Source organism: Mesorhizobium loti CJ3sym (assembly GCF_000472785.1).
GTDB classification, from domain to species: domain Bacteria; phylum Pseudomonadota; class Alphaproteobacteria; order Rhizobiales; family Rhizobiaceae; genus Mesorhizobium; species Mesorhizobium loti_E.
Genome location: NZ_AXAL01000016.1, coordinates 108,198 through 164,824, shown reverse-complemented (window position 1 = coordinate 164,824; position 56,627 = coordinate 108,198). Strand labels below are relative to the sequence as shown.

Here is a 56,627-nt window from a genome sequence, read left to right as displayed (position 1 = left end):
GCATATCCGTAGTCTCAGCATTTCGGGTTTCGACGATGAAAGAGAATTTTCCAGCGCAAGCGCGCGATTCCCTGGGAAATGTCGTTGCCGGCATCGATGTCGGCGGAACCTTCACCGACCTGCTTCTGATCGACGGCAAGGACGGCGGCAAGGTGCATATCGCCAAGACCCCCACCACGGTCGACAACCAGGCGTTCGGCGTGGTTTCGGCGCTCGGCGCCACCGGCTTTCCGATCGACGGCATCGACCTCATCGTGCATGGCACGACCACCACCACCAACGCAGTGCTGGAGCGCCGGCTGGCCAAGACCGGCATGATCACGACACGTGGTTTTCGCGACGTGATCGAGCTTGGCCGCCGCACGCGGCCGCAGCCCTATGGCATGACCGGCAGTTTCGTCCCGATCATCCCGCGCAATCTCAGGCTCGAAGTGTCGGAGCGCGTCGAGGCCTCCGGTGCGGTGCGCACGCCGCTCGATGAAGCCGAAATGTGCGAAGCGGTGAAGACGCTGATCGACGCCGGCTGCGAATCCCTCGTCATCCATTTCCTGCATTCCTACGCCAACCCCAGGCATGAGCGGCGCGCGGCTGAAATCGCCGCTGAATTCTGGCCGAACGGCTACATCACTACGGGGCACGCCCTGCTGTCGGAAGCGCGCGAATTCGAGCGCGGTGTCACGGCATCGGTCAACGCCTCGGTGCAGCCGATCCTGGAGCGCTATGTCGAGCGGCTGCGCAAGGAATTGGCTGCCAAGGGCTATGCGCGCGACTTCCTGATCATGAACGGCAATGGCGGCATGATCTCGGCCCGCTTCGTCACACGTGAATCGGCCAAGACGGTGATGTCGGGCCCGGCCTCCGGCGTCATCGCTGCCGCCTATACGGGCAAGCGCGCCGGCTTCGAAAACCTCGTCACCTACGACATGGGCGGCACCTCGACCGACGTGGCGCTGATCCGCAACGCCGAACCGGCGGTCTCGAACGAGATCGAGATCGAATATGCCATGCCGATCCATGTTCCGATGGTGGCGGTGCACACGGTTGGCGCCGGCGGCGGCTCGATCGCCCGCGTCGATGCGGCCGGCCTGATCCAGATCGGCCCGGAAAGTGCGGGCGCCAATCCCGGCCCGATCTGCTATGGACGCGGCGGCCTGGAGCCGACCATCACCGACGCCAATCTGGTGCTCGGCCGGTTGGCACCAAAGAAGCTGCTGGCGGTTGAAAACCCGGTCACATCAGAACGTGTCACCGGCATTTTCGAAGACAAGATCGGCAAGGCGACCGGCCTGTCCGGTGTCGAGGCGGCGGGTGCGGTGCTCAGGCTTGGCAACATGAAGATGGCCGGTGCCATTCGCATGGTCTCGGTGTCGCGCGGCCACGATCCCCGTGATTTCGCGCTGTTTGCCTTCGGCGGCGCTGGGCCGCTGCATGCTACGGCCCTCGCGCGCGAACTCGGCCTGCCGCGTGTGCTGGTGCCGGCGCGTCCCGGCATCACCAACGCGCTCGGCTGCGTCGTCGCCGACCTGCGCCATGATTTCGTCAACACCATCAACCAGCCGGTTGCCGTGCTCGATGAAAGCCAGCTTCACGCTGTATTGGAACGGCACCGAAACGAAGGCGAGGAGCTGATTGGCAAGGAAGCGGTGAAGCCGGAGACGATCCGCGTCACCCACTCCGCCGACATGCAGTTCGTCGGCCAGACCCACATTATCAACGTGCCGCTGCCATCTTCGTCCGTGACCCGCCAGGAATTGCAGGCGCTGTTCGAAAAAGCCTATTTCGCCCGCTTCAAGGTCGAGCTGCCGGAAATCCGCGCCAACCTCGTCAACCTCAACACCTCGATAACCGGCGTGCGCCCGGCGATCGACCTGTCGCGCCTGATCGACCCGGCCGGGCGCGCCAAGACGCTGGACGAAGCGCGGCGCGAAATCAGGCCGGTCTGGTATGCGGGCCAGTGGCACGACACACCGGTATACGCGCGCGAAAAATTGCCGCTTGATGCGGTCATCGAGGGTCCGGCGATCCTCGAACAGATGGACGCCACCACCGTGCTCGAACCTGGCGACCACGCCCGATCGGATGCCGACGGCAACATCATCATCGACATTGGCGAGGCCTGAGATGCCTGACATTGATATGGCAAAGCTCGACGCCATCACCCTTTCCGTCCTCCAGGCCGCCTTGCAGCAGGTCTGCGACGAGATGGACCTGACCTTTTCCCGCGCTGCCTTCTCGCCTGTCATCGCAGAAGCCAATGACCGTTCCGATGGCATCTACTCGGCCGTCGATGGCTCGCTGATCGCGCAAGGAAGCCAGGGCCTGCCGGTGTTCGTCGGCGTCATGCAATATTCGACCAGGACGGTGATCGAGATGATCGCCGATGGCCGCTGCCTGCCGCCCGAGCCCGGCGACATCTACATCGTCAACGACCCCTATCTCGGCGGCACCCATCTGATGGATGTGCGCTTCGCTATGCCGGTCTACCGGGGCGGGAAAATCTTCTGCTGGCTGTCCAACACTGGCCATTGGCCCGACATTGGCGGCTCGGTGCCGGGCGGATTTTCGGCTTCTGCCACCGCGGTCGAGCAGGAAGGCCTGCGGCTCCCGCCGGTAAAACTGTTCAAGAAGGGCCTGCTCGATCCCGAGATCTACGCCATCATCTGTTCCAACATCCGCGTCGCAGACCAGCGTATCGGTGATATCAGGGCGCAGGCCGCGGCGTTGCTGATCGGCCAGGACAGGCTCAATGGAATCCTCGATCGTTACGGCGACGAAACCGTTGTCGAGGCGATCGCCGAACTGCGCCGCCGCGCCGCCGAGCAGATGCGCGCCAACATTGCGGCTATTCCCGACGGCACCTATCATTCCAAGGCCTTTGTCGATTCCGACGGCGTGGTCAACGAGCCGCTGACCATCGCACTCGCCGTCGAGAAGCAGGGCGATACGCTGACCTTCGATTTTTCCGGCTCGTCAAAGCCTTGCGCCGGGCCGATGAACAGCGTGCTGGCGACGACCCTTTCGTCGGTCTATCTCGCCATGCGCCATATCTTCCCGGATGTACCGATCAGCGCCGGCGCTTTCGAGCCGCTGATCGTCAAGCGTCCGGAAGGCACCTTCCTTGATGCAAAGTATCCGCGTCCAGTCTCGGGCTGCGCCGCCGAAGTCTCGCAACGCATCGCCGAGGCGGTGTTCGCGGCCATGGTGCAGGCGCTGCCGGACAAGGTGACGGCGGCTCCCGCCGGCTCCAGCGGCAATTTCGCGCTTGGCGGCAACGATCCGGTGCGTGGCCGCGACTACGTCATGTATCAGATCTCCGGCGGCGGTTATGGCGGCAATGCAGGCCATGACGGGCTGACCAATGGCTGCTCGACCATCGGCATTTCGAAGTCGCCGCCGGTCGAGATCATGGAACAGGCTTTTCCGGTCCTCTATCGCCACTATGCCTTGCGTGAAGGCTCCGGTGGCGCCGGCAAGCATCGCGGTGGTTTCGGCCTGGCCTATGAGGTCGAGATTCTGCGTGGCGATGCGCGAGCCTCCTTCGTCATGGATCACGGCCGTTTCGGCCCGCAAGGCGCCCTTGGCGGTGGCGATGGCGCGGTCAACACCGTCACCGTCTTTCGCAATGGCGAGGAACATGTGCCCCCGCATCTGTCCAAGGAGCAGGACATCCCGCTGAAGGCCGGCGACCGCGTGCGCGTCGGCACGCCGGGCGGCGGCGGCTATGGCGATCCACGCGAGCGCGATCCGAAACTGGTCGCCGAGGACGTCAGGCTTGGCTACTATACAGCTGAGCAAGCCAAGGATTTGTTCGGGCCTACATGAACCCACAAGACATGTTCAATTGCCGTGTCTGCGGCCTCGATCAATCACCTGATCTGCCGTGGGGCGAGAACGGCAAAGAGCCCAACCATGCCATATGCTCGTGCTGTGGGGTGGAGTTCGGCTACGAAGACGACAGCCCTGAAAACTGCCTGTTGGTGCGGCGGAACTGGGTACAGGTCGGGCGGTGCGCGTGGTTCTCACCGAAGGACCGACCGCTCGACTGGAACATGCCCATGCAAGTCAGAGGCATTCCGCTGCCATACAAAGGCGCGGAGGACGAACAATTAATCCAGGCATATCTGCAAGCCGAAGAGCCGCGCCCACGCGGGCTTGCCGCCTTGGACGCGTTGGAGAAGCCGGACGGTTAGCACGCTATCGCGCCGTGATCGCCGCAGCACATGTCGTTTCCGTCTCCGCCGAAAGCACCAAAGCCCGTAGACTTCTCGTGCTCAACGGGGATCTGGAACATGCGTCTTTTCAGTCGTTTCGTGCTTGCCGCCTCTGTCGCCCTGGCTCTCGCCACGGGTACAGCTTCCGCCCAGGACAAGAAGCTCAGGATCGGCACCGAGGGCGCCTATCCGCCCTTCAACTATGCCAATGCCGACGGCACGCTGGGTGGCTTCGACATCGATCTCGGCAAGGCATTGTGCGCTCAGATGAAGGCCGATTGCGAGTTCATCGTGCAGGATTTCGACGGCTCCATACCCGCACTCCAGGCCGGCAAGTTCGACGCCATCATCAACATCACCATCACGCCGGAACGGGCCGAGAAGGTCGAGTTCACCCACAAATACTACCAGACACCGCCGGCCATCGCCGTGCCGAAGGATTCCACCATCGCGGGCACCTCGCCGGACGATCTGAAGGGCAAGGTGCTCGGCGTGCAGACCGCCACCATCCACCAGAAATTCGCCGAGCTGAAATATTCAGGCTCGACCATCAAAGCCTATCCCACCGGCGACGACGCCCGCACCGACATGGCCAATGGCCGCCTCGATGCGATGATGGACGGCTCGATCATCCTGACCGAATGGCTGAAGAAGCCCGACGGCGCCTGCTGCAAGCTGCTCGGCACGCTGACCGCCGATCCGGCCATCCATGGCCCCGGCGTCGGCATCGCGCTGCAGAAGGGCAACAAGGAACTGGCCGACAAGTTCAATGCGGCGATCGACGCGCTGCGCGCCAACGGAAAATACAAGGAAATCAACGACAAGTATTTTGCCTTCGACGTCTACGGCAACTGAGACCGACAACGAATGCCTTCCGGCAGCGCTGCCTGGCGCTGCCGTTTTTCTTGAGTGATGGAGACTTTCTTGGCCGAGCGGCGTTCCCCTTTCTACAGCAGCATCGTCGGGCTCGGCGCGACCATGGGTCGGGTCGGCGGCGATTTCATCTCAGCCAAATACTATTCCGGCATTGAAGACGAGCACCTGAACACCCGCAAGAATGTCGGCGTGCAGGATCTCAGCACCATGGGCAAGATGGACATCAAGGGGCCGGACGCCGAGGCGCTGGTCAACCATGTCATCGTCAACGATGCCGCGGCGATGAAGCCGGGCCAGGTCCGCTATTCGACTATCTGCCGCGAGGACGGCGGCATCATGGATGACCTCACCGTGTTCCGGCTTGGGCCGGAGCATTTCATGCTGGTCACCGGTTCGGTCAATCGCCTGAAGATGCTGCCGTGGCTGCAGCATCATGCACACGGGCGCAAAACCTATGTCACCGACATCACCGCTGCCGTCGCCTTCCCGACCATTCAGGGCCCGCGCTCGCGCGACCTGTTGAAGGCGCTGGTCAGGGATGCCGATCTGGACGGTTTGAAACGCTGGGCATTCACCTCAGGCCAGATCAACGGCACGCGGGTGTTGATCTCACGCACCGGCGTGACCGGTGAACTCGGCTTCGAACTGTTCGTGCCGGCAGACGAGGCTGTGTCTGTTTGGGATGTGCTGATGCGGACAGGAGCGGACTTCGGCCTGCAACCCTATGGCGTGCTGGCGATGTTCACGCTCGGCCTGGAAAAGGCCTATCCCGCGCATGGCATCGACATGGACGAGACCCGCACCCCGTTCCATGTCGGCCTCGACCGCTGGATCAAGTTCGACAAGGGCGATTTCATCGGCCGCGAAGCCTTGCTCAAAATCCGCGACAAGGGCCTCGACGAACGCTGGACCGGATTGATCCTCGACGGCGATAAGCCGGCAGCTACAGATGCCAGGGTAATGGCCGACGGCGAGGATGCCGGCGTCGTCACCTACAGCGACCATGGCTATTCGCTCGGCAAGGTGCTGGCCACCGCACATCTGCGGCTACCGTTCACGGGGATAGGCACAGAACTCAGTATCGACATTGACGGCAAGCGGACACGCGCGGTGGTTGCGCCGATGCCGTTCTTCGACCCGGAAGGGGCGAGGTTGCGGGCTTAGCCGGAACGCCCATCACTTCGTCATCCTCGGGTCTCCGCGACGCCGCTTCGCGGCTGCTCTGCCCGTGGATGACGAAGTTGGGAGGAGCGTCGGCTTATCCGAATATTTTCCGACTCACCCCCGCCGATCCAACCGCACCACCAGCCGGTCTCCCACCCATTGGATGCCGCAGACCAGAACAATCAACACGATGACCACCGCCACCATCACCGACGTCTCGAAGCGCTGATAGCCGTAGCGGATGGCGAGATCGCCCAAGCCGCCGGCGCCGATGGCGCCGGCCATTGCCGAGGCGCCGATCAGCGTCACCAGGGTCACGGTGAAGCCAGCGACGATACCCGGCAAGGCTTCCGGCACCAGCACTTCGCGGATGATCGTCCAGCGGTTGCCGCCCATGGCGCGCGCCGCCTCTATCAGGCCCTTGTCGACCTCGCGCAACGACACTTCGGCGATGCGCGCGTAATAGGGCGTGGCGGCGATCGACAGCGGCACGATGGCCGCCCAGGTGCCGATCGAGGTGCCGACGATCAGCCGCGTCAACGGGATCAGCGCCACCAGCAAGATGATGAAAGGCACCGAGCGGAAGCCGTTGATGACGGCGCCCAGCGCGCGGTTGACCCACAGGTTTTCGGCGATGCCGCCGCGTTCGGTGGCAATTAACGCCAGCCCGAGCGGCAGGCCGAACACCAGCGAGATCAGGCCGGAGGCGGCCGTCATCAGGACTGTTTCCCAGATCGAGCGCAGCAGAAGCTCAAACAGAATCGGCGACATGGCCAAGCACCTCCACCCGCGCCTGGCGGGATCTCAGGAATGTGATCACCTCGGCGAGATGCCTTGCATCGCTTCCGGGGACGGACAGGAACAGCGTGCCGACCGGCTGCTGCTGGATATGGTCGATGCCGCCATGGACGAGGCGGAACGGACCCGTGATCGTCGCGGCCAAGTCGGACAGCAACGGGCTGCTCGCCGCCTCTCCGGCCACGTCCACACGCAGAATTGTTTCCACGCCGGCTCCCGGCACCAGCCGGGCCGCCAGTTCCGCCGGCAGTTGCGGCCGGATGGCGCCAAGCAGGCTTTTGGTGATGTCCGACTGCGGGTCGGCGAACACCGACCAGACCGGCCCTTGCTCGACGATGCGCCCGGCGTCTATCACCGCCACACGGTCGGCGATCGAGCGGATCACCTCCATCTCGTGGGTGATCAACAGGATGGTCAGGCCAAGCTGCCGGTTGATGTCTTTAAGCAAAGCAAGAATGGAGCGCGTCGTTTCCGGGTCGAGCGCCGATGTCGCTTCATCCGACAGCAGCAATGCCGGGCGCGCGGCCAGCGCCCGTGCAATGCCGACCCGCTGCTTCTGGCCGCCCGACAGCGATGCCGGATAGGCCTTGGCCTTCTCCGACAGGCCAACGAGATCGAGCAGCTCTGCCGCCCGCGCCAGCCGCTCCGCCTTAGGCCGGCCCTCGATCTTCAGCGGCAGCGCGACATTGTCCTCGACCGTCTTGGCCGACAACAGGTTGAAATGCTGGAAGATCATGCCGATGCGCCGTCGCAACGGCTGCAGGTCGCGCTCGCCGAGCCGGCTGATCTCGCGGCCTTCGATGAACACTTCCCCGGAATCGGGCCGCTCCAGCCCGTTCAGGCAACGGATCAGCGTCGATTTGCCGGCACCGCTGCGGCCGATAATGCCGAGGATCTCGCCCTTGCGCACCGTCAGCGAGATGCCGTCGATCGCCGGCATGGCACCAAAGCGACGCTTCAGGTCGACGAGCCGCACCACGTCTTGCGACGCGTCGGGCCGCTCGCGGGTCGGATCGGCGATCTCCCGGGATGCCGTTATATGCTGGTTCATGCGGTTCCCTGTTCTCGCCATCTGAAAACGCAATTGCGGCCCGCGCTCAAGCGCGGACCGCATTTACACTCGACCCGGTCGGATCAATAGGCGCTGAGGCCGGTGCCCTTGTAGACCTTGTCGAACTCGGCCTTCACCGCGTCGTTCTGATAGGAAGCGACCAGCGTCTTCACCCAGGCCTCGTTCTCATTGCCGACCTTCACGGCGATGAAGTTGCGGTACGGGTTGTCGGCGATCGGCTCCTGCGCGATGCGGTTGTCCGGCGTCAGGCCGCTTTTCAGCGCCCAGTCGGTGTTGACCACGGCAGCGTCGAGATCCTCGACCGAGCGGCCGACGATGCCGGCGTCGAGTTCCTTGATCTGCACCTTCTTCGCATTCTCGGCGATGTCGGCGGTGGTGGCCAGAATGCCGGTGCCGTCCCTGAGCTTGATCACGCCTTCGTTCTGCAGCACGCGCAACGCCCGGCCTTCATTGGACGGGTCGTTCGGCACGCCGATGACAGCGCCTTCCGGCAGATCGGCGACCTTCGTGTACTTCTTCGAGTAGAGGCCGATCGGCCAGACGCCGGTATAGCCGACGCGCACGATGTGATAGCCCTGCGTCTTGATCTGGTTGTCGAGATAGGGCTGGTGCTGGAAGGCGTTGGCGTCGATCTCGCCGCGTTCCAGCGCCTCGTTCGGCTGGGTGTAGTCGTTGAACACCACGGTCTCGATTGTCAGGCCCTTTTCGGCGGCCTGCGCAACCACGACACGCCAGACATCCTCGTCCTCGCCGCTGATAATGCCGACCTTGATCGCCTTCTTGTCCTCGGCGAAGGACGCATGCGGCGCCATCAGGCTGCCGATCGCGACGGCCGAGGCAAACAGCAGAGCCAGGCCGCCGCGCCGGTTGATGGTTGACCAAAGGGAAGATGGCGAAGTGTTGTTGAAGTCGGACATATCTGATCTCTGCGGTTGCGAAGTCATGGCATAGGCGGATTGCCTAGCCTTGAGCACATGATCAGAAATTCTATCGATTTTATCAAAGAACGTGTTTCGCCGTTCTCCGGCAAAGCCGGGAATATTCTCTCAAAAATTTGATGGGCGGGAGCACAAGACGCCACGAGCTCGACCGCAGCGGTCGACCTGCGACCCGAGGGGGTATCGGGAGAGGTTAGATTCTCAGAGAGCCCAGCGGGTCCTCAAAGCGCGATCCAGGCGGTCTTCAGCTCGAGATATTTCTCCAGCGCGTGCAGCGACTTGTCGCGGCCGAAACCGGATTGCTTGACCCCGCCGAGCGGCACTGTGATGTCGGCGCCGCCGTAGGTGTTGACGTGGACGACGCCGGCATGGATGGCGCGCACCATGCGATGCGCAGTGGACAGGTTTGATGTCCACACCGCCGAGGCGAGGCCATAGACGGTCGAATTGGCAAGCCGGACCGCCTCCTCCTCGGTGTCGAAGCGCATGACGCCGAGCACCGGTCCGAACACCTCTTCGCGGGCTAGTTGCATGTCCAGCGTCACGTTCTCGAAGATTGCCGGCGCCATGTAGCTGCCGCCGGTCTCGGCCAGAATTCTACCGCCGCCGGTGACCAGCCTTGCGCCTTCTTCCCTGGCCTTGGCGACGAAGCCGAGATTCTTGTCGAGCTGCTCGGCGCTCGACACAGCGCCGACATCGGTTTTGAGATCGAGAGGGTCGCCGACCTTGAGCCGCGTGGTCGCCGAGACAAGCTCCTCCATGAAGCGGTCATAGACCGAGGACTGAACGAGCAGGCGCGAGCCGGCGACGCAGACCTGGCCGGAATTGCGGAAAATGCCATTGGCCGAGACGACCGCCGCCTGTTTCAAATCCGGCGCATCGGCAAAGACGATGTTGGGAGACTTGCCGCCGAGTTCGAGGAAAACACGTTTCAGATTGGAACGCGCCGAGTATTCAAGCAGCCGCCGGCCAACCGGCCCCGAGCCGGTGAAGGCGATGGCGTCGACATCCATATGCAGGCCGAGCGCTTCGCCGGTGACGGCGCCGCGGCCGGTGACGACGTTGAGCACGCCGGCGGGCAGGCCGGCCTCGGTGGCTAGCTCCGCCAGCCGCAGCAGCGTCAGCGAGGCGATCTCGGGCGGTTTGACCACCACGCAATTGCCGGCGGCCAGCGCCGGCGCGATCTTCCAGGCGCCGATCATCAGCGGGAAATTCCACGGCACGATGACGCCGACGACGCCGAGCGGCTCCTTGTGGATCAGTCCCAGCACGTTCTCGGCCGTCGGCGCGATCTCGCCATAGACCTTGTCGATCGCCTCGGCGTAGTAGCGGATGGTGCCAGCGGCCGACAGCGGCTCGGCCTTGTAGGCCATGCCGATCTCGGTGCCATTGTCGCGCACGCCAAGCACGGCCAGTTCATCGACATGTTTTTCGATAAGTTCGGCGAGCCTGGTCAGCACCTTCTTGCGAAAGGTGGGGGCGGCGCGCGACCACGAGCCTTTCTCGAACGCCTTGCGTGCCGATTTCACCGCGCGGTCGATATCGGCGGCATTGCCGTCGGCGATGCTGGCGAAGGCCTGCCCATCGATCGGCGAAATGACAGGCAGCGTCGCGCCGCTTGTTGCCGCTGATTGTGCGCCATCGATGAACAGGCCGCGCGCGCCGATCTCCGCCTTGCGCAGCGTGTCGATGACATTTTGAGTGATCATTATCTTCTCATTTCAAGTGGGGTCTTTGCTGGGCGGCTTGGTACGCCGCCCAGATATTTCGCTCAATCCTTCAGGGGCACACCGAGGTTCTCGTAGGCGACCGGATCGCGGCTCTTCAGGGCGCCGGCCAGCAGAAGGCCGATCACCGCCGCGATCAGCACCAGCCCGGGCAGGAACGCGCCGAGGAAGCCGCCGGCTCCCGACAGGCTGCCGAAATTGATGACGATCAGGTAGATGATGACGACGAAGGCGATGAAGGTCAGTCCGGGCAGGATGGTGGTCTTCACAGCGTTTTCCTGGCTGGACGGGTTGGCGCGGAAATACATCACCACGGCGAGCGAGGCGACCGCCATCATCACGATAACGCCGAGCGTCGCGACATTGGTCAGCCAGGAGAACAGCGCCAGCACCGGATCAAGGCCGAGCACGGCGAACAGGCCGACGACGACAGCCGCTAGCACGCTCTGGATCACCGAGGCGACATGCGGGCTCTGATGCGCCGAATGCGTGACGCCGATCGACTGCGGCAAAAGCTTCTCGCGGCCCGAGACGTAGATGTAACGGGCAACCGCGTTGTGGAACGCCAGCACGCCGGCAAACAGGCTCGACACGAACAGGATGCTCATCGCATGCGTCAGCAGCGTTCCGGCATAGCGGTCGGAGAGGCCGAACAGGAAGGTCGTCGGATCCTGCAGGCCCTGCAGCGCCGGCAGCAATTTGTCGACGCCTGCGCCGACCGCCATAAGCCACGCGGTGACCATGTAGAAGACGCCGATCAGGATGACCGAGAAATAGGTGGCGCGCGGAATGGTGACTTTGGGGTCACGAGCTTCCTCGGCATAGATCGTCGTCGCCTCGAAGCCGATGAAGGCGGCGAAGCAGAACAGGATGGCGATGGCCGGCGCGCCTGATGTGATCTGGCTCCAACTGAACGGCGCGGCCGACAGGCCACTGTCGCCACCGGTCTTCAGGATCGTCAGATCGAGGACCAGCACCACAACATATTCGCACAGCACCAGCACGGTCAGGATCTTGGCCGACAGGTCGACCTGCCGGTAGCCGAGCACCGCGACGATGGCGATGGCGATGAAACTCCACACCCACCAGGGCAGGTTGATGCCCCAGCCGGCGAACAGCCCGGAGGTGGCCGCGCCGAGCAGACCCATGACGCCGATCTGCATGGCATTGTAGGACAGGATGGCGATCAGCGCCGTGGCGCCGCCGGCTAGACCGCCGAGGCCGCGCGCGGCATAGGCATAGAAGGCGCCGGCATTGCCGACATGGCGCGACATGGCGACATAACCGACCGCGAACAACAGAAGCAGCACCGTCACGATCAGATAGGTGCCGGCAAAGCCGGCGCCATTGCCCATCAGCATGCCGAGCGGCGTGCCGCCGGCCACCGCCGTGAGCGGCGCCGCCGCCGAGATCACCATGAAGGTGATGGCGCCGACGCCAAGACTGTTCTTACGCAGCCTGTTGGCCGGCGCCTGTTCCGAAACTGCTGACATTGGTCCCTCCTGTTCACGAACCCAAAGTTCGCCGGCCACTGGCCTGTCCCACACGCTCTGGATGGCGGTTCATTATTTGAACCATTATTTTGAATATAGACTTGCAAACAAAGCGGCTTCCTGTCAAGTTAATTCACACGTTAAATGATTGCCTCTGGTGGGAGGCAAATGCCTGGAGGATGCGTTGGGTACGGTCGGCAAGGCGATTTCACTTCTGGAGCTCTTCACCGTGGCCGAGCCTGAGCTCGGGCTGACCGAGCTGGCGCGCCGCTCGGGCTTCGACAAGGCGACGACGCGGCGGCTGCTGGTGGCGCTGACTAACCACGGCTTCGTCGAGCAGGACGCCGGCACGCGGCATTACAGGCTCGGCGCCGGCCTGTCGCGGCTGGCGCGCATCCGCGAGGCCTGCTTTCCCTTTCTGCAGACCGCGGTGCCGCTGCTGCGGGATCTGGCAAGTGCGACGGCCGAGACCGTGCATCTGTCGGAATTCGGCACCGACAGGCTGGTCACCGTCCATGTCGAGCATCCCAGCTGGGCAAACCGGGTCAACATCGATATCGGTCAGCTTCTGCCCCTGCATTCGACCGCGTCGGGCATCGCCTATCTGGCTTTCGCCAGGGACGAGGCCGTCGAGGCATGCCTGGCAGGCCCGCTCGAAGCCTTCACGGCGCATACGCTGATCGAGCCCGCCGCCATCTCCTGCTCCATGGCTGAGGCCCGGGAGCGCGGCTATTCGATCTGCGATCAAGGCTTGGAAGAAGGCGTCATATCAGTCGCGGCGGCAATCCTGGCGGCGGACGGTTTCGCGCTCGGCACCATAGCGGTGGCGGCACCGAAGGCCAGGACGACGGCGGCGGACATCGCGCAACGAGGACTTGCGGTGATGGAAGCGGCAAGGGAGATTTCGATGCGCCTCAATGGCGACAATTTGCAAACCCTGAGGAGGCAGGCCTGATGTCTGCACAGACCGCGCCCCGCATCCTGGTCATCGGCACCGGGGATACCAAGGCCGACGAGCTGCTGTTCATGAAAGCGTGCATAGAGGCATCGGGCGGCAGCGCCGTGATGATGGATGTCAGCGTGCTCGGCAATCCGCCCTACAGCCCAGATCACGACAAGCATGCCGTTGCCCGCGCCGTCGACGTGACGATCGAGGAGATCGTTTCGAGCGGCGACGAGAACACCGCTATGACGTTGATGGCCGGCGGCGCCGTGCAATTGGTGCGCCAGCTCCACCGGAACGGCGAGATCGACGCTTTCATCGCCATAGGCGGTTCGATGGGCACCGATCTGGCGCTTGACGTGGCGCTTTCGCTGCCGCTCGGCGTGCCGAAATTCGTCGTCTCGACCATCGCCTATTCGCATCTCATCCCGCCGGAGCGCGTCGCGCCCGACCTGATGATGATCCTCTGGGCCGGCGGGCTCTACGGCCTCAACTCGATCTGCAAGCTGGTCCTGTCGCAAGCCTGCGGCGCGGTGGTCGGTGCGGCCAGGATCGTGCTGGAGACCCGCGCCTCGGCGCCGGTGACCGGCCCGACCGTCGGCATGACTTCGCTCGGCAGCTCCTGCCTGCGCTATATGAAGACGCTGAAACCGGCGCTGGAGCGGCGCGGTTATGACGTTGCCGTCTTCCACACCACGGGAATGGGCGGCCGCGCCTTCGAATCGATCGCCGGCCAGGACCATTTCTGCGCCGTGTTCGACTTCAGCCTGCAAGAAATCACCAACCATCTGGCCGGCTCCGTCGTCAGTTCGGGCGCTGACCGGCTGGAGAATGCCGGCGCGCGCGGCATTCCGCAGATCGCCGCACCCGGCGCGGTCGACATGGTGGACCTGCCGACCTGGCAGGATTTGCCGGCTAAATTCTCTGAACGTCCGTTTCACGCTCACAACAGGCTGATCGCTTCGGTCACCGTCGATGCCGACGATCGCCGCGAGGTCGCCAGGACCATCGCCGCCAAGCTCGGCGCCTCGAAAGGGCGCTCCGCCTTCATCCTGCCATCGGGCGGCATCCAGGAATGGGACGTCGAGGGCGAACCGCTCTACGAGCCGGAAGCGCTTGCCGCCTTCGTCGATGAAATGCGCAAGGTAATCCCCGCCAGCGTCGAGTTCCATGAGATCGACGCCCACATCAACAGCGACGGCTTCGTCGCCAAGGCGCTGGAAATCTTCGACCGCTGGGTCGAGGAAGGCATCATTCCGCGCGGCATGCCGGCCAAGGGAGTGGCGGCGTGAGTGCTGTCCCGGCCCAGGCGCTGGTGCTTGATTTCGGCGGCGTCGTCACCCGCACGCTGTTCGAGACCCATGCCTTGACCGAGCAGGCGCTTGGCCTGAAGCCCGGCACGCTGCAATGGCGCGGGCCTTTCGATCCGGACAGCGACCCGCTTTGGCGCTCGATGCAGGCCGACGAGATCAGCGAACGCGACTATTGGCGCACGCGCACAAGCGAGGTCGGCCGGCTCGTCGGCGAGGACTGGCAGGCAATGGAGACTTTTGTCCAGCGCGCCCGTGGCGCCGAGCCGGAAAAGGTGGTGCGGCCCGAAGCCGACCGCGCCATCCGCACCGTCCATGCGGCGGGATTTCGCCTGGCGATCCTGTCCAACGAGCTCGACCTGTTCTACGGCACCGATTTCCGCCGGCGACTACCGCTGCTCGGCCTGTTCGACGTGATTGTCGACGCCACCCATACCGGCATCCTCAAGCCCGACCCGCGCGCCTATGGCTTCGTCACCGAAGCGCTTGGCCTGCCGGCCGACGCTTGTGTGTTCGTCGACGACCAGCAGCGCAATGTCGATGGCGGCCGTGCCGCCGGCATGCGCACGGTTCATTTCGACGTTGCCCGGCCGGCGCATTCCTATGCCGAAGCCCTTGCCCATTTCGACCTCGTCCCCTGAGACATCTGCGGAGCCTTGTCATGCGCGACATCAATTTCCTCACCGAAACCAACGCCAAGCCGATCTGGCATCCGATGGCGCATCCCGCCGAGATGCGGGCCAACCCGCCAAAGGTGATCATGAAGGGCGAGGGCGTCATGGTCACCGACATCGCCGGCAACACCGTACTCGATGCCGTCGGCGGCCTGTGGAACGTCAATCTCGGCTACAGCTGCGACCCGATCAAGAAGGCGATCGCCGACCAGCTCAGCGCGCTGCCCTACTATTCCGGCTTCCGTGGCACCTCGACCGGACCGTCGATCGAGCTCGCCTACGAACTCGCTGAATGGTTCGCGCCGGAAGGCATGGTGCGGACCTTCTTCACCTCGGGCGGCTCGGATTCGGTCGAAACCGCACTGCGGCTGGCGAGGCAATACTGGAAGATCCGCGGCCAGGGCGATCGCACAAAATTCCTGGCTCTGAAGAAAGGCTACCACGGCACGCATTTCGGCGGCGCCTCGGTCAACGGCAACGCCAATTTCCGCCGCAACTACGAGCCGCTGCTGCCCGGGGTCTTCCACATTCCGGCACCCTGGACCTTCCGCAACCCGTTCGATGAAACCGACCCGGCGCGGCTGGCGAAGCTCTGTGCCAAGGCGCTGGAGGACGAGATCGCCTTCCAGGGCGGCGACACCATCGCCGCCTTCATCATGGAGCCGGTGCTCGGCGCCGGCGGCGTCATCGTTCCGCATGAGAGCTTCATGCCGCTGGTGCGCGAGATCTGCGACCGTCATGAAATCCTGCTGATCGCCGACGAGGTCGTCACAGGCTTCGGTCGCACCGGCGCCTGGTCGGGCTCGCGGCTGTCCGGCGTGAAGCCGGATTTCATGACCATCGCCAAAGCGATCACCTCGGGCTATTTCCCGCTCGGCGCCACACTGATCGGCGCCAAGGTTGCCGATGTCTTCGAGGCCGACAAGACCAGCTTTGGCGCCATCGGCCACGGCTATACCTATTCCGGCCACCCCGTCGGCTGTGCAGCGGGTCTGGCGGCGCTTGCCGAGACCAAGCGGCTGCGCCTGAACGAGAACGCGGCCGCACGCGGCGTCGAACTGGCGGCCGTGCTGGAAGGGCTGAAGGTCAAGCACGCAGTCGTTGGCGATGTCCGTTACAAGGGTCTGATGGCGGCGGTTGAACTGGTTTCCGATCGCGCGACGAAAAAACCCGCCGACAAGAAGACTATGGCCGTGGTCTCGGAGGGGGCCTACGAAGCTGGCGTCATGCTGCGCGTTTCCGGCAACACCATCATCCTCTCGCCCCCACTGATCATCAGCGCCGCCAACGTCGCGAAGATGGGCGAGGCGATCGGCGCAGGACTGTTGAAGGTCTGATGAGCCGGCAGATACAACGAGATTTTGGGACCAACGGATGACTCAATCGCAGAAAGTAATGACCGAGGAAGCGCTCCTTAGCCGGCGGTCTCGCCTGCTCGGCGCGAAATCGCAATTGTTCTATGACGAACCGGTGCATCTGGTGCGCGGCGAAGGCGCCTGGCTCTACGATGCCGATGGCCGCAAATATCTCGACGCCTACAACAATGTCGCTCATGTCGGGCACTGCCACCCGCATGTGGTCGAGGCGCTGTGCCGGCAGGCTAGCCTGCTCAACACCCACACGCGCTATCTCCACACCGCCATCCTCGACTATGTCGAGCGGCTGACCGCGACTTTCGACGCCAGCCTGTCGACCGCCATCCTCACCTGCACCGGCAGCGAGGCCAACGACATCGCGCTGCGCATGGCGCAGGCGACTTCAGGCCAGATGGGCATCATCGCCACCGACGCCACCTATCACGGCAACACCACGGCGGTTTCACAGCTCTCAACGCGCATGCCGCCGGTCGGTGGGCGCGCGCCGTCTGTAAGGCTGGTGCCGGCGCCCGACAGTTATCGCTACCCCGACGCGATGGCCAACGGCAAGGCGTTTGGCGACGCCGTGCGCGAAGCCATCGCTTCGCTGACAAAGGACGGCATCGGCCTTTCCGGCATGATCCTGTGCCCGCTGCTCGCCAATGAAGGTTTTCCAACGCTTCCCAGCGACTTCTTCGACGACGCCGTGGCGGCGGTGCGCGACGCCGGCGGGCTGGTCATCGCCGATGAGGTGCAGCCCGGCTTCGGCCGCACCGGCAGCCATTTCTGGGGTCATCAGCGCGCCGGCTTCGTTCCAGATATCGTCACCATGGGCAAGCCGATGGGCAATGGCCATCCGGTCGCCGCTGTCGTCACCACCACGGATATATTGGCGACCTTCCGCAACGCCTTCCGCTACTTCAACACCTTTGGCGGCAACCCGGTTTCCTGCGCGGTGGCCAACGCCGTCCTCGATGTCCTGGAACAGGAAAAGCTTGTCGCCAATGCTCGCGATGTCGGCGCCTATGCGCTCGATCTGTTGCGGCCGCTGGCCGACCGCCATGACTGCATCGGCGAAGTCAGGGGCGCCGGCCTGTTCTTCGGCGCCGAGCTGGTCCACGACCATCAGACGCGCGAGCCGGCGCCCGACATAGCCGGGCGCGTCATCAACGCCATGCGTGAGCGTGGCGTGCTGATGGGCAAGACCGGTATTCATGGCAATGTGCTCAAGATCCGCCCGCCCATGCCGTTTTCCCGCGACAATGCCGATGTGCTGATAGGCACACTCGACGAAGTGCTCAATGAAGTCGGCGGAGTGCCGGCGTGAACGCAATTTCCGCGCAATCCGAGCCTGAGACCGCAGCAGATGTTACGGAGCTTGCCAGGCAGGCGCTTGCCCATTGGGGCGTCCACGACGGTGAACCGGAGCTGCTGAAATACCGCGAGAATGCCGTCTTCCGCGTCCGCCTGCCCGACGGCGAGCCTGCAGCCATGCGCATTCACCGGCTCGGTTATCACAGCGATGCCGCGCTGCGCTCGGAACTGCAATGGATGGGGGTTTTGGAATCAGCTGGTGTTGCAACGCCGTCTCCGGTCGCAACGCAGGCCGGCGATCCGTTCGTGCTCGTCAGCACGGCCACTTCGGGGCCACCTCGCCAGGCCGATTGCCTGAGCTGGCTCGAAGGCCGCGCCGTCGGCGCGCGGGGCGTACCCCTGGCCTACACGCCGGAACAGGCGAGACAGGTCTTCACGGCGATCGGGCGGACCATCGCGCATATGCACAATGTCACATCAGCTTGGACGCCGCCCGCCGGCTTTGCCCGCCATGCCTGGGATCTCGACGGTTTCTTCGGTGAGAACCCGACCTGGGGCCGCTTCGAGACCTCGCCCTTTCTCGATGGTCCGCGCCGCGAGCTTGTTCTCCAGGCCCGGGACAAGGCCGTGAAGGCGCTGTCGGCGCATGAACGCAGCGCCCGCAACTTCGGCCTCATCCATGCCGACCTGGTGCGGGAGAACGTACTCATCCATGACAGCGCGGTGCGCATCATCGACTTCGACGATTGCGGCCATGGCTGGCACATGTATGACCTCGCTGTCGCGCTTTACCAGAACCGCGAGGAGGCGATCTATCCGCTGATCGAGGCTGCTCTACTCGATGGCTATCGGCAGCAGCGGGACCTTACCTCGCAGGACATCGCCGCATTGCCATTGTTCGCGGCGCTGCGGGCCTTCGCTTTCCTCGGTTGGGTGCAGAGCCGTGTCGAAGGCGATATCACCAGAGAGGTCGGCCTGCGCATGTCTGATATCGCAGCCGACGTGGTGATTGACTACCTGCGCGGCGAATAAGGGGCGGCGATAGAACCGTCAGCCCTTGGCGAAATGGATGCTGACCGTTCCCGAACTGCCGAAATCGGCGACGATCGTGTCGCCCGGCCGTGCCTCTACCGGACGGACGAACGAGCCCGACAGCACCACTTCGCCGGTCGCGATCGATAGGCCGTAGCGCGCGAGCCGGTCAGCCAGCCAGGCGATGCCCATGGCCGGGTGGTTGAGCACGCCGGCGCCAAGCCCGGTCTCCTCGACCTCAGCATTGCGTGAGACGATGGCGCCGATCCAGCGCATGTCGGCTTGATCGGGCCGCTGCGGCCGGCCGCCGATGACGATGCCGGCATTGGCGGCATTGTCGGAAATCGTGTCGAAGAAAGTTCGTACCTTCTTGGTCTCGGCATTGACGCGCTCGATGCGCGTGTCGAGGATCTCCAGCGCCGGTGTGATGTAGTCGGTGGCGTTGAGCACGTCGAAGATGGTGACGCCAGGTCCTTTGAGCGGTGCCTTCATGACGAAGGCGATCTCGGCCTCGACGCGCGGCTGGATGAAGCGGCCGGCGGGAATGGTCGCGCCATCGCTATAGAACATGTCGTCGAACAGCACACCCGAATCCGGTGTGTCGATGGCCAGCGCATATTGCATCGCCTTGGAGGTCAGGCCGATCTTCCAGCCCTTCGGCTTCAGCCCGGCATCGGTCTTGCGGTTCACCAGCGCTGCCTGGACGCGATAAGCATCCTCCATGGTCGCCTCAGGGAAATCGAGGCTGAGCAGCCGGATCTGGCGGCGCGAACGCTCGGCTTCGAACAGCCGTGCTGCGGCGTCTTCCACTTGCTCCGGGGTCATGCCGCTGCCTCGTCGACGACGCCATTTCTGAGCACACCGATGCCGTCGGCCTCGACCTCGATCACATCGCCCGGCTTTAGCCAGATCGGTGGATCGAAGCGGGCGCCGGCGCCGGTCGGTGTACCGGTGACGATGATATCGCCAGGCACCAGCGTGGTGAAGGTCGAGATGTAGTTGATGATCTTGCGGAAGGAAAAGATCATCCGGCTGGTGCGGTCTTGTTGTCGTACCTCGCCATTGACGCGGGTGGTGAGCGCGATATCGGCGATCTGAGCCTCGTCGGTAAACGGCACCAGCCATGGGCCGATCGAGCCGGTGCCGTCGAAATTCTTGCCTTGCGTCACGTTGAACTTGGCATGCCGCACCCAGTCGCGGATAGTGCCTTCGTTGCACAGCGAGAGTGCGGCGATATGGCTGAGCGCGTCGGCCGCTTCGATACGCCGTCCACCCTTGCCGATGACAATGACGATCTCGCCTTCATAGTCGAGTTGCGGCGATTCCGGTGGCCGCACCAGCGGCGCGTCGTGGCCGACGAAGGAGCGGGGAAAGCGGATGAACAGCGACGGGTTGGCTGGCGCCGCCTGGCCGTCCTTGTACTCCTCGTTGCGGTCGGGGTAGTTGACGCCGACGCAGATGATCTTTTCCGGCGACGGGATCGGGATGTCGTAGGTGATGGCATCGAGCGGGAAATCGACGGCGAAGGTTTCGGCCTCTTCCGCCAACCGCCGCAGGGCACCGGCCTCGATCACCTCGCGCAGTGTCGGCCACTGGCTGTGGCGCGCCGACAGGTCGATGACGCCCTTGTCGGTGACCGCGCCATAGCGGGTCTTGCCGTTGGTGGTGAAGGTGGCGAGCCGTGGCGGGGTCATGCGGCAACTCCGCCATTGATGATGTTGAATATACGCGAGGCTGGAGCTCTACGGCGCCCCCCTCTGTCCTGCCGGACATCTCCCCCTCTTGGGGGGAGATTGGATTTCATCTCTGCCTTCGCCAATTTCCAGCGCGGCAAGAAAGGCGCCGGCCATGGGCCTAGCCAATCTCCCCCCTTGAGGGGGAGATGTCCGGCAGGACAAAGGGGGGCGACAACGAACGCTGACATCAAACCAAAACCCACCTAAGGCGCGATGATCGGCGACGCCGTCAAATCCGGCTGGCGCGCGGTGGCGCCGGCGAAGATGCTGCCTTCCTCGAACCAGCTTTTTGGGGCCGGCGCGCCCCACAGCGTCTGGCGCTGCGGGTCCTTGAGGTCCCATTTGATCGGCTCGAGGTCCGGATCGACCGTCTGGTAATCCGAGCAGTAGATCTCGATACGATGATTGTCCGGATCGCGGACATAGAGGAAGAAGGCGTTGGAAATGCCGTGCCGGCCGGGGCCGCGCTCGATGTTCGGCAGGTAGCCGGTGGTGGCCATCAAATCGAGCAGGTCGATGATGTTGAGCGGCGTCGGCACCCAGAAGGCGACGTGGTGCAGGCGTGGCCCGACGCCGTTGGTGAACGCGATGTCGTGGACGCCGCCCTTGCGATGCGTCCAGGCCGCCCACAGCTTTCCGCTGCTGGCATCCTCCGTATACTCAGTCACCCGGAAACCGAGCTCGTTGTAGAAGGCAACGGATTCGTCGACATTGGGCGAGAAGCAGTTGAAGTGATCGATGCGCAGCGGCTTCACGCCCTTGTAGAGCACATATTTCTGGTGGATCGGCGGCAGCCGCGTCATCTCGGCATAGAATTCGAGCGGAATGCCGTGCGGGTCCCGGGTGCGGAAGGTGCGCGACTGGTAGGGCCGCTCGACCCATTCCACCGGCAGGCCCTTGGCCGTGAAGAAATGCTCGGCCTTGTCCAAATCCTCGTCCGAAAAGACCTTGAAGCCGAGGTCGCGCGCTTCCGGCGTCGTTGCCTTCTTCAGCACGATGCAGTGATGGCCACGCTCTTCCATGGCTCTGAGATAGATGGCGCCCGACGTCTCGTCGGTGACCTGCAGGCCAAGCGTGTCAACATAGAAGGCGCGCGATTTGGCAAGATCGGTGACCGCCAGCTCGACATGGCTGAGCCGCACGATGTTGAAGGCGGGATAGAGGTTGGGTTTGGGCAAGGGCATTCTGATCTCCTCCAGTCAGCCGCCGAGTTTCTGGATCGCGTGCGCTGAAGTGGCGAAGGCGATGTTCTTGGTCTCCATGTAGAAATCGAATGAATGGTCGCCGCCGTCGCGACCGATGCCGGAATTCTTGACGCCGCCGAACGGCGTCGGCAGATGCCGCACATTCTCCGAATTGACCCAGATCATGCCCGCGTCCAGCGCATCGGTGAAGCGGAAGGCGCGGGTCACATCAGAGGTCCAGAGATAGCCGGTCAGGCCATATTGCGTGTCGTTGGCGAGCGCCAGCGCGTCCGCCTCGTCCTTGAAGGCGATGGCCGTCAGCACCGGCCCGAAAATTTCTTCCTGGGCAATGCGCATCTTGTTGGTGGCGCCGGTGAACAGTGTCGGGCTGACATAACAGCCGCCGCCCGGTCCGGCGAACTTGCCGCCGCCGGCGGCAACCACAGCACCCTCCGATTTGCCGATTTCGATATAGGACAGCACCTTTTCCTCGTGCACCGGATGGATCAGCGGGCCGACCACCGTTTTCGGGTCCAGCGGATGACCGATCTTGATGCGCTTTGCCTTCTCCGCCACCAGATCGGTGAATCGGTCATAGACCGAGGCTTCGACCAGCAGTCGCGACGACGAGGTGCAGCGTTCGCCATTGAGCGAGTAGATCATGAACACCGCCGCGTCCGCCGCGCGCTCGAGGTCGGCATCGGCGAAGACGATCACCGGGTTCTTGCCGCCCAACTCGAAATGCACCCGCTTCAACGTGTCGGCACCCTGGCGCATGATCATCGAACCGGTGCGGCTTTCGCCGACAAAGCCGATCGCCTTGATGTCGGGGTGTTCGGTCAGCGCCTTGCCGGCGCTTTCTCCGAGCCCGTTGATCAGGTTCCAGACGCCTTTCGGCAGGCCGGCCTCCTCGGCGATCTCGACCAGCAGCCGCGCCGTCAACGGCGAGAATTCAGCCGGCTTATGAACCACGGTGCAGCCGGCGGCCAATGCCGGAGCAATCTTCCAGGTCGAAAGCATGAACGGCGTGTTCCACGGCGTGATGATGCCGACCGGGCCGATCGGCACGCGCGTCGTGATGTTGACCTGGCCAGTCGTGCGCAGCGTCTCGCCGTCGCGCGCTTCCGGCGCGCGGTCGGCGAAGAAGCGGAAATTCTCGGCACCGCGCAGTGCCGCCTTGGCCATGAACTTCAGCGCCTGGCCGGTGTCCAAGCACTCGACGAAAGCGATCTCCTCGGCGCGCGCCTCGATGGCGTCCGCGATTTTGTGCAGCAGCTTCTTGCGTGTCTCGCCCGGCATGGCGGCCCAGGCCGGGAATGCCGCCTTCGCCGCCTTGGCGGCGCGGTCGATGTCGGCGGCACTGCCGCGCGCGACCTTGGCCAGCGACTTGAGATCGACAGGAGACAGGGTCTCGAAAGTCGAGCCGTCGACGGCCGGCACCGCCTCGCCGCCGATCTGGTTGAGCACGCCATCGCGCTTGAACCGAGCCAGATAGGCCTCGGCCTTTTTCAGATTGCCTTCGAGATCGGACATGTCAGTCTTCCGTCACTTGCCGCGCAGCCGCGGGTGGATTGCATTCTTCTTCCAGCTCAGCACCGGATCGATTTCCCTGATCTCCAGCGACAGAGCGAAATGCGGGGTCTCGAACAAAGTGGCCAGATATTGGCTCACCGCCGTGAACACGGCTTCGCCGGTCCGCTTCTTGTCCTCGGCGCTGCGGCCGGTGCCGATGCGAAACGACATGTCGAGAAAGGCGTTTTCCGGCAGATCGTCGGCAATGGCATAGGCGTCTGCGCGAAAGGCCCGCACGCGCACCGCACCGGTCTCGAACAGCCCGGTGTCCAGCACGGTACGCAACACCAGTGCGCACAATTCGCCCATATCGACCTTGGCATCGAGATTGGCCGAATACTCGATGGAGAAGTGAGGCACGACGTTTCGTTCCCAGATCTTGCTTTGTTGTAGTTAACGCGTTAATTACATGGGGTATCGTCGAAGTCAAGTCTTGCATCAGGCTTGAGGCGACGATACGGGATGAAAAGGTCGGGTTTTGGCGTTGTCCATAGGGGTTGAACCCGACTAACAATCGCAATCGCGGGGACGCTGCGTCTTGCTGCCTGAAAACACTCGTCGTTCCCTGCCAATGGCGCTGCTTCACGCCCGCGAAGCGGTGATGGCGCGCTTTCGCCCCATGCTCGCCGCGCATGACGTGACCGAACAGCAATGGCGCGTGCTGCGCGTGCTGAGCGAAGCCGGCTCGGTCGAGGCGACCGAGCTTGCCGACCGCGCCTCGGTGCTGCCGCCCAGCCTGACGCGCATCATCAAGGCGCTCGAAGGCCGAAAATTCATCACCCGCAACAAGGCCGAAGGCGACGGCCGCCGCGTCATCCTGACCATCGCGCCGGCCGGATCCGCTTTGATCGACGCCTTGTCGCCAGAGCGCCGCGTCATCTACGACGACATTGAACAGCGGTTTGGCCACGAGAAGTTGGAGCAACTGCTCGATCTCCTGGAGACGCTGATCGACGGCGAGAGCTGAGGCTCACCCGCCAAAACTCCCCAGTCGTGTTGGCTGCGTATAATTGCGGTCGACATAGAGCAGGGCCGAGCCGCCGCTGCCGTGCCTGACATCGATGACGCGGCCGATCATCACATTGTGCGTACCGACGATGTGCACGTCCTCGATCTCGCAATCGAAATTGACGATCGCGTCCGACAGTGCCGGCGTGCCAGAGGTCAGCGTCTGCCAGCGCGCCGCCGAATAGCGGGCTTCCATGTCCCTTGTCGCGCCGGCGAACTTTCCCGCCAGGTGCATATGGTCATGGGTCAGCACGTTGACGCAGAAACGCCGGTTGGCGAGGAACATGGCGGCCTGCGTCGAACGGCCGTTCATGCACACCAGGAGCGTCGGCGGTTCGTCGGAAACGCTGCACATGGCGGTGGCGGTGAAGCCACCGCGCCCCGCCGGTCCATCCGTCGTGACGATGTTGACCGGCGCGCAGACCCTTGCCATGGCGTCTCGGAAATCGGCTTTCGAAATCTGCGTGGCCATCTGAGTTTACCCAGCCGGTGAAGCAAGCGGATTGAGCCAGGTGTCGCCTGTCCAGCCATTCTCGTCATAGTCGGCCATGCAGGTGTCGACGAGTTCCTCCATCGCCTTCAGCCGGCCGCCGCGTTCAGCACCCTTCAGCACCTGCAGCCGCACCTCTTCCGGCGCGCCGGCATAGTTGAGTTCGTAGAGCGCGTGGCGGCCGCCGAACTCGGTGCCGGTCGCGTCCCACAACAGCTTCATGATCTTGATGCGCTCGATATGGCCCATATCGTTGGAGCCGCGCACATATTGCGCCAGGTACTTGTTGATCTCCGGATTGTTGAAGTCGCGGACCGACGACGGCAGGTAGATCAGGCCGGACGCAATCACCCGGCGCACCGTGTCGATGACGCGCGGATAGGCCTCCGACATGAAGGTGCGGTAGGCCAATGCTGCTTCCAGGTTAGGCAACACCGCGCCATTCGCCCATGGGATCGGGTTGTAGGCCATGGCGTTGGAAAAGCTCCAGAACATGTGCCTGAGTGCAATGACCTCGCCAAGTGCCGCCTGGTTGCCACGGAAGGCATCGCCGCCGGTGGCGCGCAGTGCCTTGGCCAGCAGGCCGGCGAGGAAGTCGAGCTTGACGGCAAAGCGCGTGCAGCCCTGGAAACAATAGCCGTGCATGAAACCCGACGCCGGATGGAAGGACAGGATTTTCTGCGCGTCGCGTAGCACCAGCACGTCCTCCCAGGGGATGAAGACATTGTCGAGCACCAGGATCGCGTCGTTCTCGTCGAAGCGTGACGACAAGGGGTAATCGAAAGGTGCCGCCACCGTGTTGGCCGTCTGCTCGTAGGAGACGCGGCAGAACATCTTTATCCCCGGCGCGTTCATCGGCACGATGAACATCACCGACAACGACGGATCCTCGGTGACCGTCGCCGAGCTCTGCGCCAGGAAATTGTAGTGGGTCAGCGCCGAGGACGTCGCCACCACCTTGGCGCCGGAGACATAGATGCCGGCATCCGTCTCCTTGGTGATGTGGACGAAGACGTCCTTCACCTGCTCGGCCGGCTTGTGGCGGTCGATCGGCGGGTTGACGATGGCGTGGTTCATGAACAGCACCGCTTCCTGGGCTCTGCTGTGCCAGGCAAGCGCATTGTCTTTGAACGGCCCGTACCAGTCGGCATTGGCGCCAAGCGTGTTCATCAGCGCCGCCTTGTAGTCTGGCGTGCGCCCCATCCAGCCATACGACATGCGCGACCACTCGGCGATTGCTGTCTGCTGGGCCGCGAGTTCGCCGGAGGATTTGGCGACGCGGAAATATTTGTGGGTGTAGCCGCCCGAGCCGGTGTCGGTGGCCGAGGTCAGCACCTCCCGCCGTTTCGGATCATGAAGCGCATCGTAAAGCCGCGCCAGCGACCGCGCCGAATTGCGCATCGCCGGGTGCGTGGTGACGTCGGCGATGCGTTCGCCGTTGATATAAACCTCGCGGCCGTCGCGCAGGCTCTCCAGATATTCAGCGCCGGTGAACGGGCGCGCTTTGTCGGCACGATAATCTTCTGACCGCATGATGTTCCTCCGCTGATAACGCCGATCCTAGCGCTCGGGCGGCGGATCGGTTATGGACGGAACGGCAAAACCGATTGGACTTTTTCCGGTTCCATGAGTCAGAGTTCCATTCCCGACTTCTTCGTCTATGGCGAGCCGGTTCGCCCGCTCGATGTCGGCTTCCTGCATGTCGAGACAGTGTTGGCACGAGGCAGCATTCATCATGGTCAGGTTGCCGCGCACAAGCATCCCCAGATGGGTCAGATCACCTACTGGACCAGTGGCTCCGGCACCTATCGTATCGAGGACAGATCCTGGGACTTTTCGGCGCCAGCCGTCAGCTTCGTGCCAAGCACGATCGTGCATGGCTTCTCGATTGGCCCTGGCACCGACGCCATCGTCGTCTCGGTCGCCGACGGTGCGCTCGCGGCGATTGCCGGTCATAGCGTGCTACCGCTGGACAGGCCGGTCTTCGCGGACGGCCTGCCGCATCACGCCGCCTGGCAAAGGCTGGCGGCGGTGCTGGAGATGATCGCCGCCGAATACGCCGAGGCGCAGGCCGGCAACGACAAGGTCCTGCCGTCGCTGATCGCCGTCGCGCTCTCCCACATCGCGCGCCTCGCACCGGCGCCCATTGCCGCCGCACCGTCTTCCGATGCGTCGCTGGCCATGGGCTTGCGCCGGCTCGTCGACGCGCATTTCCGCGACAACTGGCCTGTCGATCGCTATGTCGAGACGTTGGCCACGACGCCGCATCTTCTCGACAAGGCCAGCCGCGCGGTGCTGGGCAGCGGCGTCAAGCGGGTCGTCGGCGAGCGACGGCTGCTGGAAGCCAAGCGGCTGCTGCTGTTCACCGTGCGCACGGTTGAGGACATCACCTACGAGATCGGCTTCGATGATCCGGCCTATTTTTCCAGGTTCTTTCGTGAGCGGGTCGGCGAAGCACCCGCCTCCTGGCGTAGGAAACAGCTGCAGCAGGGTTAAAGTGGGGACTCACTTTCCCGCTTGACTGACCAGCCGGACCGAATACGCTAAGGCAAAATACCGGCTCTGATCGCCGGGCGGCAAATATGCCTCGTATGCCTCGCCCTTGCGGCGCTGGCTGCGGGGCATTGTCATTTCTGGGGTTCTGCTTGAAACGGCGCATCGAGATCGGCATCCTCTATTCCCGCTCGGGGAGCTATCAGCTCGTCTCCGATGCGTGCCGCGTGGGCGCCATGCGCGCCATCGCCGACATCAATGCCGATCGGAGCTACGGCATCGAACTGGTGCCGGTCGAACGCGATCCGCAGAGCAATGCCGATCGCTACGCGACGCTCTGCGAGGACATCTTCAAGACCAGTAGCGCGCGCCATGTCGTCGGCTGCGTCACCTCCTGGAGCCGCAAGGAGACAATCCCCGTGCTGGAGAAGGCCGGGGGCATGCTCTGGTATGCCTGCCCCTATGAGGGGTTCGAGGCCAACGAGCATGTCGTCTACATGCACGCTTGCCCCAACCAGCACCTGGTGCCGCTGATGGCGCATGTCGTGCCGCGTTTCGGCGCCAACGGCTTCCTGCTCGGCTCGAACTATATCTGGGGCTGGGAAATGAACCGCGTCGCGCGTGACCTGATCGCCGACGGCGGCGGCAAGGTGCTGGGCGAGCGCTATCTGCGCATCGGCGAGACCGATGTGTCGCGTCTGATCGCCGAAATCCGCGCCACACGGCCGAACTTCATCCTCAACAATCTGATCGGCACCTCGTCCTACGCCTTTCTGGCCGCCTATCAGGACCTGGGCAACGAGGATCCGGCCTTCCGTCCGGAAACCTGCCCTGTCATCTCCTGCAACCTCACAGAGGGTGAACTGCCGGCGATTGGTGAAACCGGGAAGGGCCATTTGTCGGTTGGGCCTTATTTCGCGCCGCGGCCGGCGGCCTTCGCCTCATCCTTCGAGGCCTCCGCCTATGCCTCGGTGCAGGTGATGGCCGATGTGCTGTCGCGCGATGCCGAAGCTGGTCCGGCGGCGTTTTCGAAAGCGTTCGCCGAGCGGCGCTTTTCGACCCGGCTCGGGCCGATCGCCATCGACGCCCACTCTCAACACGCGACACTGCCGGTCATCATCGGCCGGATCGCCGACGGCTTTTTCGAAGTCGTCAGCCGCGAGGATGAGGTCGCACCGGACCCCTATCTGTCGCGCTACGACCCCGCCAGGACATTCGGCCGTCCGCGCCTGAGGGTGGTGTCGTGACCAGGACCTCGCGTATCCCCAATCTTGGTGGCGCCAGGGCCTTTATCCTGCATCGCCCGCATCCGACGGTGCAGGCCATCACACGACAATTGTCGGCCATCGGCCTGATCGCGCAGGACTGCTGGCCGGAACTGCCACCCGAGGTGCTGGCGGCTGATTTCGTCTTTTTCGACGCCGATCTCGGCTTCGACGAGCAATTTCCGTGGAAGCCGGGCGAAGCGCCGATGCCGCTGGTGGCGCTGATCGGCTCCGAGGCACCCGGCCGCATTGAATGGTCATTGTCGCACAATGCCGACGCGCAACTGTTGAAGCCGGTTGGCAATGCCGGCGTCTACAGCGCACTGCTGATCGCCCGCCAAAGTTTCGAGGCACGAAGACACTTAGCCGGCGAAATTGCCGCGCTGCGCCAGCGCGTCGCCGAACGCCAGACCATCGTGCGCGCGGTGGCGGCACTGTCGAAAGGGTCGGATGACGAGCGCGCCTACGCGCAGCTGCGCTCGCTGGCGATGAGCTGGCAGATCAGCGTCGAGGATGCCGCGCGGCGGATTGTGGCCATGACAAGTGAAGAAGCAACGGGTGAGGAAGGCGGCGATGACCAGTCCCATCGCGCCTGATCTCATCGAGCCTGCGCGCATGCCGGCCAAGCCGCGCGCCGGCGTCTGGCGGCGGCTGGTCAAACGCCGTCTGGCGCTGCTCGGCCTGGTGATTGTCGCCATCGTCGTCGCCGGCGCCGTGCTGGCGCCATGGCTGACCGGCTATGATCCCAACGAGCAGATGTTCGACGGCCTGACCATCGAGGGCTCGCCCTTGCCGCCGAATGCCAAATTCTGGCTCGGCACCGACCTGCTCGGCCGCGACCTGTTGACCCGCATCCTCTATGGCGCCCGCACCTCGCTGATCATCGGTATCGTCGCCAATGGCGTGGCGCTGTTCATCGGCACGCTGGTCGGGGTCACCGCGGGTTATTTCCGCGGCTGGATCGGCAGCGCGCTGATGCGCTTCACCGATTTGATGATGGCTTTCCCGGCGCTGCTGCTCGCCATCTGCCTGGCGGCGGTTTTCCAGCCTAGCCTGTGGATCGTCGCCATGGTCATCGCTCTGGTCAACTGGGTGCAAACCGCGCGCGTCATTTACACCGAGACGTCCTCGCTGGCCGAGCGCGAGTTCATTGACGCCGAACGCACCATCGGGGCGAGTGCACCGCGCATCCTGTTTCGCCACATCCTGCCGCATCTCCTTCCGACCATCATCGTCTGGGGCACGCTCGGCATTTCGACCACGGTGCTGCTTGAGGCGACGCTCTCCTTCCTCGGCATCGGCGTGCAGCCGCCGACCGCCTCCTGGGGCAACATCATCTTCGAGAACCAGACCTATTTTCAGGCAGCACCCTGGCTGGTGTTCTTCCCAGGTGCCGCGATCCTGGCATTGGCGCTGGCCTTCAACCTGATCGGCGATGCGCTGCGCGACATCCTCGATCCGACGCAAAGGGGCCGGGCATGATCGCCTATCTCGGCCGCCGCCTCATCCAGTCGCTGCTCATCCTGCTCGGCGTATCGCTGATCACGTTTGCGCTGCTTTATCTCCTGCCCGCCGATCCGGTGCGCCAGATCGCCGGCCGCAGCGCCACGCCGCAGACGGTCGAGAACATCCGCCAGCAACTCGGCCTCGACCAGCCCTTTATCGTCCAGTACTGGCGCTACCTGACGAAGCTCATCAGCGGTGATCTCGGCCGCTCCTATATCCAGCGATCCGAAGTCACCGAGCTCATCGTCTCGCGACTGCCGGCCAGCCTGCTTTTGATGGTCGGCGCCATCCTCTGCGAACTGCTGATCGGGCTCTCGATGGGCCTGATCGCCGCCGTCAAGCGCGGTACCGCCATCGACCAGACGCTGATGGTCGCGTCCTTCGTCGGCGTTTCGGCGCCGCAATTCGTCGTCGGCCTGTTGCTGCTCTATGTCTTTGCCGTGCGGCTGAGCTGGTTTCCGATCGGCGGCTATGGCACCTGGCGACATCTGGTGCTGCCCTCGCTGACCATGGGAATCCTCGGCGCCGGCTGGTACGCCCGCATGATGCGCTCGTCGATGATCGACGTGCTGCGCCAGGACTATGTCCGCACCGCCCGGGCCAAGGGCCTGGCACGCGGTACCATCATCTTCCGCCACGCATTGCCCAACGCCATCCTGCCCGTCATCGCCATGATCGGCATCGACATCGGCATCTTCATGGGCGGCATCGTCGTCGTCGAAAGCGTGTTCGGCTGGCCCGGCATCGGGCAACTCGCCTGGCAAGCCATTCAGCGCGTCGACATTCCGATCATCATGGGCGTCACGCTGGTCTCAGCCTTCGCCATCGTGCTCGGCAACCTGCTCGCCGACATCATCGCACCGTTCATTGATCCACGAATCAAGCTCAGATGAAACCAAGAAAACAAACAGAGAAAGGGAACATAACAATGAAAAAGTTTCTCGCATCGACCGTCGCGGCGTCAGCGCTGGCGCTGATGCTTGGCATGGCAAGCGCCCGCGCCGAAGACACCATCGATCCCAACGCCAAGCAGGGCGGGGAGATCATCGCCACCTACAAGGATGACGTCACCACGCTCGACCCCGCCATCGGCTATGACTGGCAGAACTGGTCGATGATCAAGAGCCTGTTCGACGGGTTGATGGATTACGAACCGGGCACGACCAAGCTGAAGCCAGACCTTGCCGAGAGCTACGAGATTTCGCCGGACGGCAAGACCTTCACCTTCAAGCTGCGCCACGGCGTGAAATTCCACAATGGCCGCGAGATGACGGCCGACGACGTGAAATATTCGCTCGACCGCGTCACCAACCCGAAGACCCAAAGCCCGGGCGCTGGCTTCTTCGGCTCGATCAAGGGTTATGACGATGTCGCGGCCGGCAAGGCGGACAGCCTCGCGGGTGTCACTGTCGTCGACCCCTATACCGTCAAGTTCGAGTTAAGCCGCCCCGACGCCACCTTCCTCCATGTCATGGCCATCAATTTCTCGCATGTCGTGCCGAAGGAAGAGGTGGAGAAATACGGCGCCGATTTCGGCAAGCATCCGGTCGGCACCGGTGCCTTCAAGCTGGCCGAATGGACGCTTGGCCAGCGCATCGTGTTCGTGCGCAATCCGGACTATTGGCACAAGGGCCTGCCGCATCTCGACAAGATCACTTTCGAGGTCGGCCAGGAGCCGATCGTAGCCCTGCTGCGCCTGCAGAAGGGCGAGATCGACCTGCCCCTCGACGGCATTCCGCCAGCAAAATTCCAGGAGGTGATGTCCGACCCCGAACAAAAGGCGCGCGTCGTAGAAGGCGGCCAGTTGCACACCGGCTACATCACCATGAACACCACCATGGCGCCCTTCGACAATGTGAAGGTGCGCCAGGCCGTCAACATGGCAATCAACAAGGCGCGCATCATCCAGATCATCAATGGCCGTGCCGTTCCCGCCAACCAGCCGCTGCCGCCGTCAATGCCAGCCTACGACAAGGCCTTCACGGGCTATCCCTATGACGTTGCCAAGGCCAAGGCGCTGCTTGCCGAGGCCGGCCACCCCGATGGCTTCGACACCCAGCTGTTTGCCATGAACACCGATCCCAACCCGCGCATCGCCCAGGCCATCCAGCAGGACCTGGCTGCCATCGGCATCAAGGCCAGCATCCAGGCACTGGCCCAGGCCAACGTCATCGCCGCCGGTGGCGACAAGGCAGGCGCACCGATGATCTGGTCCGGCGGCATGGGCTGGATCGCGGATTTCCCCGATCCCTCGAACTTCTACGGTCCGATCCTTGGCTGCGCCGGTGCCGTTCCCGGCGGCTGGAACTGGTCGTGGTATTGCAACAAGGATCTCGATGCCAAGGCCGCCGAAGCCGACTCGATCGTTGATCCGGCGAAGTCCGATGAGCGCTATAAAATGTGGAGCGACATCTATGCCAAGATCATGGCGGACGCGCCCTGGGCGCCGGTCTTCAACGAGCAGCGCTTCACCATGAAATCCGCGCGCATGGGCGGCGCCGACAATCTCTATGTCGACCCGGTCCACGTTCCGATCAACTATGACAATGTGTACGTAAAAGATGTGCAATAGCTGCGACTACACCATCCACGGACGTCACCACCATTTCGGCTGGGACAATTCGTTTGTCCCGGCCGAGCGCGTGGCGCCCGGCTCGACCATCGAATTCCAGTGCCTGGATTCCTCCGGCGGCCAATTGAAGGCCGACAGCACGGTCGCCGATATCGCCAAGCTGGACTTCGGCCAGATCAATCCGGTGACCGGGCCGATCTTCGTAGAGGGTGCGGAGCCCGGCGATGCGCTCAAGGTGACGATCGAGCTGTTCAAACCGTCCGGCTTCGGCTGGACGGCGAACATTCCGGGTTTCGGCCTGCTTGCCGATGACTTCAAGCAGCCGGCGCTGAACATCTGGAAATACGACGCCGCCTCGCTCGAGCCGGCGCTGTTCGGCAAGAATGCCCGTGTGCCGCTGAAACCCTTTGCCGGCACCATCGGCAACGCGCCGGCTGAGATGGGTCATCATTCGGTGGTGCCGCCGAGACGCGTCGGCGGCAATCTCGACATCCGCGATCTCGCCGCTGGCACCACGCTGTACCTGCCGGTGGAAGTGGCGGGCGCGCTATTTTCGGTCGGTGATACCCATGCCGCGCAAGGCGACGGAGAGGTCTGCGGGACGGCGATCGAAAGCCCAATGGACGTCGTGCTCAAGCTCGATCTGGTCAAGGACGCCAGGCTGAAGACGCCACGCTTCACCACCTCCGGCCCGGTGACACGTCACCTAGACGCCAAGGGCTATGAGGTGACGACCGGTGTCGGTCCGGACCTGATGGCCGGCGCCAAAGAAGCAGTTGCGCAGATGGTCGATCTGCTCGCCGGCCGCTACAAGATTGACCCGGTCGAGGCCTATATGCTGGCCTCGGTCTGTGGCGATCTCCGCATCAGCGAGATCGTCGACATGCCGAACTGGGTGGTCTCGTTCTACTTCCCGCGCTGCGTGTTTGAATGAACGCAGGCGTGGCCAGGAAGCGGACCGGGGCGGCTGCCCCGGTCGCGGCGGGACCGGTGCTCGACATCGCCAACCTCTCCGTCAGCGTGCGCGGCGAGGAGGGCGAACGCGAGGTCGTCTCCAACCTGTCGCTGACGCTGGCGCGCGGCGAAACGCTCTGCATTGCCGGCGAATCCGGCTCCGGCAAATCGATGACAGCGCTGGCGATCATGCAACTCCTGCCGCAGCCTGCGGCCCGCATATTATCCGGTAAGATTCGTCTCGGCGATACCGACCTGGCGACGCTTGACGAGCGCCGGATGCGGCGCATTCGCGGCGACCGCATCGCCATGATCTTCCAGGAGCCGATGACCTCGCTCAACCCGGTGCTGTCGATCGGCCGGCAGCTGACCGAATCGATCGAGGCGCATACCAGCCTCTCGCAGGCCGAAGCCCGCCAGCGCGCCATCGAGGCGCTGAAGGCGGTACGCATTTCGGAAGCCGAAAGCCGGCTAAAGCAGTTTCCGCACGAACTGTCCGGCGGTATGCGCCAGCGGGTGATGATCGCCATGGCGCTGGCGCTCGAACCCGACGTGCTGATCGCCGACGAGCCGACGACGGCACTCGACGTCACCGTGCAGGGCGAGGTGCTGGAGCTCTTACGCGACCTGCAGCGCCAGCACGGCACCAGCGTCATCCTCATCACCCACGACATGGGCGTGGTCGCCGAAATGGCCGATCGCGTTATCATCATGCGGCACGGACGCATGGTCGAGGAGGGCAAGACATCAGACATTTTTGCCCGGCCGCAAGCCGACTACACGCGCGAACTGCTGGCCGCCGTGCCGCGCATCGGCAGCGGTGTCGGCCGCCAGCCATCCAGAGAGGTCGAGACGGCAACGCCGGCCAATGTCGCTGACGTCAAAGACCTGCAGGTCCGCTTCGATCTGCATGGTGGGTTCTTCGGCCGGGTCACCCGCCGCGTTCATGCCGTCGAGGGCGTCAGCTTCTCCATCGCACCCAACGAGACACTGGCGCTGGTTGGCGAATCCGGCTGCGGCAAGTCGACCACCGCCAAGGCATTGGCCGGGCTGGTGCCATACAGCGGCGACATCGTCATTGGCGGGCGCAATCTGGCAGGCCTCGGCCGCGACGAGCGCAAGGCCGTGCGCCGCGACGTGCAGATGATTTTTCAGGACCCCTTCGCCTCGCTCGACCCGCGCATGCGCGTCGGCGACCTCGTCGCCGAGCCGCTGGTGATCCACGGCATCGCCTCGAGGGAAGAGCGCGGCCAGCGTGTCGCGGCGCTGTTCGAGCGGGTTGGCCTGTCGGCCGACCAGATGGAGCTTTACCCGCACGAATTCTCCGGCGGCCAGCGCCAGCGCGTCTGCATCGCCCGCGCGCTCGCCTTGCGGCCAAAGCTGATCATCGCCGATGAAAGCGTCTCCGCGCTCGATGTCTCGGTGCAGGCGCGCGTGCTTGATTTGTTGAAGGAGTTGCAGCGTGAATTCGGCGTCGCCTATCTCTTCATCTCGCATGACATGGCGGTGGTCGAAAACATCTCCGACCGCGTCGCCGTCATGTATCTCGGCCAGATCGTCGAGATGGGCACCCGCGACCAGGTTTTTTCCAACCCGCGCCATCCCTACACCAGGCGCCTGATTGAAGCCGTGCCGGTGCCCGATCCGGCGCAGCGAAGAAGCCGCTTCGCCCGCCTCGACCAGGAGATCCCGAGCGCCACCCGAAAGATCGGCGAGGCGCCGCTGAAGCTGGCATTGCAGGATGTCGGCAACGGCCATCTCGTCGCTGCCGGCAACTGAATCAGCTGCAGCCGCATCGGATCGCTTCGCCAGCTCACGCAGCCGAGGAACTGCTCTGTGGGGTTCTCGCGGGGAACTTGCCCAGGTTGCTGAGCGAATAGAAGCTTTCCATCTCTTCGGCCGGGCGCCCCGGGAAGAGCTGGTTCCAGAGCTGTACGACATGTTCGGCCATTTTCAACCTGATGGCCAAATCCGTCCCGTATGTATGCAGCACATGCTGGTGGATCATCTGCCGCGTGCGCGGCATCTTCGCGACACTGACCGTCGACGAAAACCTGGTCCTGCCGCCGGTCGTCGCCGAGGGCGGCATGAGCGTCGCGGAGATATTCGATCTCTTCCCCAATCTGAAGGAGCGACGCAACAGTCCCGGCACCAGGCTGTCGGGCGGCGAACAGCAGATTCTGGCGATCGCGCGCATGCTGCGGACCGGCGTGAAGATGCTGCTTCTCTACGAGCCAACCGAGGGGCTGGCTCCCGTCATCGTGCAGCGCATCGGTGAGTTGCTGGTGACGCTGAAAAAGCGCGGCCTGACGATCCTTCTGGTCGAGCAGAATTTCCGCTTCGCCAGCCGTGTCGCCGATCGTTTCTGCCTGATGGAGAACGGCAAGGTCGTCGCCGGATTTCCGACCGGCGAACTGGCTGACCGCATGACGCATCTCCACGACGTTCTGGGTGTATGAGGGCGCCATGACGATGATCTTCGGAATCCCCGTCCAGGCACTGCTCGGCCAGTTGCTGGTCGGACTGATCAATGGCTCGTTCTATGCCATGCTGAGCCTGGGTCTGGCCGTCATATTCGGCCTGCTGCGCGTCATCAATTTCGCCCATGGCGCCCAGTATATGCTCGGCGCCTTCACAGGCTATCTCCTGGTCACCTATCTCGGCATCGGCTATTGGCCCGCTCTGATCCTTGCGCCGCTGATCGTCGGCCTCTTCGGCATGGTGGTCGAGCGCCTGGCATTGTCGCGGCTTTACGATACCGATCCGCTCTACGGCCTGCTCTTCACCTTCGGCCTCGCGCTCGTGCTCGAAGGCATATTCCGCTACTGTTACGGCGTGTCGGGAAATCCCTACGCCGTGCCGTCGCTGCTTTCGGGCGGCACCAATCTGGGCTTCATGTTCCTGCCCAATTATCGCGGCTGGGTTGTCATAGCCTCGCTGATCGTCTGCTTCGGAACCTGGGTGCTGATCGAGAAGACCAGGCTCGGTTCCTATCTGCGCGCGGCAACCGAGAACCCCCGTCTTGTCTAGGCCTTCGGCGTCAACGTGCCGTTGCTGCTGACCCTGACCTACGGCCTCGGCTCCGCCCTTGCCGGGCTTGCCGGAATTCTGGCAGCCCCGATCTATCAGGTGAGCCCGCTGATGGGATCGGATCTCATCATCGTCGTCTTCGCTGTGGTGGTGATCGGCGGTATGGGGTCGATCCTTGGCGCGATCGTCACCGGCTACGCGCTTGGCCTCGCCGAGGGCCTGACCAAGGTCTTCTACCCCGAGGCTTCCAACCTCGTGGTCTTCGTCATCATGGCGATGGTACTTCTGGTCCGGCCGGCCGGCCTGTTTGGAAGGGACATCTGACATGTCGGAACTGTCGCTTCGCGAGACGTCAGCCAGAACCCAGGGCTGGCTTGAATGGACGCTGGTCGGGCTCGGCATAGCGGCGCTGCTGGTGGCGCCTTTCCTGGTCTATCCGATCTTCCTGATGAAGATGCTTTGCTTCGCGCTGTTCGCCTGCGCGTTCAATCTCCTGCTCGGCTATACCGGCCTGCTGTCTTTCGGCCACGCCACCTTCTTTGGCGGCGCCGCCTACTTCACCGCGCATGACGTCAAGGTGTGGGGCTGGCTGCCGGAAGCCGGTATCCTGCTCGGCATGACGGGCGCGGCCCTGCTCGGCCTTGTCATGGGCTTTTTCGCCATTCGCCGGCAAGGCATCTATTTCGCCATGATCACCTTGGCGCTGTCTCAGATGTTCTTCTTCTTCTGCGTGCAGGCGCCCTTCACGCAAGGCGAGGACGGCATCCAGGGCGTGCCACGCGGCATGCTGCTTGGGGTTCTGGATCTGAACGTCTCGCTGAACATGTATTATTTCGTGCTGGCGGTGGTCCTGATCGGCGTCTTCGCCATCTGGCGCATCGTCAATTCGCCCTTCGGCATGATCCTGCGCTCGATCCGCGAAAACGAGAATCGCGCCATTTCGCTGGGCTATTCCGTCGCCAACTACAAGCTCGGCGCCTTTGTCATGTCGGCGGCGCTGGCCGGGCTGGCCGGCTCCCTCAAGGCGATCGTTTTCCAGTTCGCCACGCTGACCGACGTCACCTGGCAGATGTCGGGCGAGGTGATCCTGATGACGCTGCTCGGCGGCATCGGCACGATGGTCGGGCCGATCATCGGCGCCAGCCTCGTCGTCGGCCTGGAAAACACGCTTGCCACTTCGGGTTTCCCGGTGACCATCGCCACCGGGCTGATCTTCATGGTGTGCGTGCTGATCTTCCGGCGCGGCATTGTCGGCGAACTCTATGCGCGGCTTCTCAAGCGGCAGGGAAAGGACTGATCAGTGCCAGATCGACTGCGCGCGATTGAGGTGACCGCCAGGGAAACGAGGCGGCGGTCTCCGTGGGGATGGACGGGTTCACTCATGCGCAATATGGATAGTGATGAGGGCTGCTGTGGCGCTCGGGGGATTTGATCAATGACCGACAACAAGCCAGACGTTACCAAGGATTGGCAAGCGACGCAGGGCCAGAAGTCTTCCGCCACGCGACTTCGCCTTTTCGCCGCACTCTCGTGGATCGTCGCCATTGGTGGTGAGATCTACGGGATTATCCTGCTTCGCCAGAACAAGTTCGACCAGGGACACCTGCCGCTGATCATCGGCCTTCTGGTTGGCATCGCGATTTTCGCAATCGCCGGCAACTTGCTGTGGAAGGCGGCCAACAGGCATGATCCGGCCCGTGCATCCGACACGGCCAGTTTCTTCTTCCAAAACCAGCTTGGCGCCATCATCACGCTGATTGCCTTCCTCCCGCTGGTTTTCCTGATCCTCTCCGACAAGAACATGGATCCGCAGACCAAGAAGATTGCCGGCGGCCTCGGTGCTGTACTGGCCGTGGTCGCCGCGATAACGGGGGTCAGTCTCAAACCCCCGTCGGTCGAACAGTACACCCAGGACATGAACGCATGCGCTGCCCAGATCAAGTCGGGCCAGCCCACCACCGCCTGTTCGCCCGACGTCGCCGCGCAGGCGCAGGCGATCGCGACGGACTCGGCCGCGGTGACAGCGGCGACGCAGGACGCGAGCCACCCCGCCGGTCAGGATGTCGTCTACTGGATCGCACCCGAAAACGGAGCCAAGAAGTCCTCGGAGCCGCATGTCTTCCACCTCTGCGCTGGCGTCAGTCCGCTGAAGGACAAGACCGTGAACAGCGGCTCTGTGACCGAGGCCTACGCACAGAACGCCATCCGCATCACCAAGCAGATCGATATGGAACAGAAGCAGTGCGGGTTTACCGCCAAAGCCAGCACCAACTGAAACGCCCGCGATCGTCGGCGCCTGCAGCATCATGGTGCCGGCTAGCGCCCGGGGTGCCTTTGTAGGCATGTAGTCCGTCCGCCTCTGGCGGGCGGGCACAAGAACGCGGTGTGACTGCCCAGAATCGAGTGATTGCACTGTAAGCTGCTGAAATCCTTAACGCGATTTTCACTTCGCTAGCCTAGCCACTTGGCACTATGAGGCATTCCAAGCAGCCTGTTCCAGGGTCCGCCCCTCAGGGGCAGGGTGAATCCGTGGACGCCGGGATTCTCCGGGATCAGTTGGCTGATCTGCGGACCGGGATCTTCATTTCGATGCCTATCGGCACGATCCTCTCGGCCCTGATCTTGGCCGTGCAGATGCTTTCGGGCGGCGGGTTTGCGGCGGTGCTGTGGTTTGCCGCGGTCGGCACGATAAATTGCGCACGCATAGCACTTGCTCTCTCCCAATCAGGCACGGCCGAGAGCAGGCTGAGGCCGGCGGGTGCACGGCTTTCTTCCTATGGGATGCTGGCCCTGGCGTCGGGCATCGCCTGGTCTTTTCTGGCAGTGCTGACCGATGGATACACCACGCCCCAGGCGCCGATCTATCTGATCGTTCTCGCCGGCGCGTCGGCCGGTTCGGTCACCTACGGAACCTCATACGCGCCGTCCTCGATCAACTTCATGACACTGCCGCTCTTGATCACCATCGGATGCCTCTCAGCAAAAGGCGGTATCGAAAATTATATTCTGGCTTTCACGGTCCTGCTCTTTCTCGCTGGAATGATCCGCAGCGCGCTTCTCGGACAGGCCCGCTTCCGCGAGGCAAGCCGCCTCAAATACGAGGCGAAGGAATTCGCCACCGAGATGGAACGAAACTCCAGGCGGGATCCGCTGACGAATTTGCTCAACCGCTACGGGCTTGAGCAGGCTATCCGCCAGCTCGGACTTACCGGCGGTCCGTTCGTGGCCATGCTGATCGACCTGGACGGCTTCAAATCCGTCAACGACACCTATGGACACAATATCGGCGATGACCTGCTGGTCAGGGTTGCGCGCAGAATAGAAAACCATGCGCCGCCAGGGGCAACCATTTCGCGCATCGGCGGTGACGAGTTCGTGCTGCTCTTTCCAGCCAGCAGATCCGTGCCGTCGATCAACGAACTTGCATCCTCGATCATCGCGGCCATCGCGAACCCGGATCCGGCGTTGAATTCGGTGCGCGTCGGCGCTTCGATCGGTATCTATGCAGCAGAGCGACCACAATTGACGGAGATGCTGCTGCGGACGGACTTCGCGCTTTATGCGGCCAAGCGCAGCGGCAGGAACCAATACTGTCTCTTCAATGCCGAACTAGACCGCGGCCTCGAACGCAAGCACTGCATTGAGCGCGATCTGCGCGGAGCCATCGAAACAGGCACTCTTTGCTCATGGTTCCAGTCGATGGTGCGCCTGGATACGGATGCAATCGTCGGCTTCGAGGCGCTGCTGCGGTGGCAACATCCGGCTCATGGACCCATTTCGCCGCCTGAGATCGTCACCGCGGCGCGTGAAACCGGGCTGCTTTCCCTGTTGACGGAAACGGTGTTTCTCAACTGCTGCGCCATGATTGAAGAGCTGGTGAGAAACGGGCGCCAGCATGTTCGGGTCGCCATGAATCTGTCGCCACGCGAGCTCGAGGCAGGCAATGTCGATGAAATGATACTGGACAGCCTCAAGACGAGGAATGTTCCCGTGGCGATGCTCGAGATAGAGATCACGGAAGAGGCGCCCATGGATCGCGACAGGGTTGACGAAAAGCTGGAACGCCTGGCGGATGCGGGCCTATCGATTGTGCTGGATGATTTCGGCACTGGCTTTTCGACGCTGGTTTCGCTGAAGGACAGCCGAATCCGCAAGATCAAGATCGACAAGGACTTCGTTCGCGATCTCGCCAGCTCCGTGGAGGATCAGGCCCTGGTCAAGGCAGTTATCGATCTCGGGCGAACGCTGGGAATGGAGGTGGTCGCCGAGGGTGTCGAAACCGACGCCGATCGCCTGATCCTGCGGTCGCTTGATTGCATGATCGCGCAGGGCTTTCTCTTCTCGACAGCCCTTCCCATGCAGGATGCGCTGGCCTTCGATGCAGGCCGCTTCGACAACTCTCTCGCGACCTTCCTCGATTCCGCAGCGGCCTTGCCTGGCAAATCCCAGACCGGTAGCGCCGCCTAAGCAACAGCCGCCCGCCGGTTCGTTGCTATGGCTTTTGGAACTTCAGGATGAAGCGATCGCTCTCGCCTATGGCCGCATATTTTGCGTGATCTTGCGCACCGAGCTTGAAGGTTGGCGGCAGCGTCCACACACCGCTCGGATAATCCTTTGTGTCTTTCGGATTGGCATTGACCTCGGAGCTGCCGACGAACTTGAAGCCAGCCGCCTGCGCAAAACCGATGGCAACGTCCTGGCGTACATAGCCGGACTTGGCGAGCGGATCCTGCGGCTCGTCCGGCTTGCCCCGGTGCTCCTCGATCCCAAGGATGCCGCCAGGCTTCAGCGCTTTATAGAAGGCGGCGAAAGCGTCCGCGGTGGTGCCCGCAGCCATCCAATTGTGGATGTTGCGAAAGGTCAGCACGAAATCCGCACTTCCCGGCGGTGCGATGGCATATTTGTCGGCTGCAAATTCAGTGACGGTGACCTTGTCATAGTCGGCTGGCTCGGCGGCAAGCTTGGCTGCCAGGGCGGCATTGTCCTTCTGGACTTCAGCGGAAGGCGAGGCCTTCTCGCCATTTGCCGCGATATAGTGGCCGTTCTGCTTCAGGTAGGGGGCCAGGATCTCGGTCCAATATCCACCCGCGCCGGGAAGGATTTCGACGACGGTGCTGTCAGGCTTCACGCCAAAGAATGTCAGCACTTCGCCGGGATGGCGATATTTGTCGCGCACGCTGTTGGGCTGTGAGCGCTGAGGTCCGCTGATCAGCTTATCGAGCGCTGGATCGACGCTTTCCGCAAATGCGGCTGAAGCGCAAAAGGCACCGATCGAAACGCCGAGGAGAACGACAAATTTCGAGGCAACGCGGCGATCTGGGAACATGAAATCATTCTCTTGTGCATTGGCGATCCACATCATGCCACTCCGTCGGCAGACTGGCGATGTCAGAAATGGCTCAAAGACCTCAAGAGAAGCACGACGTTTCCAATATCTCTGCCTTGCGTGGAACGCCTTACCTAGGGGCTTCAGCCCGTCGCCATCACCCGTAACACCCGCGCTCCACCGCCAGCCTGCGCACCAGCGCCAGCACGGCATCGATGGTCGGCGTCGGCTTGTCGGTTAGCCGGCCAAGTTCCTGCACCGCACTAACCAGCGCGTCGATCTCCATCGGCCGGCCGCGCTCAAGGTCCTGCAGCATCGAGGTCTTGTGCTCGCCGACATCGCCGGCGCCCTTGATGCGACGGTCGACCGTGATGGGAAAACGCACGCCGAGGCTTTCGCCGATCGCTTGCGCCTCCAGCATCATGCTGCGGGCAAGCGAGCGGGTGCCTTCGTCGGCGACGATCGCGGCCAGCGTCGAGCCCGTCAGCGCCGAGATCGGGTTGAAGGAGAGATTGCCCCAAAGCTTCACCCAGATTTCGCTGCGGATGTCCTCGCGCACCGGCGCCTGCAGGCCGGCCTTGACCATTTCCTCGGCCAGTCGCGTCACCCGTTCGCTGCGCGTGCCCGAGGGTTCGCCGAGCGAGAAGCGCTTGCCTTCGACATGGCGGATGAGGCCGGGCGCGTCGACCTCGACAGCGGGATAGACGACCGAGCCGATGACGCGCTGCGGCCCGATCCGCTGCCAGATGGCGCCGCCGGGATCGACCGCGTCCAGCCTGGTGCCTTCGAGCGGCTCGCCGGCGCCATGGAAATACCACCATGGCACGCCGTTCTGCATGGTGACGACGGATGTGTTGTCCCCGAGCAGCGGCGCGATCTGGTCCAGCGCCGGGGTCAGCGAATGGGCCTTCAGCGCCAGCACGACATAATTCTGTACGCCGAGCTCCCCGGCCTTCGCGGCGGCTCTTACCGGCGCCACCGATTCCTTGCCGTCCTCGATCAGGCGCAGGCCGTTGGCCTGGATCGCTTCGAGATGCGCGCCGCGCGCGACGATCGACAGATCGGTCCGGCCAGTCATGGCCAACTTGGCGGCGAGATAGCCGCCGATCGCGCCGGCGCCGAAAATGGCGATCTTCATCGTCAAAGCCCGAGTTTGGCGGCAAGCCCGATGCGCTGCAGCTTGCCGGTCGCGCCTTTGGGGATCTCCTCCAGGATCACCACCTTGCGCGGCACCTTGAAGTCGGCAAGCCGCGTCGCGGCATAGGCGCGGATGTCGTTCTCGTTGGCGCTCATGCCTTCGCGCAGCACCACGGCCGCCGCCACCTCCTCACCCAGCTTGTCATGCGGCATGGCAAAGGTGACGACCTGCGCCACCGCCGGATGGTCCATCAGCACGTCGTCGACCTCAAGCGGCGAGATTTTTTCGCCGCCACGGTTGATGATCTCCTTGAGCCGGCCGGTGACGCGGAGATAGCCATCCTCATCGAGCACGCCCTGGTCGCCGGTGTGGAACCAGCCATGCGCGAAGGCCGTGGCGTTGGCACCCGGGTTCTTCTCATAGCCTGCCGTGACATTGGGTCCGCGGATGACGATCTCGCCGGTCTCGCCGGCTGTCAGCAGCCGGCCGTCTGGTGCCATCACGGCCACGTCTGGACCGGCGCCGGCGCCGACACTGCCCGGCTTGCGCAGGCCCGGCGGCAGCCGGTTCGACGCCATCTGGTGCGCGGCTTCGGTCATCCCGTAGGATTCGATCACCGGACAGCCGAAGGTCGCTTCGAGTTCGCCCATTACTCGTGCGGGCAGCGATGCCGAGGACGAGCGGATGAAGCGCAGCTGTGCCGCCGCCAGCACTTCTGCATTGCGCGCCGCGCGCGGCAGGATCGCCTGGTGCATGGTCGGCACCGCCGTGTACCAGCTTGGCTTGGCATCGCTCAGCCATTGGTAGAAGCGCAGCGCGTTGAAGCCCGGCGTGCAGTAGATGCTGCCGCCCGCTGCCAGCGACGACAGCACCGCTGCGATCAGGCCATGGATATGGAACAGCGGCATGATGTTGAGGCAACGGTCATCGGCGGTCAGGCCAAGTGTCGCGCCAATATGGGCTGATGAGGCCGCGATGTTGGCATGGCTGAGCGGCACCAGTTTTGGCCGCGATGTCGTGCCCGATGTGTGCAGCAGAAGCGCAATGTCATCATCTTGCGCCATGTCGGGCACTGCCTGCGGGCCGACCGCCGCGCCCTTGATGGTGAAAGTGCCGGCGGGCATGCCCGGCGAAACGACAAGCCGCAACACGCCGATGCCGAGCCGCTCGGCCACTGTCACAGCCGGACCGGTCTCGTTCTCCGCGACCAGGATCGCCCTGGCTGCGATGTCGGTCAGGTAAAAATCGAGTTCGTCCGCCCGATAGGCGGGATTGAGCGGCGCCGTCGAGGCGGCGGCCGCCACAGCGACGAAGGCGGTGGCCATCTCCGGCCCGTTCGGCAACACAATCGCCACCCGGTCGCTGCGGCCGATGCCGAGCGCATGCAGCCGTTCGGCTGTGGCCGCGATCAGGCTGCGCAACCCGCCATGGGTGAGTGTCGCCCTGTCGGGTGCCAGGATCGCTGGCGCGTCATCGGCGCCGGCGGCAAGACGGCGGGAGAGGTCTTTTGAATTCGTGCTCATGGTTACCGACTATGTTTCAAACGACTGCTTCTAGAAAGCCCAGAAGTCGATTGCGATCCTAGCAGCGTCGCCGTTCGCAAACCGGTTCTCCCCGTCCCTCAATATCCCAGCGCCATCCCATCCTTGCGCGGATCGGAGGCGCCGGTCAGCGTTCCCTTCTCCCAGTCGATCAGCACCACCTGTCCGCCGCCAAGCGGGTGATCCGGTTCGGCGATACGATGGCCGCGCCGGCGCAAGCCTTCGAGCGCCTCAGCGGGGACGCCGCGCTCGGCCTCCACCGTATCATCATTGTAGAACACCCGTGGCGCATCCAGCGCCTGCTGCGGATCCATGCCGAAATCGATCATGTTGGTCAGCAGATGCACGTGTCCGAAAGGCTGGTAGCCGCCGCCCATGACACCGAACGGCATCACCACGCGGCCGTTTTTCGTTGCCATGCCGGGCATGATCGTGTGCATCGGCCGCTTGCCGGGCGCGATGGCGTTCGGATGAGCCGGGTCGAGGCGGAAGCTCGCGCCACGGTTCTGCAGCACAATGCCGGTCTTCGGGCCGACGACGCCGCTGCCGAAGGAATAATAGGTCGAGTTGATGAAGGAGACCGCATTGCGGTCGCGATCGACGATCGAGATGTAGACCGTGTCGCTGCCGGGCAGGTCCAGGCGCGGCAGATGCGTCATCGCCCGGTCGCGATGGATCTCGGCGCGCAGCCGGTCGGCGTAAGCGCTGGACAGAAGCTGCTGCACCGGCACATGAACCTGATCCTGGTCGCCGACATAGCGGTCGCGATCCTGGTAGGCCAGCCGCCCGGCCTCGATTTCCAGATGCAGGCGCTCGGCACCGTTGGGGTCCAGCCCGCCGAGTTTGAAGCCTGACAGCACGTTCAGCATCAAGAGCGCGGTCAGCCCCTGATTGTTCGGCGGCATCTGGTGGATGTCATAACCGCCATAGGCGGTGCTGACGGGGGCCACATAGTCGCCTTTGGTCTCGGCGAAATCCTCATGCGAATGCAGCCCGCCCAGTTCCTTGAGCCGGCGAACCATGTCGTCGGCGACCGCGCCTTCATAGAACCCGGCGCGGCCTTGCCTGGCGATCACCCGCAAGGTGGCGGCAAGTTCCGGCTGGCGGTGGACATCGCCGGCCTTCGGCGCCTTGCCACCCGGCAGGAAGATGCGCGATGCATGTTCGTCGGCCGACAAGTCGGTTTCCGGCTCGGCCCAGTCGAAGGCGACGCGGTCATGCACGACATAGCCGTTCTCGGCATAGTGGATAGCTGAAGCCAGCACCTCGGCAAGGCTCTTGCGGCCATGATCTTCCAGCAGCCGGCTCCAGGCATCGACGGCGCCCGGCACGGTCACCGCATGCGGTCCCTGTTTGGGAAGCTCGCTAAAACCCTTGTCCAGATACCAGTCGACGGTGGCGCCCGCCGGCGCGCGGCCCGAACCATTGAAGGCCAGCACTTTGCCTTGTCCTCCCGGAGAGTAGAGGACAAAACAATCGCCGCCGATGCCGGTCGACTGCGGCTCGACCACGCCTTGCACGGCGGCGGCGCAGACAGCGGCGTCCATGGCATTGCCGCCGGCGCGCAGCATGTCGATGGCGGCAAGAGTCGCAAGCGGGTGCGATGTCGCGGCAACCGCCTCCGTGGCACGAACCGGCGAGCGGCCGGGAAACTGGAAATCACGCATTCTGTCTTTGTATCCCTTGGTCTGATGGATGCGACGTTGCCGCCATGGCGTAACACGACACGGCAACGGATCGCTTCGGCTTCTCGACACTGCGCATTCTGCCAATTCTCCTCGTTACGCCAGACGCATATCAGGCTCGGACCCGATAAGGCGTTAGCCAGGTTTCCAGCGCGTTCAGTGCCGAGATGATCGTGAAATTGATGGTGAGATAGATCGCGCCAGCGGCTACGAAAACCTCCACGGCGCGATAGGTCTGCGAGATAAGCCCCTGGGCGATGCCCGTCACTTCCATCAGGGTGACGATCGATGCAAGCGACGTACCCTTTACCATGAGGATGATCTCGTTGCTGTAGCTCGGTATGGCTTGGCGCAGCGCCAAAGGCAGAACGACGAGGCGCAGGATCTGGAGCCGTTTCAGGCCTAAGGCAGAGGCCGCCTCGACAAGGCCACCCGGCACACCCTGTATCGCACCCCGCAGGATTTCGCTGCCATAGGCGGCGGTGTTGAGACTGAGCGCAATGATGGCACACCAATAGGGCTCGCGAAACAGCCACCAGAGCCCAACTGCCTGAAGTGTGGGGCGGAACTGGCCGAGGCCGTAATAGATGAGGAATATCTGGACGAGCAATGGCGTGCCGCGAAAGACGGCAACGAAGGAGCGGATGGGCCAGACCAGCATCCGATGGTTTCCCTGCTGCGCCAGTGCGAGCAACAGGGCCAAGGCAAAGCCTATTCCGATCGACAACCCCGCAAGTTGCAAGGTTAACGGCAAGCCGGAGAGAAGGGTGGGAATGATCTCTGCAAAGAAGGCGAAGTCGATCATGCGTGGACCATGCCTCGCCAAGCCCGTGCCTCGCCGTAGCGGAAGACCGATCCGGTCACGGTAGCGATGAGGAAATACAGCGTCGCGGCTGCTATATAGAAGACGAAGGGCTCCCGCATCGATCCCGCGCCGATCTGAGACTGCCGCATCAATTCCACCAAGCCGATCACGGAGATCAAGGCCGAATCCTTGAGCACAAGCTGCCAGACATTTCCGAGGCCCGGCAGGGCGTGCCGCATCAGTTGAGGCACGATGACGAGGCGCAGCAATTGGAACCGGGACAGGCCAAGCGCCTTGCCAGCCTCAAACTGGCCTAGATCGACGGCGAGATACGCTCCGCGATAGACCTCGGCTTGATAGGCGCCCGAAATGATGCCGATCGCCAGGACGCCAGTAGCAAATGTCGGCAGCCCGACGAAGCCTGCACTGCCGAAGAATTTACCGATCTCAGTCAATGCTATGCTGCCGCCGTAGTAAAGCAGGTAGATCGTCAACAGATCGGGCACACCCCTGAACACCGTGCCATAGCCCTTGGCGACCCATGAAGGTAAAGCTCTCGTGGAGAGCCGGCCTCCTGCCGCAACCGCGCCGAAGAGAGCGCCGAGAAGGAAGCCGAGGACTGACAGCGCAAATGTCACGCCAGCTGCCAGCAGCAGAGCTCCGCCCCAGCCGCCCTTTCCCACGGAAAGGATATGGAGTGTGTCCGTCATGTGAAACCTGATCGTTCAGCGCGGCGCCCGGCCGATCGGTTGATACCAATCGGCCGGACAGAATACACACGTGGCTACTTGACCGGCGTCACGTCCGTTTTCACCCATTTTTCCGAGATGCTTTTAATGGTCCCGTCGGCAATGGCGGCACTGATCGCGTCGTTCAGCATTTCCTTGAGCTTGGTGTCTTCCTTCCTGAGTCCCGCCCCCGTTCCGGCGCCGAACAAGCCGCCGACAAAGCCCGGACCTGCAACCGTGAAGCCCGAGAATTCGGGTTTTGCGAGCGTCGCGGCGAGCGCTGTCTTCTGAGCGAATATTGCGTCGATGCGGCCCGCGGCCAGATCGAGATCGTGCTGCTCGGTTGTCTTGTACTCACGGATCTCCACCGTGTCGCCGAAGTATTTCTTGACGAATTCGAGCATCGCCGTCGCCGCCTGGACACCGACTACCTTGCCCTTCAGCAGGGGCTTCAACTTGTCGACCGCGGCCTTGGTAGCAGCCTCATCGTCCAGTTTGAATTTCTCGGCCGAAGCGCCGAGCTTCCCCAGATCGCTATCCTTGGCGGCTGCGAACCCGCCCGGGTCGATCGCATAAGGCTGGGTGAAGTCGATGGTCTCGAGGCGTTTCGGCGTGATGAACATGCTGGCCATGATCACATCGAACTTGCCCACCTTCAGCGAAGGAATAAGCCCGTCCCAGTCCTGAGCGATGATGGTGCATTTGACCTTCATCCGCTCGCAAAGATTGTTGGCGAGTTCGATCTCCAGTCCGTCGAGCTTGCCGTCTGCGTTGGTGAAGTTCCACGGAGCGTAGGCGCCCTCCGTGGCGATGGTTATGGCCTTGGGCGCGTCCTCGGCCAATGCAGTGTGCATGAAGCCGAACATGCTGAGTGCGGCCGCAACTGCGGCCAAACGACGAACTTTCATGTGGTTCCCCTTTTTTGATAGGCTGATCGAGCTGTTCCTACGTCCGGCCGCATTGCCGGTTCGAGGCCATTCTTGTCCGGCCGGCGTTCGTCACCGGCTCGGACTCACGAACTCGGCCAGCATCGGTGCTGTGCTGAGAATGTGATCCTGCATCACCTTTTCCGCGTGAAGTTCGTCGCCTGAACGCAAGGCCGCGATCACGGCGGCATGCTCCTCGCGCGCAGAATGCGGCTTGTCACAGTCGTCGAACCAGATGCGCATGTAGGGCTCTATCACCACATGCAGCGCCGATATCTGGTGGATAAGCTTGGGCCTCCAGCTTAGCGCACAGATACGGCCATGGAATTCCTGGTGGCGGACCACCCAGTCGCTGCTGCCGCTCTGGCCCGCGCGTTCCATGCGATCGAGCAGGCGCTCGAGTTCCTCGAACTCCTCCTCATCGATCCGGGGCATCGCCAGCCTTACGGCCAGTCCCTCCAGAACCGAGCGAATTTCGAAAATCTCGTAAAGCTCATCGACCGTCAGGCCGGCGACCACGCATCCACGATTGGGCCGCAGAACCACCAGCCCGTCGGAGGCCAGGCGGCGAAAGGCTTCCCGCACAGGCATGCGACTCATGCCGATCTCGGCGGCAATCTCCTCCGGAATAAGCCTCTCGCCCGGTTTGTAGCGGCCGAGGCGAAGGGCTCTCTGAAGGTGCCTGTATGCCTCTTCCTCCGCAGTTGCGGACATCTGTGGCTCTGCCGGAAAGGCTGCTGGCATGGGGCACCTAAAAGTATTTTTGTATCCACGTATTATCAAATCCGTATTTTATTTCATCGTCAATACCCCGGTGACGACGTTCAGAAGCCGATACCGGTGCAGCGCACCACCGGCCCGATCTATTTCGGGCCGAGCGAGTCTCTGAGAAAACTGAATGTCAGCCGCAAGCCGGTGCGCGAAGCCTTCAACCGCCTCGAACGCGACGGCCTGGCCACCGGCCAGTCGCCCATGTGCGGGGATCGCGTGACAACGTGCTGCGCCTGCTGCAGGCGAAGTCGGACTATCAGAGCTTTTTCGCCAAGGCGTCCTGAGTGGACCACCTGACCCTACTGATGCGCGCCGCGGGCTCGAGACGTTGCCTCGGCCAATACCGCCAGCGCCTGTTCGACATTCTGAGCCTGAGCATCGGTGCGCTCGATATGCTTCACCATCAGCTTTCGCAGCACGGCGAGCTTTGCGGCGCGAGATGCGGCATTCTTTTCAGGAGATTCGAAGGGCATCATAGCCATGGGACAATCAGTGTGTCGTAGGATCGATGTGGCGGAGACGAGAGCGCGCTTCGGCCACACGTTTTTGCCCGGATCTGATCCGGCAGCACAGGGCAAGGCTGATGCCGACGCCACGCTCGTCGTCCAGCATTTCATTCGCTCGCGTGAGAAACAGTTCCGCACGCATGACGCGCTGCCTGGCTCTCGCCAATTCCAGTTCCAGATGGTCGTACATTGTTCCGAACCCTTGACTCTGTGGTCCCTTCAAGGAGAAAACCGCTGCCGAGCGGTTTGGTTCCGCTGATTGGCCTCAGCCCTTGCGCTCTTGGAGGCTGTTGCCGCCGTCGACCACCAGGAAAGCGCCGTTGACATAGCTGGCGCCTTCCGAGGCCAGGAACACGACCGCCGCCGCCACTTCATCAGGCAGGCCGGCCCGCCCCGGCGGTGTATGCAGGGCCGCCATCCGCTCCATCTCGCTCGACGCGCCGGTTTCGATCCAGCCGGGCGCCACGGCATTGACTGTCACGCCGCTCCTGGCCACTTCCAACGCCAACGTGCGCGTCAGGCCGACCATGCCGGCCTTGGCGGCGGAATAGGCTGATGTGCCTTCGAAAGACACCAGCGGCCCGGTGACCGACGCCACATTGACGATACGCCCATAACCCGCTTCGACCATCGCCGGCAAAAAGGCCTGGGTGACCAGAAACGCGGTCTTCAGGCTGACCTCGATGCCCCGGTCCCAGTCGGCCTCGGTCATGGCGAGAAACGCCTTGTCGACCGACGGCGACGCCAGTGACCCCATGCCGGCATTGTTGACCAGGATATCGACGGCGCCGACATCAGCCCGCAGCCGCGCGACATCGGCAGCGATGGTGAGATCGGCGACCACGGCCCTGGCATCAATGCCCTCAGCACAAAGCTCGGCGGCGCGATCGAGCACACGCGCACTGGCGCCGGTTAGGAACACGGCATGGCCGGCACGACCAAGCTGTCGGGCGATGGCGAAGCCAATGCCGTCGGCCGCTCCGGCGCCGGTGATCAGCGCACGCTTGATGCTGGGATGGGGCATGGTCGGATCTACTCCAAAGGATCCGCCCGCTGCATGCGAACGGACAGTATCGGCTGTATCGGCAGAAACTATATAAAGGAGGTTTGGCGTCGTGCGAGCCCAGGGGCGCGATTCCCCGGCACCGGGAAGAAGCTAATCATCGTGCCAAGCGGCCCAACGCCTCCGCTGCGAGCATGGGCCGAGCTGCATGTCGAAGCCGACGACGAGTACCTGGCGTATCGACGCTCGATGGCCCTATTGACGCAAAGGCTCGGCCAACGCACGATCCCCACTCTCGGTGGGTGAAGGAGACCGTCGTGGTGGCACTGCGCCTCAATCATGTTTCCCTCCGCGTCCGCGATCTGGCAGCCAGCGCGAAGTTCTATCAGGATGCACTCCAACTGCCCGAGATTGCTTGTGCCGCAGGAAAGCCGAACATCCGCTGGTTCGGCCTTGGCGAGGGACAGTCGCTTCATCTGATCGAAGGTGATTTCGGCAAGACCTTCGTGACGATGTCGACGCATTTTTGCATCTCCACCACCGATTTCGCGCAGGCTTTGCAGCATTTAAGCAGCAAGGGCATTCCGTTCGGCAACCTTGCCGGCGAGATCGGCAAGGAGCACGTGAGGGCGGACGGGCAGCGATCCGTCTATCTGAAGGACCCCGATGGCTACTGGATCGAGGTCAATGGCGACTATTAAAGCGGCGGGAAATCAATCGGATGAAATGGCGCGCCCGAAGAGATTCGAACTCCTGACCCCCAGATTCGTAGTCTGGTGCTCTATCCAGCTGAGCTACGGGCGCGCATCAGGCCGTGTTTCCAACAGCCCCGCGATCCGATCCTTGAGGGGTCGACCGCGATGTGTGCAGTTCCCTAGCGACTGAATTTGCGAAAAGCAAGTCGATCGAGCAAAAGTTTTGTCGCAAGCCTGTCATCCGGTGAACGACGGGCTCGACCGCGTCGCGTCGAAGCCGCTGCAAAGCCGGCTCGATTCCACGGCCACGGGGATCGAAGCTGGAGGGCTGATAAAAGCATGGGGTCGGGAAGGCGGTAGGGGCGCCAGGCAAACGGTGCCTAAGTCGTCACGCCGGGCGGCGTAGGCTGCCGCGGGCCTGGTCGAGCCGCACCGGCTGGTCGGGGATGGTGACGGCGAAAGTGGTGCGTCCGCCAATCGACTCGACCAGTTCCACCGTGCCGCCATGCGCGCGGATCAGTTCATGCGCGATTGCCAGGCCAAGGCCGGTGCCACCGCTGCGCGCCGAGCCGCGGAATGCCGCAAACAGGTTCTCGCGCGCCTTTGGCGGCAGGCCGGGGCCGGTATCGGTGACAGTGACGCGGCTGACGCTGCCCATGCGCACGGCCGATACGGCGAGCCGCCGCACCACGGCGCTCTCGATATCCCCGGCCATCGCCTGCACCGAATTGCGGCACAGATTGGTGAGCACGCGGAAAAGCTGGTCGGAATCGGCGTCCACCTCGAAAGCCGACTCGACAGCATTGATGAACTCGATGCCTTCCTCGATGTCGAGCAGGCCGTGCACGTCATCGACGAGCTGGCGCAGCCGCACCCTGCGGCGCGAGGGCGGTGGCTCCTGCGTGCGGCCATAGGCCAGCACGCCTTCCGAATAGGAGACGGCCCGGTCGAGCGCGCGCAGCAGTTTCGGCGCGAAGGCCTGCACGGTCGGATCCTTGACCAGGCGCAGGCGGTCCGAAATCAGCTGCGCCGAAGCCAGGATGTTACGCATGTCGTGGTTGATCTTGGAGACCGCCAGGCCGAGGTCGGCAAGATGCTTCTGCTCGGAGAGCATTTTCTGCAGCCGCTCCTGCATCTGCGACAGCTCGCGTTCGGCAACGCCGATCTCGTCGGCGCGGGCGGCGGGATGGATGATGCGGCCGGGGTCGTCGGGCGCTTCGGAGAAGGACAGCATCGAGCGCGTCATGGTGCGGATCGGCCCGATCATGATCAGGTCGATCGCGGCATAGACCAGCATGGCCGTGAACAGCGAGATCAGCAGCGAGACGAAGGCGACGTTGCGCGAATAGATGAGCATCGCCTTGCGCAGCGAATAGTCCGGCATGATCAGCTCGAACTCCTTGTCGCTGTCGCCGACCGGCCCGAAAACACGCAGCATCCGGTCGCCGCCGAAGAACAGTGTGTCGAGCGCACCGGTCATGCCCTTGACCATGCCGACGCTGGCCAGGTCGATATGCTCGTCGACCTGCGGCGGCATGTCGGCCACCACCAGAAGCCGTGAGACGCCGCCATCGCGCACCGCAATCGCCTTGGCGCCGATCGCCATCAGCACATCATTCTGGGCCGTGCGCGACAAGGAGGTGGACTCGCCCTGCACCAGCACGATCGACACAGCGGCGGCCGTGCTCAGCCGCTCCTTGAGCCAGCTCAGCCGATAACTAGCGATCCAGGGCAGGAAGATGAGCACTTCGGCCAAGAGAACGAAAACGATGGTGAGCAGCAGCAGTTTTGTCGAAAGGCCGCGTGACAAGGGCACGCTGCGGCCTGCGGCAGGCGCCGTGCCGATCCCTTCCCCTGCTTGGCTGGCTTCGCTCATGCGACTCGATCTTCACAATCACTTGATCAGCCAACACTAGGTCATTACGGCTTTTTTGCCAATTTCATCCTTTGGTTGGAACATTAAATTACCGTCATAAAGCCTGCGTCCGCTGCGCGACGGCCCCGGATTGACTTCCAAATCCCTTCTTTCTATAAGCCCGCACACGCTCGGGCCATACATCCCGGCGCGGTTTCGATCGCGCCAAAGCCGGCCCGGCAAAGCTCCTGTTACACAGTGACAGAATCAAGAAGGGCCGCACCCCGCGGTATTAAAACAAATGAAGCGTACCTACCAACCGTCCAAACTCGTCCGCAAACGTCGGCACGGCTTCCGTGCCCGCATGGCCACCAAGGGTGGTCGTGGCGTCGTCGCAGCTCGCCGCAATCGCGGCCGCAAGCGGCTCAGCGCCTAAGCGAGACGAAATCGTTGCCCGCAACCGGCAAGCCAGTGGGGATCAATCCCAAGCGGCTTCTGAAACGCGCGCAATTCCTGGCCGTCCGTCGTGGTGAAAAGCGACGCGGGCGGTTTTTCCTTGTTGAGGTTATCGACCGTGGCGACGGTCTGTCGCCGCGCGTCGGGTTTACCGTCACCAAGAAAGTCGGCAATGCGGTTGTGCGCAACCGTGTCCGGCGGCGGCTGAAAGAAGCCGTCCGCACGCATGCCGCCGATGACATGGTGCCCGGCAGTGACTATGTCATCGTCGGGCGCGATGACGCGCTACGCGCCCCGTTCGGCCAGTTGAAGACCGAACTCTCCCGCCGACTTCGCGGAACACGATAGGCCAAGGCTCTCGATGGAAAACAACCGGAACTTCTTCATCACCATCGCGCTGTCGGTGCTGATCCTGGCGCTGTGGCAGTACTTTTATGTGCTGCCGCGCAGTGAGGCCCAGCGCGATGCTGCCCGTATCGAACAGCAGCGGGTAGAGGAACAGAAGAAGGCAGCCGACGCCGCCAACCCGGGCGGCACGCCGGCGCCGGCGGCGGGCGCCATTCCCAACGCGCCCGGCGGCGATTCCGTCACCGCGGCCAGCCGCGACCAAGCGCTTGCCGCTTCGAGGCGCGTCAAGATCGACACGCCGAGCCTCGAGGGCTCTATCAACCTGACCGGCGCGCGTCTCGATGACCTCAAGCTGAAGCACTACACGGAAACCGTCGACAAGACTTCGCCCGAGATCAGCCTGCTCAACCCGCAGGCTCTGCCCAACGGCTATTTCGCCGAGATCGGCTTTGTCGGCAACGACAAGACCGGTGCGGTGCCGGGCGCGGAAACGGTGTGGAGCGTGGACGGCAATCCCACGCTGAGCCCGTCGACGCCGGTGACGCTCACCTACACCAACGACAAGGGCTTGACCTTCAAGCGCACCTTCTCCGTTGACGCCAACTACATGTTCACGGTCTCGGATACGGTGCAGAATTCCGGCTCGAGCGCGGTGTCGTTGTTCAATTACGGCCGTGTCACGCGTTACGACAAGCCGGCCGTCGCCAGCACCTATGTGCTGCATGAGGGCCTGATCGGCGTGACCGGGACCGAGGGCTTGGCCGAATACAAATACGCCAAGATCGAATCCGAAAAGCAGGTCACGCCCGGCAAGTCGACCGATGGCTGGCTCGGCATTACCGACAAATACTGGGCGGTGACGCTGGTACCGACCGAGAAGCAGCCGTTCCAGCCGCGCTACGCCTTTTTCGAGGATGGCAGGCACCGCTACCAGTCCGACTTCCTCACCGATGCAATCAGTGTCGAGGCCGGCCAGTCCGCGACGGTCGAGACCGAGATCTTCGCCGGCGCCAAGGAAGTCGCCAAAATCAATGCCTATGAGGCAGACCGCCACATTCGTCAGTTCAACCTTCTGATCGACTGGGGCTGGTTCTATTTCATCACCAAGCCGATGTTCTGGCTGATCGACACGCTCTACAAATTCTTCGGCAATTTCGGCCTGGCGATCCTCGCCACCACCGTCATCGTCAAGGCGCTTTTCTTCCCGCTCGCCAACAAGTCCTATGCGTCGATGGCGAACATGAAGAAGGTGCAGCCCAAGATGCTCGAGATCCGCGAGAAATACGCGGACGACAAGATGGCGCAGCAAAAGGCGATGATGGAGCTGTACAAGACTGAGAAGATCAATCCGCTTGCCGGCTGCTGGCCGGTGGCGTTGCAAATCCCGGTCTTCTTCTCGCTCTACAAGGTGCTCTACATCACCATCGAGATGCGCCACGCGCCGTTCTTCGGCTGGATCCAGGATCTGGCGGCGCCCGATCCGACCTCGGTCTTCAACCTGTTCGGCCTCGTTCCCATCACGCTGCCGCACATGCTGATGATCGGCGTGTGGCCGCTGATCATGGGTGTCACCATGTTCCTGCAGATGCGTATGAACCCGACGCCGCCGGATCCGACGCAAGCCGCGATCTTTACCTGGATGCCGGTGATCTTCACCTTCATGATGGCGGGTTTCCCGGCCGGCCTCGTCATCTACTGGGCCTGGAACAATTCGCTGTCGATCCTCCAGCAGGGCGTCATCATGAAACGCCAGGGCGCCAAGATCGAGCTGTGGGACAACCTGGTCGGGCTGTTTCGAAAGAAACCGTCGCCTGCGGAGTAGCCGCTCTTCTTCTCCAGGAAGCGGAACAGTCTGTCTCTTTCCCAGAAAGCCCGGCTCGTCCGGGCTTTTTCTTTGGGCAAGCGATCGATCACGTTCCCGTGATCGGCGAAACTGCCAGCCGTCGCGAGGCGTGACTGCGTGCGCATTTCCAAAGGCTTATCAATTCCGATCAGCCCTCACCCGGAGGAAGACCATATGCGCATGCCGTCATTCAGGACCATTGCCTTTTCCGCACTCGTCGCCAGCGTGGCGATTGCCGCTCCCGCCTACGCCAAGAACCCGAATGTCGGCGGCGCGCCGATGTA

Annotated in this window: 53 protein-coding genes, 1 tRNA gene and 2 pseudogenes (1 of these 56 only partly in view); 30 read left to right on the top strand and 26 right to left on the bottom strand. The window is 63.2% G+C overall.

Translation table 11 applies throughout. The features are described 5' to 3' along the window. Nucleotides 1-35: 35 nt before the first annotated feature. From A3A9_RS0122500 to A3A9_RS0122480, 5 genes are all read left to right on the top strand, one after another. Complete coding sequence (locus A3A9_RS0122500; RefSeq protein WP_027060794.1) at nt 36-2,120, top strand: hydantoinase/oxoprolinase family protein; 2,085 nt, start codon at nt 36-38, stop codon at nt 2,118-2,120. A gap of 16 nt (nt 2,121-2,136) precedes the next feature. Further along, nucleotides 2,137-3,822, top strand: a complete 1,686-nt coding sequence (locus A3A9_RS39250; protein ID WP_033838738.1) for a hydantoinase B/oxoprolinase family protein — start codon at nt 2,137-2,139, stop codon at nt 3,820-3,822. Beyond that, the gene (locus A3A9_RS39245; protein WP_063827787.1) at nt 3,819-4,190 is read left to right on the top strand and encodes a hypothetical protein; all 372 of its coding nucleotides are present in this window, start codon (nt 3,819-3,821) and stop codon (nt 4,188-4,190) included. Before A3A9_RS39250 ends, A3A9_RS39245 begins: the two co-directional genes overlap by 4 nt. 99 nt (nt 4,191-4,289) lie before the next feature. Beyond that, nucleotides 4,290-5,066, top strand: coding sequence for an ABC transporter substrate-binding protein (locus tag A3A9_RS0122485; protein WP_027060793.1), 777 nt, complete (start codon nt 4,290-4,292; stop codon nt 5,064-5,066). 69 nt (nt 5,067-5,135) lie between these two features. After that, on the top strand, nt 5,136-6,251 hold the full coding sequence (locus A3A9_RS0122480; RefSeq protein WP_027060792.1) for an aminomethyltransferase family protein: 1,116 nt from the start codon (nt 5,136-5,138) through the stop codon (nt 6,249-6,251). Nucleotides 6,252-6,365: 114 nt separating this feature from the next. Here A3A9_RS0122480 and A3A9_RS0122475 read toward each other — a convergent pair whose 3' ends face one another. The 5 genes from A3A9_RS0122475 to A3A9_RS0122455 form a co-directional block, all read right to left on the bottom strand. Further along, complete coding sequence (locus A3A9_RS0122475) at nt 6,366-7,022, bottom strand: methionine ABC transporter permease (RefSeq protein ID WP_027060791.1); 657 nt, start codon at nt 7,020-7,022, stop codon at nt 6,366-6,368. Further along, the gene (locus tag A3A9_RS0122470) at nt 7,003-8,100 is read right to left on the bottom strand and encodes a methionine ABC transporter ATP-binding protein (protein WP_027060790.1); all 1,098 of its coding nucleotides are present in this window, start codon (nt 8,098-8,100) and stop codon (nt 7,003-7,005) included. Before A3A9_RS0122470 ends, A3A9_RS0122475 begins: the two co-directional genes overlap by 20 nt. A gap of 83 nt (nt 8,101-8,183) precedes the next feature. Further along, the gene (locus A3A9_RS0122465; protein WP_027060789.1) at nt 8,184-9,038 is read right to left on the bottom strand and encodes a MetQ/NlpA family lipoprotein; all 855 of its coding nucleotides are present in this window, start codon (nt 9,036-9,038) and stop codon (nt 8,184-8,186) included. Between the two features lie 242 nt (nt 9,039-9,280). Further along, a complete protein-coding gene (locus tag A3A9_RS0122460; RefSeq protein ID WP_027060788.1) occupies nt 9,281-10,768 on the bottom strand; it encodes an aldehyde dehydrogenase in 1,488 nt (495 codons plus the stop codon). A gap of 62 nt (nt 10,769-10,830) precedes the next feature. Beyond that, entirely contained in the window at nt 10,831-12,279 is a 1,449-nt protein-coding gene (locus tag A3A9_RS0122455) for an APC family permease (RefSeq protein ID WP_027060787.1), read from the bottom strand. 184 nt (nt 12,280-12,463) lie between these two features. Here A3A9_RS0122455 and A3A9_RS0122450 point away from each other — a divergent pair, with 184 nt between their 5' ends. The 6 genes from A3A9_RS0122450 to A3A9_RS0122425 are packed head-to-tail and all read left to right on the top strand — an operon-like array spanning nt 12,464 to nt 18,907. Next, nucleotides 12,464-13,234 (top strand): IclR family transcriptional regulator, encoded by a 771-nt coding sequence (locus A3A9_RS0122450; RefSeq protein WP_027060786.1) that lies wholly within the window; start codon nt 12,464-12,466, stop codon nt 13,232-13,234. Next, nucleotides 13,234-14,514, top strand: coding sequence for a Tm-1-like ATP-binding domain-containing protein (locus A3A9_RS0122445; protein WP_027060785.1), 1,281 nt, complete (start codon nt 13,234-13,236; stop codon nt 14,512-14,514). The genes A3A9_RS0122450 and A3A9_RS0122445 overlap by 1 nt, the downstream gene beginning before the upstream one ends. After that, the gene (locus A3A9_RS0122440; RefSeq protein WP_027060784.1) at nt 14,511-15,173 is read left to right on the top strand and encodes an HAD-IA family hydrolase; all 663 of its coding nucleotides are present in this window, start codon (nt 14,511-14,513) and stop codon (nt 15,171-15,173) included. The genes A3A9_RS0122445 and A3A9_RS0122440 overlap by 4 nt, the downstream gene beginning before the upstream one ends. Before the next feature lie 20 nt (nt 15,174-15,193). Then, nucleotides 15,194-16,543 carry an aminotransferase class III-fold pyridoxal phosphate-dependent enzyme gene (locus A3A9_RS0122435; protein ID WP_027060783.1) on the top strand — a complete coding sequence of 450 codons (1,350 nt, stop codon included), beginning with the start codon at nt 15,194-15,196 and terminating at the stop codon, nt 16,541-16,543. Nucleotides 16,544-16,580: 37 nt separating this feature from the next. Beyond that, on the top strand, nt 16,581-17,888 hold the full coding sequence (locus tag A3A9_RS0122430) for an aminotransferase class III-fold pyridoxal phosphate-dependent enzyme (protein ID WP_027060782.1): 1,308 nt from the start codon (nt 16,581-16,583) through the stop codon (nt 17,886-17,888). Continuing rightward, nucleotides 17,885-18,907 (top strand): phosphotransferase enzyme family protein, encoded by a 1,023-nt coding sequence (locus A3A9_RS0122425; RefSeq protein WP_027060781.1) that lies wholly within the window; start codon nt 17,885-17,887, stop codon nt 18,905-18,907. Before A3A9_RS0122430 ends, A3A9_RS0122425 begins: the two co-directional genes overlap by 4 nt. Nucleotides 18,908-18,925: 18 nt before the next feature. Here A3A9_RS0122425 and hpaH read toward each other — a convergent pair whose 3' ends face one another. The 5 genes from hpaH to A3A9_RS0122400 all read right to left on the bottom strand — a co-directional run bounded on the left by hpaH (nt 18,926) and on the right by A3A9_RS0122400 (nt 23,759). After that, nucleotides 18,926-19,732, bottom strand: coding sequence for a 2-oxo-hept-4-ene-1,7-dioate hydratase (gene hpaH / locus A3A9_RS0122420; RefSeq protein ID WP_027060780.1), 807 nt, complete (start codon nt 19,730-19,732; stop codon nt 18,926-18,928). Further along, entirely contained in the window at nt 19,729-20,601 is an 873-nt protein-coding gene (locus A3A9_RS0122415) for a fumarylacetoacetate hydrolase family protein (RefSeq protein ID WP_027060779.1), read from the bottom strand. Before A3A9_RS0122415 ends, hpaH begins: the two co-directional genes overlap by 4 nt. Nucleotides 20,602-20,846: 245 nt before the next feature. Beyond that, nucleotides 20,847-21,827 carry a 3,4-dihydroxyphenylacetate 2,3-dioxygenase gene (hpaD, locus tag A3A9_RS0122410; RefSeq protein WP_027060778.1) on the bottom strand — a complete coding sequence of 327 codons (981 nt, stop codon included), beginning with the start codon at nt 21,825-21,827 and terminating at the stop codon, nt 20,847-20,849. 15 nt (nt 21,828-21,842) lie between these two features. Further along, complete coding sequence (hpaE, locus tag A3A9_RS0122405) at nt 21,843-23,360, bottom strand: 5-carboxymethyl-2-hydroxymuconate semialdehyde dehydrogenase (protein ID WP_027060777.1); 1,518 nt, start codon at nt 23,358-23,360, stop codon at nt 21,843-21,845. A 12-nt stretch (nt 23,361-23,372) separates the two neighbouring features. After that, nucleotides 23,373-23,759, bottom strand: a complete 387-nt coding sequence (locus A3A9_RS0122400) for a 5-carboxymethyl-2-hydroxymuconate Delta-isomerase (protein WP_027060776.1) — start codon at nt 23,757-23,759, stop codon at nt 23,373-23,375. A gap of 211 nt (nt 23,760-23,970) precedes the next feature. Here A3A9_RS0122400 and hpaR point away from each other — a divergent pair, with 211 nt between their 5' ends. After that, a complete protein-coding gene (gene hpaR, locus A3A9_RS0122395) occupies nt 23,971-24,366 on the top strand; it encodes a homoprotocatechuate degradation operon regulator HpaR (protein WP_245279096.1) in 396 nt (131 codons plus the stop codon). A gap of 3 nt (nt 24,367-24,369) precedes the next feature. Here the strand turns inward: hpaR and A3A9_RS0122390 are convergent, their stop codons facing one another. Beyond that, the gene (locus A3A9_RS0122390; protein WP_023667825.1) at nt 24,370-24,879 is read right to left on the bottom strand and encodes a flavin reductase; all 510 of its coding nucleotides are present in this window, start codon (nt 24,877-24,879) and stop codon (nt 24,370-24,372) included. Between the two features lie 6 nt (nt 24,880-24,885). Further along, nucleotides 24,886-26,430 carry a 4-hydroxyphenylacetate 3-hydroxylase N-terminal domain-containing protein gene (locus A3A9_RS0122385; RefSeq protein WP_027060774.1) on the bottom strand — a complete coding sequence of 515 codons (1,545 nt, stop codon included), beginning with the start codon at nt 26,428-26,430 and terminating at the stop codon, nt 24,886-24,888. Nucleotides 26,431-26,523: 93 nt separating this feature from the next. Between A3A9_RS0122385 and A3A9_RS0122380 the strand changes: the two genes are divergently transcribed. The 12 genes and pseudogenes from A3A9_RS0122380 (at nt 26,524) to A3A9_RS0122320 (ending at nt 38,992) form a co-directional block, all read left to right on the top strand. Beyond that, complete coding sequence (locus tag A3A9_RS0122380; protein WP_027060773.1) at nt 26,524-27,393, top strand: helix-turn-helix domain-containing protein; 870 nt, start codon at nt 26,524-26,526, stop codon at nt 27,391-27,393. 149 nt (nt 27,394-27,542) lie between these two features. Continuing rightward, the gene (locus A3A9_RS0122375; RefSeq protein WP_027060772.1) at nt 27,543-28,637 is read left to right on the top strand and encodes a transporter substrate-binding protein; all 1,095 of its coding nucleotides are present in this window, start codon (nt 27,543-27,545) and stop codon (nt 28,635-28,637) included. Then, nucleotides 28,634-29,251, top strand: a complete 618-nt coding sequence (locus A3A9_RS0122370) for an ANTAR domain-containing response regulator (protein ID WP_027060771.1) — start codon at nt 28,634-28,636, stop codon at nt 29,249-29,251. Before A3A9_RS0122375 ends, A3A9_RS0122370 begins: the two co-directional genes overlap by 4 nt. Next, the gene (locus A3A9_RS0122365) at nt 29,229-30,137 is read left to right on the top strand and encodes an ABC transporter permease (RefSeq protein WP_033838736.1); all 909 of its coding nucleotides are present in this window, start codon (nt 29,229-29,231) and stop codon (nt 30,135-30,137) included. The genes A3A9_RS0122370 and A3A9_RS0122365 overlap by 23 nt, the downstream gene beginning before the upstream one ends. Then, a complete protein-coding gene (locus A3A9_RS0122360) occupies nt 30,134-31,054 on the top strand; it encodes an ABC transporter permease (RefSeq protein WP_027060769.1) in 921 nt (306 codons plus the stop codon). The genes A3A9_RS0122365 and A3A9_RS0122360 overlap by 4 nt, the downstream gene beginning before the upstream one ends. 35 nt (nt 31,055-31,089) lie before the next feature. After that, a complete protein-coding gene (locus tag A3A9_RS0122355) occupies nt 31,090-32,733 on the top strand; it encodes an ABC transporter substrate-binding protein (RefSeq protein ID WP_027060768.1) in 1,644 nt (547 codons plus the stop codon). Beyond that, nucleotides 32,723-33,667, top strand: a complete 945-nt coding sequence (locus A3A9_RS0122350; RefSeq protein ID WP_027060767.1) for an acetamidase/formamidase family protein — start codon at nt 32,723-32,725, stop codon at nt 33,665-33,667. Before A3A9_RS0122355 ends, A3A9_RS0122350 begins: the two co-directional genes overlap by 11 nt. Further along, complete coding sequence (locus A3A9_RS0122345; protein ID WP_033838726.1) at nt 33,664-35,466, top strand: ABC transporter ATP-binding protein; 1,803 nt, start codon at nt 33,664-33,666, stop codon at nt 35,464-35,466. The genes A3A9_RS0122350 and A3A9_RS0122345 overlap by 4 nt, the downstream gene beginning before the upstream one ends. 239 nt (nt 35,467-35,705) lie before the next feature. Further along, nucleotides 35,706-36,146: pseudogene (locus A3A9_RS39240) on the top strand (ATP-binding cassette domain-containing protein); the annotation flags it as partial. Nucleotides 36,147-36,153: 7 nt separating this feature from the next. Then, a pseudogene (locus A3A9_RS41260) lies at nt 36,154-37,041 on the top strand (branched-chain amino acid ABC transporter permease). 1 nt (nt 37,042) lies between these two features. Next, nucleotides 37,043-38,014: a branched-chain amino acid ABC transporter permease gene (locus A3A9_RS0122325; protein WP_027060764.1), complete on the top strand. Its 972-nt coding sequence runs from the start codon at nt 37,043-37,045 to the stop codon at nt 38,012-38,014. A 138-nt stretch (nt 38,015-38,152) separates the two neighbouring features. Further along, nucleotides 38,153-38,992: a hypothetical protein gene (locus tag A3A9_RS0122320; protein ID WP_027060763.1), complete on the top strand. Its 840-nt coding sequence runs from the start codon at nt 38,153-38,155 to the stop codon at nt 38,990-38,992. 277 nt (nt 38,993-39,269) lie between these two features. Here A3A9_RS0122320 and A3A9_RS45800 read toward each other — a convergent pair whose 3' ends face one another. Then, nucleotides 39,270-39,422, bottom strand: a complete 153-nt coding sequence (locus tag A3A9_RS45800) for a hypothetical protein (protein ID WP_245279099.1) — start codon at nt 39,420-39,422, stop codon at nt 39,270-39,272. Between A3A9_RS45800 and A3A9_RS39230 the strand changes: the two genes are divergently transcribed. Continuing rightward, entirely contained in the window at nt 39,352-41,184 is a 1,833-nt protein-coding gene (locus A3A9_RS39230; RefSeq protein WP_343286139.1) for a putative bifunctional diguanylate cyclase/phosphodiesterase, read from the top strand. The two genes, A3A9_RS45800 and A3A9_RS39230, sit on opposite strands and share 71 nt — an antisense overlap. Before the next feature lie 25 nt (nt 41,185-41,209). Here A3A9_RS39230 and A3A9_RS0122310 read toward each other — a convergent pair whose 3' ends face one another. From A3A9_RS0122310 to A3A9_RS0122260, 11 genes are all read right to left on the bottom strand, one after another. Continuing rightward, nucleotides 41,210-42,076 (bottom strand): class I SAM-dependent methyltransferase, encoded by an 867-nt coding sequence (locus A3A9_RS0122310; RefSeq protein WP_245279095.1) that lies wholly within the window; start codon nt 42,074-42,076, stop codon nt 41,210-41,212. A gap of 124 nt (nt 42,077-42,200) precedes the next feature. Beyond that, nucleotides 42,201-43,181, bottom strand: a complete 981-nt coding sequence (locus A3A9_RS0122305) for a 2-dehydropantoate 2-reductase (protein ID WP_027060761.1) — start codon at nt 43,179-43,181, stop codon at nt 42,201-42,203. Nucleotides 43,182-43,183: 2 nt separating this feature from the next. Continuing rightward, on the bottom strand, nt 43,184-44,704 hold the full coding sequence (locus tag A3A9_RS0122300) for an acyl--CoA ligase (protein ID WP_027060760.1): 1,521 nt from the start codon (nt 44,702-44,704) through the stop codon (nt 43,184-43,186). Nucleotides 44,705-44,802: 98 nt separating this feature from the next. Next, nucleotides 44,803-46,389 carry a gamma-glutamyltransferase gene (gene ggt, locus A3A9_RS0122295; RefSeq protein ID WP_027060759.1) on the bottom strand — a complete coding sequence of 529 codons (1,587 nt, stop codon included), beginning with the start codon at nt 46,387-46,389 and terminating at the stop codon, nt 44,803-44,805. Nucleotides 46,390-46,519: 130 nt separating this feature from the next. Further along, nucleotides 46,520-47,212 carry an ABC transporter permease gene (locus tag A3A9_RS0122290; protein ID WP_027060758.1) on the bottom strand — a complete coding sequence of 231 codons (693 nt, stop codon included), beginning with the start codon at nt 47,210-47,212 and terminating at the stop codon, nt 46,520-46,522. Continuing rightward, on the bottom strand, nt 47,209-47,922 hold the full coding sequence (locus A3A9_RS0122285) for an ABC transporter permease (RefSeq protein ID WP_027060757.1): 714 nt from the start codon (nt 47,920-47,922) through the stop codon (nt 47,209-47,211). The genes A3A9_RS0122290 and A3A9_RS0122285 overlap by 4 nt, the downstream gene beginning before the upstream one ends. Nucleotides 47,923-47,996: 74 nt before the next feature. Beyond that, nucleotides 47,997-48,848: a transporter substrate-binding domain-containing protein gene (locus tag A3A9_RS0122280; RefSeq protein ID WP_027060756.1), complete on the bottom strand. Its 852-nt coding sequence runs from the start codon at nt 48,846-48,848 to the stop codon at nt 47,997-47,999. 90 nt (nt 48,849-48,938) lie between these two features. Then, a complete protein-coding gene (locus A3A9_RS0122275) occupies nt 48,939-49,610 on the bottom strand; it encodes a GntR family transcriptional regulator (protein ID WP_027032310.1) in 672 nt (223 codons plus the stop codon). 326 nt (nt 49,611-49,936) lie between these two features. Continuing rightward, the gene (locus A3A9_RS41845; RefSeq protein ID WP_051371083.1) at nt 49,937-50,119 is read right to left on the bottom strand and encodes a hypothetical protein; all 183 of its coding nucleotides are present in this window, start codon (nt 50,117-50,119) and stop codon (nt 49,937-49,939) included. 7 nt (nt 50,120-50,126) lie between these two features. After that, nucleotides 50,127-50,333 carry a hypothetical protein gene (locus A3A9_RS0122265; RefSeq protein WP_033838725.1) on the bottom strand — a complete coding sequence of 69 codons (207 nt, stop codon included), beginning with the start codon at nt 50,331-50,333 and terminating at the stop codon, nt 50,127-50,129. Nucleotides 50,334-50,408: 75 nt separating this feature from the next. Then, the gene (locus A3A9_RS0122260) at nt 50,409-51,167 is read right to left on the bottom strand and encodes an SDR family NAD(P)-dependent oxidoreductase (protein ID WP_027060754.1); all 759 of its coding nucleotides are present in this window, start codon (nt 51,165-51,167) and stop codon (nt 50,409-50,411) included. Nucleotides 51,168-51,463: 296 nt separating this feature from the next. Between A3A9_RS0122260 and A3A9_RS0122250 the strand changes: the two genes are divergently transcribed. Then, the gene (locus A3A9_RS0122250; RefSeq protein WP_033838732.1) at nt 51,464-51,847 is read left to right on the top strand and encodes a VOC family protein; all 384 of its coding nucleotides are present in this window, start codon (nt 51,464-51,466) and stop codon (nt 51,845-51,847) included. A 26-nt stretch (nt 51,848-51,873) separates the two neighbouring features. Here the strand turns inward: A3A9_RS0122250 and A3A9_RS0122245 are convergent. Further along, nucleotides 51,874-51,950, bottom strand: a tRNA-Arg gene (locus A3A9_RS0122245). A gap of 279 nt (nt 51,951-52,229) precedes the next feature. After that, nucleotides 52,230-53,717, bottom strand: coding sequence for an ATP-binding protein (locus A3A9_RS0122240; protein WP_027060751.1), 1,488 nt, complete (start codon nt 53,715-53,717; stop codon nt 52,230-52,232). 280 nt (nt 53,718-53,997) lie between these two features. On the opposite strand from A3A9_RS0122240, the gene rpmH reads away from it, so the two are divergent. The 4 genes from rpmH to A3A9_RS0122220 all read left to right on the top strand — a co-directional run. Further along, complete coding sequence (gene rpmH, locus A3A9_RS42810) at nt 53,998-54,132, top strand: 50S ribosomal protein L34 (protein WP_008833937.1); 135 nt, start codon at nt 53,998-54,000, stop codon at nt 54,130-54,132. Between the two features lie 14 nt (nt 54,133-54,146). Continuing rightward, nucleotides 54,147-54,500, top strand: a complete 354-nt coding sequence (rnpA, locus tag A3A9_RS0122230; protein WP_033838724.1) for a ribonuclease P protein component — start codon at nt 54,147-54,149, stop codon at nt 54,498-54,500. Nucleotides 54,501-54,513: 13 nt separating this feature from the next. Further along, on the top strand, nt 54,514-56,322 hold the full coding sequence (gene yidC, locus A3A9_RS0122225; RefSeq protein WP_027060749.1) for a membrane protein insertase YidC: 1,809 nt from the start codon (nt 54,514-54,516) through the stop codon (nt 56,320-56,322). Nucleotides 56,323-56,517: 195 nt separating this feature from the next. Continuing rightward, a protein-coding gene (locus A3A9_RS0122220; protein WP_027060748.1) for a fasciclin domain-containing protein crosses the window boundary here: on the top strand, nt 56,518-56,627 show its beginning. It continues 451 nt past the right edge of the window; the window shows 110 of its 561 coding nt (coding positions 1-110); it begins with the start codon at nt 56,518-56,520; the stop codon falls past the right edge of the window.

Excerpts from the sequence above, each read along its gene's own strand:
- A3A9_RS0122500 (WP_027060794.1), top strand. The coding sequence starts at position 36 with ATGAAAGAGAATTTTCCAGCGCAAGCGCGCGATTCCCTGGGAAATGTC.
- A3A9_RS39250 (WP_033838738.1), top strand. The coding sequence starts at position 2,137 with ATGGCAAAGCTCGACGCCATCACCCTTTCCGTCCTCCAGGCCGCCTTG.
- A3A9_RS39245 (WP_063827787.1), top strand. The coding sequence starts at position 3,819 with ATGAACCCACAAGACATGTTCAATTGCCGTGTCTGCGGCCTCGATCAA.
- A3A9_RS0122485 (WP_027060793.1), top strand. The coding sequence starts at position 4,290 with ATGCGTCTTTTCAGTCGTTTCGTGCTTGCCGCCTCTGTCGCCCTGGCT.
- A3A9_RS0122475 (WP_027060791.1), bottom strand. The coding sequence starts at position 7,022 with ATGTCGCCGATTCTGTTTGAGCTTCTGCTGCGCTCGATCTGGGAAACA.
- A3A9_RS0122470 (WP_027060790.1), bottom strand. The coding sequence starts at position 8,100 with ATGAACCAGCATATAACGGCATCCCGGGAGATCGCCGATCCGACCCGC.
- A3A9_RS0122465 (WP_027060789.1), bottom strand. The coding sequence starts at position 9,038 with ATGTCCGACTTCAACAACACTTCGCCATCTTCCCTTTGGTCAACCATC.
- A3A9_RS0122460 (WP_027060788.1), bottom strand. The coding sequence starts at position 10,768 with ATGATCACTCAAAATGTCATCGACACGCTGCGCAAGGCGGAGATCGGC.
- A3A9_RS0122455 (WP_027060787.1), bottom strand. The coding sequence starts at position 12,279 with ATGTCAGCAGTTTCGGAACAGGCGCCGGCCAACAGGCTGCGTAAGAAC.
- A3A9_RS0122445 (WP_027060785.1), top strand. The coding sequence starts at position 13,234 with ATGTCTGCACAGACCGCGCCCCGCATCCTGGTCATCGGCACCGGGGAT.
- A3A9_RS0122435 (WP_027060783.1), top strand. The coding sequence starts at position 15,194 with ATGCGCGACATCAATTTCCTCACCGAAACCAACGCCAAGCCGATCTGG.
- A3A9_RS0122430 (WP_027060782.1), top strand. The coding sequence starts at position 16,581 with ATGACTCAATCGCAGAAAGTAATGACCGAGGAAGCGCTCCTTAGCCGG.
- hpaH (WP_027060780.1), bottom strand. The coding sequence starts at position 19,732 with ATGACCCCGGAGCAAGTGGAAGACGCCGCAGCACGGCTGTTCGAAGCC.
- A3A9_RS0122415 (WP_027060779.1), bottom strand. The coding sequence starts at position 20,601 with ATGACCCCGCCACGGCTCGCCACCTTCACCACCAACGGCAAGACCCGC.
- hpaD (WP_027060778.1), bottom strand. The coding sequence starts at position 21,827 with ATGCCCTTGCCCAAACCCAACCTCTATCCCGCCTTCAACATCGTGCGG.
- hpaE (WP_027060777.1), bottom strand. The coding sequence starts at position 23,360 with ATGTCCGATCTCGAAGGCAATCTGAAAAAGGCCGAGGCCTATCTGGCT.
- hpaR (WP_245279096.1), top strand. The coding sequence starts at position 23,971 with ATGGCGCTGCTTCACGCCCGCGAAGCGGTGATGGCGCGCTTTCGCCCC.
- A3A9_RS0122390 (WP_023667825.1), bottom strand. The coding sequence starts at position 24,879 with ATGGCCACGCAGATTTCGAAAGCCGATTTCCGAGACGCCATGGCAAGG.
- A3A9_RS0122385 (WP_027060774.1), bottom strand. The coding sequence starts at position 26,430 with ATGCGGTCAGAAGATTATCGTGCCGACAAAGCGCGCCCGTTCACCGGC.
- A3A9_RS0122380 (WP_027060773.1), top strand. The coding sequence starts at position 26,524 with ATGAGTCAGAGTTCCATTCCCGACTTCTTCGTCTATGGCGAGCCGGTT.
- A3A9_RS0122365 (WP_033838736.1), top strand. The coding sequence starts at position 29,229 with ATGACCAGTCCCATCGCGCCTGATCTCATCGAGCCTGCGCGCATGCCG.
- A3A9_RS0122360 (WP_027060769.1), top strand. The coding sequence starts at position 30,134 with ATGATCGCCTATCTCGGCCGCCGCCTCATCCAGTCGCTGCTCATCCTG.
- A3A9_RS0122355 (WP_027060768.1), top strand. The coding sequence starts at position 31,090 with ATGAAAAAGTTTCTCGCATCGACCGTCGCGGCGTCAGCGCTGGCGCTG.
- A3A9_RS0122350 (WP_027060767.1), top strand. The coding sequence starts at position 32,723 with ATGTGCAATAGCTGCGACTACACCATCCACGGACGTCACCACCATTTC.
- A3A9_RS0122345 (WP_033838726.1), top strand. The coding sequence starts at position 33,664 with ATGAACGCAGGCGTGGCCAGGAAGCGGACCGGGGCGGCTGCCCCGGTC.
- A3A9_RS0122325 (WP_027060764.1), top strand. The coding sequence starts at position 37,043 with ATGTCGGAACTGTCGCTTCGCGAGACGTCAGCCAGAACCCAGGGCTGG.
- A3A9_RS0122320 (WP_027060763.1), top strand. The coding sequence starts at position 38,153 with ATGACCGACAACAAGCCAGACGTTACCAAGGATTGGCAAGCGACGCAG.
- A3A9_RS39230 (WP_343286139.1), top strand. The coding sequence starts at position 39,352 with ATGCTTTCGGGCGGCGGGTTTGCGGCGGTGCTGTGGTTTGCCGCGGTC.
- A3A9_RS45800 (WP_245279099.1), bottom strand. The coding sequence starts at position 39,422 with ATGCGTGCGCAATTTATCGTGCCGACCGCGGCAAACCACAGCACCGCC.
- A3A9_RS0122310 (WP_245279095.1), bottom strand. The coding sequence starts at position 42,076 with ATGTGGATCGCCAATGCACAAGAGAATGATTTCATGTTCCCAGATCGC.
- A3A9_RS0122305 (WP_027060761.1), bottom strand. The coding sequence starts at position 43,181 with ATGAAGATCGCCATTTTCGGCGCCGGCGCGATCGGCGGCTATCTCGCC.
- A3A9_RS0122300 (WP_027060760.1), bottom strand. The coding sequence starts at position 44,704 with ATGAGCACGAATTCAAAAGACCTCTCCCGCCGTCTTGCCGCCGGCGCC.
- ggt (WP_027060759.1), bottom strand. The coding sequence starts at position 46,389 with ATGCGTGATTTCCAGTTTCCCGGCCGCTCGCCGGTTCGTGCCACGGAG.
- A3A9_RS0122290 (WP_027060758.1), bottom strand. The coding sequence starts at position 47,212 with ATGATCGACTTCGCCTTCTTTGCAGAGATCATTCCCACCCTTCTCTCC.
- A3A9_RS0122285 (WP_027060757.1), bottom strand. The coding sequence starts at position 47,922 with ATGACGGACACACTCCATATCCTTTCCGTGGGAAAGGGCGGCTGGGGC.
- A3A9_RS0122280 (WP_027060756.1), bottom strand. The coding sequence starts at position 48,848 with ATGAAAGTTCGTCGTTTGGCCGCAGTTGCGGCCGCACTCAGCATGTTC.
- A3A9_RS0122275 (WP_027032310.1), bottom strand. The coding sequence starts at position 49,610 with ATGCCAGCAGCCTTTCCGGCAGAGCCACAGATGTCCGCAACTGCGGAG.
- A3A9_RS41845 (WP_051371083.1), bottom strand. The coding sequence starts at position 50,119 with ATGGCTATGATGCCCTTCGAATCTCCTGAAAAGAATGCCGCATCTCGC.
- A3A9_RS0122265 (WP_033838725.1), bottom strand. The coding sequence starts at position 50,333 with ATGTACGACCATCTGGAACTGGAATTGGCGAGAGCCAGGCAGCGCGTC.
- A3A9_RS0122260 (WP_027060754.1), bottom strand. The coding sequence starts at position 51,167 with ATGCCCCATCCCAGCATCAAGCGTGCGCTGATCACCGGCGCCGGAGCG.
- A3A9_RS0122240 (WP_027060751.1), bottom strand. The coding sequence starts at position 53,717 with ATGAGCGAAGCCAGCCAAGCAGGGGAAGGGATCGGCACGGCGCCTGCC.
- rpmH (WP_008833937.1), top strand. The coding sequence starts at position 53,998 with ATGAAGCGTACCTACCAACCGTCCAAACTCGTCCGCAAACGTCGGCAC.
- yidC (WP_027060749.1), top strand. The coding sequence starts at position 54,514 with ATGGAAAACAACCGGAACTTCTTCATCACCATCGCGCTGTCGGTGCTG.